The following is a 55,926-nucleotide window of genomic DNA, read 5'->3' on the forward strand; positions in this document are numbered from 1 at the left end:
AACCCCGTGCCGTGGGTGACATCATTCGTTACGAACATCCCCAGATTCAGGCCATCGTTATTTCCTATCTGGACCCGGACCAGGCCGCTGAAATTCTCGCCACCCTGGACGACAAGGTCCGGCTGGATGTGATGATGCGCGTGGCCTCCCTGGAAAGCATCCAGCCCCAGGCCCTGCAGGAGCTGAACGACATTCTGGAGAAGCAGTTCTCCGGTGGTTCAGCCGCTCAGACCAGCCGGATTGGTGGTATCAAGCGTGCGGCCGATATCATGAACTTCATGGATCGCAGCATCGAGGGCAACCTGATGGATTCCATCAAGGATATGGATCCTGACCTGGCCTCGACCATCGAGGACCTGATGTTTGTCTTCGACAACCTAAAAGATATTGACGATCGCGGCATCCAGGCGCTGCTGCGAGAAGTATCTTCGGAAGTGTTGGTAGTGGCCCTCAAAGGCGCCGACGATGCGGTCCAGGACAAGATCTTCAAGAACATGTCCAAGCGCGCTGCCGAGCTGCTGCAGGATGACCTCGAGGCCAAGGGCCCGGTTAAGGTCAGCGAGGTTGAGGCAGCACAGAAAGACATTATCACCGTGGCCCGCCGGATGGCCGAAGCGGGTGAAATCTCACTCGGCGGTGCTGGCGAAGAAATGATGTGATGAAAGATTCCTCAAAGGGTCTTAACCGCATACCCAAGGAGCAGCTGACCGCGTACGAGCGCTGGGAGCTGCCGTTGCTGGATGCCCGTGGCAATGAAGTTGCCCGGGAAGAGGAGCGGGACGTCAAACCTTTGACTGCCGCCGATCTCGAGGAGATCCGCAAGGCGGCCCGCGAGGACGGTTACAACGAAGGCCGGGAAGCGGGCTATCAGGCCGGATTGGCCGAGGGTCGGGCCGAGGGGCACGAGGAAGGCCTGCAGACCGGTGTTGCCGAAGGCCGGGAACAGGGCGAAAAGCAGGGCTACGAAGAGACTCGGAAGGACATCGATACCAAGCTCGACCGCCTTGAACATCTGATGGGCGAATTGCTGCTGCCAATCCGCCGTCATGAAGATGAGGTGGAAAGCGCGCTGGTGAATCTCACCACGGTTCTGGCGCGGGCGGTGGTGTTCCGGGAACTGTCCCTGGATTCGTCCCAGATTCAGAGTGTGGTCCGGCGGGCTCTGTCAGCCTTGCCGTCGACTGCTGAAAACCTGCGCATTCATATCCATCCCGACGACGAAACCTTTGTGCGTGAAGTGACTGCACGACTGGATTCGTCCGCCGCCATTATCGCGGATGACACCATACTGCCCGGTGGCTGCACCGTTCAAACCCGCCACAGCCTGGTGGATTTCACCGTAGAAAAGCGTTTTCAACGCGCGGTTCAGAGCATGCTGGCCCAGCAGGCCGCTGAGGGCGAGTCTGGTGAAGTGGAAGAGCTGGATGCCCTGATGGGCGATCTCACCGATTTCCAACGGGACGTGCTAAGTACTCCTGAGCCGCAAGACCCACCCCCGCAGGATGGATCGGACGAAGACAAGGATGCGGGCGATGACCTCACGTCTGGCTGACCGTCTTAACAAATTCCAGGATTTTCTTGGCAACGAACCGACCCCGGAGCTGTCTGGCCGGCTTACCCGCATGGTGGGACTGACCCTGGAATGCGTTGGTTGCCCCATGGTCGTAGGCGATCGGTGTGTTATCGAGAGCCAGGGTGCCAGCACCATTGAAGCGGAAGTAGTGGGCTTCGAGGACGACCGGGTTTACCTGATGCCACTCACCGCCATTGATGGTCTCAAGCCCGGCGCCAGGGTGGTGCCGGTGTCGGCCGCCAGTCGTGTTCCGGTTGGGCCGCAGATGCTCGGGCGTGTGGTAGACGGCAGTGGCGAGCCCCTTGACGGCAAGGGGCCGCTGCAGGCCGAAGCCCGGGTGGCACTGACCGGCGATATCATCAACCCCCTGAATCGTGCGCCGGTACGGCAGTCCATGGATGTGGGAATTCGTGCCATTAACTCTCTCCTGACCGTAGGGCAGGGCCAACGCCTGGGTCTGTTTGCCGGCAGTGGTGTAGGTAAGAGTATGCTGCTGGGCATGATGACCCGGTTCACCGATGCCGATATTACCGTGGTTGGCCTGATCGGTGAGCGGGGCCGGGAGGTCAAGGAGTTCATCGAGGATATCCTGGGTGACGAAGGCCTGTCCCGATCCGTGGTGGTGGCGTCTCCCGCCGACGATTCCCCACTCATGCGCCTGCGTGCGGCCATGCTGACCACACGAATTGCCGAGTATTACCGTGATCAGGGCAAGCGGGTGTTGCTGTTGATGGATTCACTTACCCGTTACGCCCAGGCCCAGCGTGAAATCGCCCTGGCGGTCGGCGAACCACCGGCAACCAAGGGATATCCGCCCTCTGTCTTCGCAAAATTACCCCAACTGGTGGAGCGCACCGGTAACGGCCGGCCCGGCGGTGGCTCGATCACCGCGTTCTACACCGTGCTGACCGAGGGTGACGACCAGCAGGACCCCATTGCCGATGCCGCCCGGGCGATCCTGGATGGTCACATTGTGTTGTCGCGCCGCCTGGCGGAAGAGGGCCATTATCCGGCCATTGATGTCGAAGCCTCCATCAGCCGGGTTATGCCCCAGGTCACCGAAACCGAACACTTTGCCCGCGCCCAACGGTTCAAACAGGTTTATTCACGCTATCAGCAGGCCCGGGATCTAATCAGTGTGGGCGCCTACGTGAAGGGCTCGGATCCGGAAACGGATTTTGCCATCGCCCACATTGCCAATATGCGCCAGTTCCTGCAGCAAGGACTGAATGAGAGTGCTCCCCTGAAGGACAGCATTGAGCAGTTGTTGGCGGTGGTGCCAGAGCGCCGGTCACCGGACCGGATCAAGTCGGCGGCGGTGAATACCCAGCCCGGCGGTTCCGGGGCTAGAGGCTGATGCTTCGTTCCCGCCGCCTGGAAGTCGTGTTGTCCCTGGAAGAGCGCAAGGAGCAGGAGGCGCTTGAGCGCATGGGTGACGCCCGCAAGCTCGTGGAGCAGCAGCGGGAACAGGTCAATAACCTGAATCAGTACCAGCAGGAATACCGGGATCAGATTCGCAATAGCCAGCAGGGTGTCGTTGACGTGCGCCGCCTGCAGTCCTGGCAGGCCTTCATCGCCCAGCTTGATCAGGTCATTGTCCAGCAGCAGAAACAGCTCGACCAGACCGAGAAAGTCTTCGATGCCCGTCGGGCCGAGTGGCAACAAGCCTACGAGCGCAAGCGGGGCATGGAGAAGTACATTGAGACCTGTCGCCAGCAGGAGCAGCGCGAGCAGGACCTGCGTGAGCAGAAGCTGGCTGACGAAGCTGCCGGCCGCGCCTTCGGCCCTCGGCGCCGATAAAAAGCAGAACAGCGCCGAGTTCTGGCCAGTGCAATTTAGTCGTGTTGGGCTATCCTTACCCCAAGAAGATTCGCCCGTAGATGGTAGATGGGTGGTCCATGCAGCAAAGAATACCTTCGGAGGTTTGGGAATGCCGATTCAGACACGTCGTGGTGAAGACAGCCAGACTCTGATCATTAGTATTGTGGGGCGGTTTGACTTCAGCACCCATCAGGCCTTCCGTGATGCCTACGAGCACGGTGATGAAAGCATTCGCTACTACATCGTTGACTTGTCGGATACCACCTATTTGGACAGTTCCGCGCTTGGTATGTTGCTCCTGCTCCGGGATTACGCCGGCGGCGACGGCGCACAGATTTCCATCGAAAACTGCAACAACGACGTCCGTCGGATCCTGTCCATCTCCAATTTCGAGCAGTTGTTCGCCATCCGCTGATTCACGCGCGCTGCCCGGAGTCCAATGTGGAAGAGTCCGTTGCGGAACCCAAATCGCTCACCATTCTGATCGCCGATGACAGCGACACCGACCGTCTGATTCTGGCGGTGCTGGTACGTCGACTGGGGCATAGGGTTTTCGAGGCGAAGAATGGCCAGGAAGCGGTTCAGCTGTTCCAGCACTGCGAACCGGATATCGTGCTGCTGGACGCCCTGATGCCGGTAATGGACGGCATGGAGGCGGCCCGGCAGATCAAGATCCTGGCGGGTGAGCGGATGGTACCGCTGATCTTCCTGACCTCGCTGTCGGAGGCTGAGGAGCTGGCCAAGTGTCTGGATGCCGGTGGCGATGATTTCCTGACCAAACCCTACAACCGGGTCATCCTTGAGGCCAAGATCAATGCCTTCAATCGCATGCGGTTGATGCACCAGGCCTTGTCCAGTCAGCGGGATCTGATCCGGGAACGTAACGAGCAATTGGTGACGGAGCAGGAGATAGCCAAACGGGTCTTCGACAATGTGGCCCACACCGGTTGCCTGGACGCCTTCAATATTCGTCATCACGCCTCACCGTTAGCCCTGTTCAACGGCGATGTCCTGTTTGCGGCGCCGTTTCCGGCTGGAGGCATGCTAGTCTTCATCGGCGACTTCACTGGTCATGGTCTGCCAGCAGCCATCGGTGCCATGCCATTGGCGGAGATTTTCTACGGCATGGTCAGCAAAGGTTTCAAGGGCGCCGACGTGCTGCGGGAGTTTAATCAGAAGCTCAAGAAGATCCTGCCGCCGGGCATGTTCTGCTGCGGTGGAATGATCGAGACGGAGTTCAAACATAACCAACTGCAGGTCTGGAATGGTGGCCTGCCCGATGGCTGGCTGGTGCGTACCAGCGGGGAACTGGAGGTCGTACCCTCCCGGCATTTGCCGCTCGGCATTCTGCCTTCCGATCAGTTCGATGACGGCATGGATACCTTGGCAACCGAGCCGGGCGACCGCTTGTTAATGCTGACCGACGGCTTCCTGGAGTCACGCAACGCCGAGGGCCAGTTGTTCGGCGACTCGGGCATTCGGCGGGCGCTGGAGTCACGGGCGGGAACTCAGCATCCATTCGATGCCGTGATGGAAGCCGTGGGTCATTTTTCAGCGAGCGCCGCCGACACTGACGACCTGACCATGTGCAGTGTCGAAATGGTCGACGAGGTAGGGATCTCAACCATTCACGACCGCATTGAGCCGTCGCCACTGCCCGGCCCCATGGAATGGCATTGCGAGTATGAAATTCGCGAGCGCACACTCGGGGACTTCAGTCCCTTGCCGTTGCTGTTGCACATCTGCATGGAAGTTCCGGGTTTGAGGCGCAAGAGCGGCGAAATCTACACCTTGCTGGCGGAGCTCTACAGCAATGCGCTGGAGCATGGTGTGCTGGAACTACCGTCGCACTGGAAGCAGTCAGCCGACGGCTTCGACCAATATTACGAAGAGCGTCGTCGCCGGCTGAGTCGGGTGGAAGGCCACTTTATCCGATTCAGTCTCAGCCACTCTATGACACCCTCGGGGGGCAGGTTGCGCATTGTCTGTGAGGACAGTGGCTCGGGCTTCGATTTCCACAATCATCCGATCCTGGAGTCGGAGCTGAGACCAGGAAGAGCCGGCCGATACGCCGGTCGCGGCCTTTTATTGTTGAAGCGGCTCGCCGAATCCGTCACGTTCCATCAGCAGGGTAACCAGGTTGAGATTATATTTGATTGGGAAGTCGCCGGTACCTCATCGAATCCGGCGTCATCACACCGGCAGTGACCGGTATACGAACAGGGGGTAGGTATGACTGAACAACCGCACCTTGACGGAGAGGCACTGGCTGAGCTTCAGGATGTCATGGAAGACGAATTTGATGTGCTGATGCGCACGTTTCTGTACGACTCCCGTGAACGTATCGCTAGCCTCAAGCAGGCTGTTAGCGAGCAGGACGCCGAGGCCCTGGCCCACGCCGCCCACAGTTTTAAAGGTAGCTGCATCAACATTGGCGCGCCTTTATTGGGAGAGTTGTGTCGAACTGCCGAAAATGCGGGCAAAGAACAGCGATTGGAGAAAGTGCCTGCCATTATTGACGCCATCGAGAAGGAGTTTCGCAATGTGGCTGATCTGCTCGAAAAGCTGATGGTTCGCTAGTCATCGAATGATTGACTGGCATCGCTTTTGCAAAGCTTTTGCAAAACAGTAGGGACGCAGCCCGCAAGCCAGCTCAAGCTGGCAAGTTTTGGGCGTCCCAGAGACGAAAGCGGCAAGAGGTTGCCATGCCCCAGATGGTTCTTCCCCAGACTCCCGCCCCAGGGATGAAAACTGACGTTAACACCGTAAAGTCCGGTTCCACCAAGGCGCCGGACGGCGAGAGCCGTTACGAGTCGGTGTCCCGCGCGGAACAAAAGCGCCTGGACCGGCAAGAATTTGATCGGCGAGCGGAGCAGGCTGCAAACGATGGCCGCAAGGTCGACAACGATCAGTCTGCGCAGCAGGCCGAAAAGAACGTGGCGGCTGATAGCGAAAAAGCCGAAACCGGCACTGATAGTAGTATTCCGGACGAAACCAGCACCGGCTCTGCGGGTGGGGTTGAAGTCAGCGAAAAGTCCGGTAAGGCTGCGGGCGAGTCCCTCAAGGGCCTGGAAGAAACAGTTATTCCCCCCACGTTTGCCGAACTCCAGGCCCTGCTGACCCCAGCGGCCGGCGTGGCCGTCAGCGGCAAGGCCGCTGGAGTAAGTGGCACCACGGAGCCGCTGCCCACACTGATGCCGGTCGCCGGCAGGTTGAACACAGGTTCGGGTGGCAAACCGGGACAGGCCGGGCAGGCGGTCCAGAGCACCCCGGGACTGACCGCCGGACTGCAACTGACAGAGGCGCTGGCAACCACCGTTGGCTCCGAAACCAGTCGGCCTACTGATCCTGCCAGCCTGATTGCCTCTGGCCGATTCCAGTCCAGTCTGGAAGTAGCTGGCCAGCAGGTCGCGAATGCTGCCACGGCCAAGGTTCCTGCTGAGGCTGCCGTGCCACTGAGAAGCTACGCCACGTCCATCGACACCCCGGTTGGCCAGGCCGACTGGGGCGACAAGCTGGTGGGCAAGCTCAGTTGGTTGACCGCCAGAAATATGTCGGTGGCGGAAATCCATCTGACACCGGCGGACATGGGGCCGATGGAGGTGAAAGTTCGGGTGCAGAACGAGCAGGCCAACATCACCGTGCACTCAGCCAACCCGATTGTCCGGGATCAATTGGAGCAGCAGTCCCATCGACTCCGTGACATGTTGGGAGAGCAGGGCCTGAACCTGGCCCGGTTCGATGTCTCCGATTCGCCCCAACAGCACAGTGGTGAACAGACCTCTGGCGAGGAACAGGCCAGTGGCAACGGTGGCAACTCAGGCGATTCCCTGTTGGCTGACGCCGAAGAGGCCGACATTCAAACCGGTAATCTGGACCTGAGCTGGAAAGGCGAGGTCGACGTCTTCGCCTGATGGCGAAGGAGTCGTTCTCCGCCCTGACCTGTAAGTGATTCCTTCTTTTAAGAATTCTCTTCAATCTGTTTTGCCCATCTTCCCGCGCAACGCTAAACTGCTGTTCCTAACGGCAGGAGTGGGTTTTCTGGCCCACCCTTTGCATCGAATTCATAAAAGTCGCGGAAAAACCCTCCGTCTGACGGATTTCTGGCAAAGCAAAGACTATGGCTGAAAATAACGAACCTGCAGCGGAACCGGCCCCAAAAGGCAAACTGAAAATGATCGTCATGCTGGTGATCATTGTTGTGCTGGCCATCGCGCTTTCGATCGTGGGCACGCTCTGGTTTCTCGGCGGCAGTCTTCCTGGCATGGCCAGCGACGAGGGTGAAGCCACCGAAGAAACGGTGGAAGAGACCTTCGTGCCCAGCACCTACGTGAAGTTAAACAAAGCCGTGGTGACTACGGTGCAGGCCAGTGATGGGCGCCAGCGGTACGCTCAGGTTTACCTGGCCCTCGAGGCGACTGACCCACAGGCCTTGGCGGCGGCAGAATTGCACATGCCGCTGATCCGGAGTCAGCTGGTGACGGTTCTGGGTAGCAGTAAGTTTGAGGATTTGCAGACGCCGGAAGGGCGTCAGGGCCTGGCTGAGCGGATGTCGACATCGGTCAACCAGGTACTGGAACAGGAAGGCGAGCCCGCCATCAAGCGGGTATTGTTCAGAAATTTTGTGGTGCAATAGGACCCCAAGCGGGTAAGGCATTTCAGGGGCAGGACTACGTATGCAGGACTTGTTGTCACAGGATGAAATCGATGCCCTCCTCCATGGTGTGGACGATGGGGATATCGATACCTATGAAGAGACCGACGATACCGGCGTAAAGTCCTATGACCTTGCCAGCCAGGATCGTATCGTCCGTGGCCGGATGCCGACCCTGGAGATGATCAACGAGCGTTTTGCGCGTTACACCCGGATCAGCCTGTTCAATCTCATGCGTCGTAACGCCGATGTCTCTACCGGTGGCGTGCAGATCATGAAGTTTGGTGAGTACATCCATACCCTGTATGTCCCCACCAGCCTTAATCTGTGCAAGGTTCGCCCGTTGCGTGGCGCGGGGCTGTTCGTACTGGATGCCAAGCTGGTGTTCAAGCTGGTCGATAACTTCTTTGGTGGTGAAGGTCGGCACGCCAAGATCGAAGGCCGGGAATTCACCCCGACCGAAACCCGAATTGTGCAGATGGTGCTCGACCAGGTCTTCACCGACATGAAAGAGGCTTGGCAGGCCGTTCTGAAAGTGGATTTTGAGTACCTCAGTTCAGAAGTGAATCCGGCCATGGCCAACATCGTCAGCCCCAGTGAAGTGGTGGTGGTCAGCACTTTCCACATTGAACTGGACGGTGGCGGTGGTGAGCTGCATTTCGCGCTGCCGTATTCCATGATCGAACCCATTCGCGACGTGCTGGATGCCGGTGTGCAGAGTGACATCGACGACGTGGACGAGCGTTGGGTTAACGCTCTGCAGGAAGACATCCAGGACGTGAACGTGCCGGTGAACACCACCGTGTGCCGGCGCCGGATTTCTCTGCGCGACATTGCCAAGATGAAGGCGGGCGACATTATCCCGGTAGAGATTCCCGAACATCTGACGGTGACCGCAAACGGTATTCCGGTTTACAAGGCCACTATGGGCACGCGTGACGGCAAGCTGGCCCTTCGAATTCAAGAGAGGGCATCGCTGCCCAAGGTCAAGAAACAACTGAAGGTGGGACGCAATGGCTGACGACAGCAAAGACGAACAGCAGCTCAGCGAAGACGAAAAGCTGGCCGCCGAGTGGGAAGCGGCCATGGAAGAGTCGGGTGACGACGGCGATTCTGCTGAGGATGAGTGGGCGGCGGCCATGGCCGAGGCGGGCGAGACCGAGAAAGACAATGATGTTCAGGCCGCGCCCATGGAAGAGTTCGATCATGTGAACGAGCCGTCCCAGGGCACCGGGCCGGCCCCGGACATGGACGTAATTCTGGACATTCCGGTGACCATCTCCATGGAAGTCGGTAACACCCAGATTCCGATCCGCAACCTGCTGCAACTCAACCAGGGTTCGGTGATCGAACTGGACCGGCTGGCGGGCGAACCGCTGGATGTGTTGGTGAACGGTACCCTGATTGCCCACGGTGAAGTGGTCATGGTGAATGAAAAATTCGGTATTCGCCTGACCGACGTCATCAGTCCGGGCGAGCGCATCAAACGGTTGCAGAAATAACATGTGGTCGAAGCTGGTCGGTCTGATCGCGTTCACGCTGGCAAATCCAGTGTGGGCGGAAGAGGCAGGGAAAACGGCCCAGGAACTACCGGCCCGCGCCCCGGATACCATGGGTACCCTGGTCAGCCTGGGCCTAGGTCTGATTGCCGTGATTGCGCTCATCTACGGCTGCGCCTGGATTATCCGGCGCATGAACGGCATGACCGGAATGAACAACAACGCCATCAAGGTGGTTTCGGTCATGGCCTTGGGCGCCCGCGAGCGCCTGGCGCTGATTGAAGTGGGTGGCCAGCAGATCCTGTTGGGCATCACGCCCTCTGCTATCCGCACACTCCATGTGTTCGATGAGCCGGTGGTCGATGCCAGCAATCCACCCTCCGGAGAATTTTCCCGCCGGCTCCAGGGCATGATTGGTAAATCCTGGACTTCGCCCGCAAGGAAAGACTGACCTCATGCCTGCTTTGCTTCTCAAACGGTTTATCCCGGTATTGGTGTTTTTGCTCGGCGTTGTCTGGGCACCGCTGTCCATGGCCCAGGAGTCTGGCGGCATTCCCGGCATTCCGGCCTTTACCGTGGAACCTGGTGAAGGCGAGGGCGTTCAGGAGTACTCGGTGACCCTGCAGATACTGGCGCTGATGACGGCGCTGACCTTTCTGCCGGCGATGCTGATGATGATGACCTCGTTCACCCGGATCATCGTGGTGTTCGCCATTCTTCGCCAGGCCCTTGGCCTCCAGGCGACACCCTCTAGCCAGATTCTGCTCGGGCTGGCGCTGTTTCTCAGTATCTTCATCATGAAGCCGGTTTTGGAAGAGGCCAACCGCGTTGGTTTGCAACCCTACCTGCAGGAGGAGGTGACTTCCCTGGAGGCGGTCGAACTGGCCAGCGTTCCGTTTAAAAAGTTCATGCTGGAGCAGACCCGGGAAAGTGATCTGGCGCTGTTCATGCGGATGGCCGATGAGCAGTACCAGACCCCCGACGACGTGTCCTTCTGGGTGCTGATGCCGGCCTTCGTCACCAGTGAGCTGAAGACCGCATTCCAGATCGGCTTTATCCTGTTTATCCCGTTCCTGATCATCGACATGGTGGTCGCCAGTGTCCTGATGGCCATGGGTATGATGATGCTGTCACCGATCATCATCTCACTGCCGTTCAAGATCATGCTGTTTGTACTGGTGGATGGCTGGGCCCTGATCATGGGCACGCTAGCCGCCAGTTACGGAATATAGGGGGCGCAATGACTCCGGAAACTGTCATCGATATTCTTCGTGAGGCGCTGTGGATGATCGTGCTGTTGGCGTCGGTCATTATCGTGCCGGGCTTGCTCATCGGTCTGGTGGTCAGTACCTTCCAGGCCGCGACTCAGATCAACGAACAGACCCTCAGTTTTCTGCCGCGGCTGTTGGTAACCCTGATCGTCATTATTGTTGCCGGGCCCTGGATGCTGACCAAGTTGCTGGACCATGCCAACCGGCTGATCTCCAGCATTCCCTACCTGATTGGCTAACGGATGATACCAGCGGAATTCAGTGCGGATCTGCTGGGGCAGTGGGTAGGCCAGCACCTGTGGCCGCTGTTCCGGCTGGCCAGTTTCCTGATGGTGATTCCCATCTTCGGCACCCAACTCGTGCCGGCCCGGGTTCGTCTGGGTCTGGCGCTGTTGATGACCATACTGATTGTTCCGCTGATTCCGCCGGTCCCCCAAGTTGAAGCGCTCAGTGCTGATGCCGTGGTGATCACATTGCAGCAGATTCTGATAGGTGTCGGCCTGGGCTTTGCCTTAACGGCACTGTGGCAGTTATTTGTTGTTGCCGGCCAGATGATCGCCATGCAGATGGGCCTTGGTTTTGCGTCCATGGTGGACCCGGCCAACGGCGTCAACGTTCCTGTGCTGTCGCAGATTTACACCATCACCATCACGCTACTGTTCCTGGCGATGAATGGGCACCTGGCCGTTTTCGAAGTATTCATTGAAAGTTTCCGGACCTTGCCCATCGGCCTGGAAGGCCTGGGACAGGGCGGGTTGTGGGATTTGGCTCATCGCATCAGCTGGATGTTCGCCTCCGCCATGCTGCTGGCGCTGCCTGCGGTTACCGCCGTGCTCATCGTCAGCATCTCCTTCGGCGTGATGACCCGCGCCGCGCCCCAGATGAACATCTTTGCCCTGGGTTTCCCGATTGGCCTGATTTTTGGATTATTTTCCATATGGGTACTGCACGCCAACTTTCTGCCGCACTTCGATCAGTACACGCGGGAGACGTTTGAATTCATGAGGCAGTTGCAGGGGCAGCCGTAAACGCCTGTCCACCTGTAGCGCCCGAAGACGCTGAACCATGGCCGAAGAGAACGACAACAGTCAGGAAAAAACGGAAGAGGCCACGCCCCGAAGGCTTGAAAAAGCCAAGGACGAGGGCCAGACCGCCCGTTCCCGTGAGCTGGCCACCATGGCTGTGCTCATGGCAGGCGCTGGCGGCCTGCTGATGTTCGGCTCCAGTCTGGGTGCCAGCCTGGAAGCCATCATGCGCGACAGTTTTGTGCTGGAGCGCTCGGCCATCTTTGATACCCGCCACATGAGCATTCAGCTCATGGCTTCCGCGAAAGAAGCAGCCTGGGCGTTATCACCGATACTGGTGGTCTTGTTGATTGCTGCCATCTTCGGCTCCATCGGCATCGGCGGCCTGCTGTTCAGCGGCAAGGCAATCGCACCCAAGCTGAGCCGGATGAACCCCATCAAGGGGCTGGGCCGCATGTTTTCCGCCCGTTCGCTGATTGAGCTGGTGAAGGCCATCGCCAAGGTCGGCCTGGTGATGTCAGTAGCCGTTCTCATCCTGAATCTCAGAACCGAAGACCTGCTCAGTATCGCCGAGGAACCAGCGGTACCGGCCATGGAGCACGTTTTGTGGACCCTGGGCTGGAGTTTCTTCCTGCTCTCCTGCGCCACCATCATCATTTCGCTGATTGACGTGCCGTTCCAGATCTACGACCACCAGAAAAAACTCCGAATGACCAAGCAGGAGGTGAAGGACGAGTACAAGGACACCGAGGGCAAGCCGGAAGTTAAAGGCAAGATCCGGCAGCTCCAGCGCGAGATGGCCCAGCGCCGCATGATGCAGGATGTACCGACCGCCGACGTGGTGATCACCAACCCGACCCACTATGCGGTGGCGCTGAAGTACGATCAAAAATCCATGGCGGCGCCGGTAGTGGTGGCCAAGGGAGCCGACGAGGTGGCCTTCAAAATCATGGAGATCGCCCGCGAGAACAAGGTGGAAGTGCTGCGTACGCCTCCGCTCACCCGGGCTACATACCACAACGCCGACATCGGCGACGAGATCCCCGACGGTCTCTACATGGCCATCGCCCAGGTGCTGGCCTACGTGTTCCAGCTCCGACAGTTCCGCAAGGGGCGTGGGGCGAAACCCGGTATGCCTGAGTTCCCGATTCCTTCGGACTTGCGGCGCGATGTTTAGCTCTTGAGCACCTAGCCTTCGAGTTTTGGTGATGGGTGTTTGTGGGTGGCCCTCCCAAAAACCGCTACGAGCACGTCCATGTGCGCTTGTTTCCGGCCATCCTTGGCCTCCAACATTTTTGGGAGGGCCACCCACAAACACCTTGTAGTTCCTCGATATTCCAGCTTTCTTCCAACAAGCTCCGCTTAATTCCCCGAAATTCGTTTAAGCATGGTATTTCTCCGAAGCCAGCAGGTGGCTGGGCGGTAAGGCTTTCCAAAACTGTGCGGAGCCATGGATGGCGGAGCTCAAGCGCCACAGGGATGTGCTTGAGCGGGTTTTGGAAAGCCTTACCGTCCGGCCACAGACGCCAAGCCTTCCAGGCTAGGAGCGGTGCTAGAGGCTGGCTAACTGCTACAGGCAATAACCCGAACCATAGGCTCCCCGCGACTCTCGGGTATCGGTAGTGTGCCGTACCAAGCCCGTGGATCGTGGACGGTGGCTGAGTCGAAACCACACGACAGGAAATGGCGCTGGGCCTCGTCGTCAGTTTGAAAGTGGAACGATACCTGGCTGCGGGTCGCGGTGCCGAGCAGGGCGCCCAGTGTCTTGAGGGTGCCGTTGAGCAAGGGCTGTCTGGGGCGGTAGTAGCTTTCGGTGATGTAGAGCGAACCGGGGCGATCAGCCATTACCTTTGCCAGGCGGCGCCAGAAGTCGCTGATGACATCCAGTGAGAAGTAGCTGGTCAGGCCTTCGGTGACGATGATCACCGGCTTGGCATTGTCGAACACGCGATCGATGACTTTTTCGATCTGGTATTGGCCGTGGTCGGCCAGGATATCGATGGGTGTTACCTGGTGATGCTCGCCCAGGCGTCCCGCCGCCAGAAGACGCATTGCCTTGCGGCCGGCCATGTCCGGTAGGTCGGCTTCCACCATGTGCACCAGGGGATGCCGTTGCCGCAATCGAAGTCCTCTGGGAGACATGCCGCAGGCTATTTCCAGAACCTGGGTAGTGCCGGTGTCTTGAATCGCCTGATCAATCAGGTGATCCATGATCAAATGGCGTTGCAGCAGGAAGGTTCGGATATTGCCGCCGATGGCCGCCTTGCTGGCGGATTCGAACGGGGTCATCAGGTGGTAGAGCCAGCGGCCCTGTTCAGTGGCGAGGATGTCGTCGGAGAGACCATACCGGTGCCAGACGGCACCGGTATAGAGGGCGGTGAAACTGATGCCGGAGCTATCAGTCGGCTTGCTGCTCATACACCGCTTTGCCCCAAGCCTCGCGGCTGCCGGGCAGGATCAAGTTCAGGATGATGGCCGCGACGGCACACAGGGCGATGCCTTCCAAGTGGCCCAGCACCATGCCGCCAATACCGAACACGAGGGTCACACCCACAATTACCAGGTTGCGTGACTGGGACAGATCCACCTGATGGCGAATCAGCGTGTTCAGACCCACCACTGCGATGGAGCCAAACAGCAGGCACAGGATGCCGCCCATGACAGGAACCGGAATGGTCTGCAGGGCGGCGCCAAACTTACCAACGAATGCCAGCACGATGGCAACCACAGCGGCCCACCACATGACCCGCGGGTTGAAGTTCTTGGTGAGCATGACCGCACCGGTCACTTCCGAGTAGGTGGTGTTGGGTGGTCCACCCAGGGCTGCTGCGGCACTGGTGGCCAGGCCGTCGCCCAGTAGTGTGCGGTGCAGCCCGGGCTTTTCCAGGAAGTTCTTGCGGGTGACGTTGCCGATGGCCAGAACATCACCGATGTGCTCAATGGCCGGGGCGATGGCCACCGGAATCATGAACATGATAGCGCCCCAGCTGAACTCAGGCGCGACAAAGTTCGGTACCGCCAGCCAGGGAGCTTCCTGGATGGGCGTGGTGTCGACGATGCCGGCAAAAGCGGACAGCACGTAGCCGGTGATGACACCAAACATGATCGGGATCAGGCGGAAGATGCCCTTCGCCCATACTGACATGATGATGGTCACGGCCAGGGAAATCATCGCGATCCAGATAGCAGTATCGTAGGGGATCAGTTGAGTGGAGCCGTCGCCGGTCCGGCCGGAGGCCATGTGTACGGCAACGGGTGCGAGGCCCAGGCCGATGGTCATGATAACTGGGCCGATGACCACTGGCGGCAGCAAAGCACGCACAAAGCCTGTGCCACGAAGGCGAACCAAACCACTTAATAAGATGTAGAGAATGCCCGCTGCCATCAGGCCGCCCAGGGTTTCTTCCATGCCGAATCGGCCCTTGGAGGCAATGACCGGGGCAATAAAGGCAAACGACGACGCCAGAAAGATCGGGATCTGGCCGCCGGTGACGATGTGGAACACGATGGTGCCCATGCCGGCGGTGAACAGGGCGACGTTCGGATCAAGCCCGGTAATCAGTGGCATCAGCACCAGGGCGCCAAAGGCAACCAGCAGCATCTGGGAACCGGCTAGCGCCTGTTTCCAGGTTGGTTCATTAGTGTGTTCCAGCATGCTTAGAGGTCCTTCTGCTTGGTGCCGAAGATCTTGTCACCAGCATCACCCAGACCAGGCAGGATGTAGCCTTTCTCGTTCAGGCGCTCGTCGACAGAGGCGGTGTAGATGGAGACGTCCGGATGGGCTTCAAGCACTTTTTCAACGCCTTCAGGCGCCGCAACCAGGATCAGCGCACGGATTTCGGTGCTACCGGCTTTTTTCAGCAGATCGATGGTCGAAATCATTGAGCCGCCAGTGGCAAGCATCGGGTCCACGATCAGTGCCATACGCTGGTCCAGTTCGCCCACCAGTTTCTCCAGGTAGGTGCTGGCTTCCAGGGTTTCTTCGTTACGGATCTGGCCGACCACGCTCACCCGGGCGACCGGGATCAGGCTCAGAACGCCGTCCAGCATGCCAAGGCCGGCACGCAGGATCGGGACAATGGTGATCTTCTTGCCGTGGATCTGTTCAACGTTGACCGGTCCGGCCCAGCCTTCGATGGTCTTTTCCTGCAGGTTGAAATCTTTCGTCGCTTCGTAAGTCAGCAGGGCGCCAACTTCTTGTGCCAGCTCACGGAAATTCTTGGTGCTGATGTCCGACCGGCGCATCAGGCCGAGTTTGTGTTGGATCAGGGGATGTTTGACCTCGTGAATTGGCATGAGTCACCTGTGAGTCTGGTTGGTCTTAAATGGATTTGCGGCGCGTTCAAATGGCGCAAGGATACCGCATCTGGACGGGTACGTCAGGCGACACGCCTCGAAAGCACATGGAAATCGAGTAAGGAGTGGTACGGATCTTGCCACACCAGTCTGAAACGACGCCTTTGCGTCAGGTTTTCGACCCTGAGCACGCGGTCACGCACAGCCAATCGGAGAAGTATCCGGCATGGACAGAGCTTTAGTCCTTAATAACGTCAAATCCCTGACGCGGGGAAATCTGGGTGTCCCGGTCATGCTGATGGGGTTGCTGGGCATGATGATCCTGCCCATGCCGGCCTTCCTGCTGGACGTCTTCTTTACCTTCAACATTACGCTGTCCATCGTCATCCTGCTGGTGTGTGTCTACGCCATGCGTCCGATGGAGTTCGCCTCATTCCCGACCGTACTGTTGGTGGCAACGCTGCTGCGACTTGCTCTGAATGTGGCCTCGACCCGGATCGTGCTGTTAGAGGGGCACGAGGGTGGCGACGCCGCCGGTAAGGTCATCGAATCCTTTGGCGAAGTGCTGATTGGTGGCAACTACGCGGTTGGTCTGGTGGTGTTTGCCATACTGATGATCATCAACTTTCTGGTTGTGACCAAAGGTGCTGGGCGAGTCTCCGAAGTCAGCGCCCGCTTTACCCTCGACGCTATGCCCGGCAAGCAGATGGCCATTGATGCCGACCTGAACGCCGGCCTGATCAATCAGGACGAAGCCAAACACCGCCGTTCGGAAATCGCCCAGGAAGCCGACTTCTACGGTTCTATGGACGGTGCCTCGAAATTCGTTAAAGGCGATGCAGTTGCCGGCCTGCTTATCCTGGCCATCAACATTATTGGTGGTGTCGCCATCGGCATGCTGCAACACGATCTGGACTTTGGTCTGGCCATGCAGCGTTACGCCTTGCTGACCATTGGTGACGGCCTGGTCGCCCAGATTCCGTCGCTGCTGCTCTCCACCTCCGCCGCCATCATGGTGACCCGGGTAACGTCCAGTCAGGACATGGGCGGGCAGATTCTGAGTCAGATGTTCAGCGCGCCCAAGGCCCTGGCCATCGCCGCTGGCATCCTGATTATCCTGGGTCTGATTCCGGGTATGCCCCACGTTGCCTTCCTGGGACTCGGCAGCCTTGCCGCCGGCGCAGCCTGGTATATCTGGAAGCACGATCGCCAAACCGTCGAGGAAGACGGAGCCTTTCCGGTGCGGGGTGGTTCCGGTGGCATGCCTCGGTCGGCAGGTGGTGACTTGCCCCCGGGCGGCGATGGCGATCATGGCCGAGAGCTGCCAGCGCCAAGTGAGACCAAGGAATTGGGTTGGGATGACGTCGCCACCGTCGACATCGTAGGACTGGAGGTTGGCTATCGGCTGATTCCACTGGTTGATAAATCCCAGGGTGGTCAGCTGTTGAGCCGGATTAAGGGCGTGCGCAAGAAACTGTCCCAGGATCTGGGCTTCCTGATGCCGTCGGTTCATATTCGCGACAATCTGGACCTGATGCCCAACGTTTATCGCATTACCCTGATGGGCGTCACCATTGCCGAGGCTGAAATTCATCCGGAGCGGGAGCTGGCTATCGACCCGGGTCAGGTGTTCGGCAAGATTGAAGGCATTGAAGGAAAGGATCCGGCCTTTGGCCTGGACGCCAGCTGGATCGAGCAGGACAAGAAAGATCAGGCCCAGACTCTCGGTTACACCGTAGTGGATGCCAGCACTGTGGTGGCAACCCATCTCAATCAGGTCCTGCAGAAGCACGCCCACGAGCTGCTGGGTCACGAAGAAGTCCAGAAGTGGCTGGACCAGTTGGAGAAAGTGTCACCCAAGCTGGCCGAGGAACTGGTGCCGACCACCGTGTCCATCAGTCTGCTGCTGAAGGTGCTGCAGAACCTGCTGAAAGAAGAGGTGCCAATCCGGGATATGCGCTCCATTGCCGAGGCAGTGGTCAACGTGCACCCGAAGAGTCAGGACCCGAAATTGCTGACCACGGCAGCCCGCCAATCCCTGCGTCGCATGATCGTTCAGAGTATCTGCGGCAACGAGGCTGAGATACCGGTTATTACTCTGGATCCAGATCTGGAACAGTTATTGCTGAAGTCTGTTCAACAGAGTCAACAATCCGGCGGTCAGGATGACATTGGGTTGGTTCTCGAGCCGAACATGGTGGAAAAACTGCAGCGCTCCCTTCAGGAAAGCGTGCAGCGCCAGGAAATGCTTGGGAAGCCGGCCATCCTGCTGGTCTCGGGGCCGCTTCGGCCGGTTCTGGCGCGGTTTGCGAGTTACGGAGTCGAGCGTTTGCACGTGCTCTCGTACCAGGAAATTCCGGATAACAAACAGATCACTATCGTGGCGTCCGTTGGCCAGTAAGCACACGGACCCCAGTACGGACAACGCCCAGGCGGCGGTGCCGGTGGAGGATGAGGCAGCATGAAAGTAAAACGGTTTTTTGCGCAGAGCATGTCAGAGGCGCTGAAGCAGGTCAGTGAACAGATGGGCCCGGATGCCGTAATTCTTTCCAATCGCCGTGTCGAAGGCGGTGTCGAAATCGTGACGGCGCTGGACTACGACGAGAATATGGCGCGTCAGCGTCTTGGCGAGCAGGCTGAGACCGCCACCAACGGATCACGACTGGCGGAAATGCAGGCCGATCAGCACCGTCGCCTGGAAGACGAACTGGGCCGGTCGCGGGATCGCATTCGTGACGTCCGCGAGAAGCGGTCAAAAGCGGGCGCGGGCTATGCCGGCGCTTCGTTCGCCGAGCTGAGCGACGCGGCCATGGTCGATACTGAAGAGCCGACTACCCGATCAGCAGGCGGCACTTCCGGCTATTCGGATGAGCTGGCTCAGATGCGAGCGGAAATCAGTTCCTTGCGGGATTTGATGCATGGTCGGGCGGCTGAGCCTGCCAAGCCTGCCAGCAACGCCGTGCAGCAGCGGCTGGCAGAGCGCCTGCAGGAGTTTGGTTTGAGCAGCGATCTGGCGGCGTCTCTGTCACGCCGGCATAAAGGCGGCCGGCTCGATGAGGGCTGGAAACAATCCCTAAAGATGCTCGCCACCGGTGTGCGCACGGCTCGTGAGGAATGGCTGGACGAGGGTGGAGTTTACGCTCTGGTGGGCCCCACTGGGTCCGGCAAGACCACCACCATTGGAAAACTGGCGGCTCGCTACGTACTTCGGCACGGGGCTGATTCGCTGGCGCTGGTGACCACTGACCGATACCGGGTTGCCGCCCACGAGCAGCTGTTCGTATTTGGGCGCATTCTCAATGTGCCGGTGCGGGTAGTCGATGAAAGCCACTCGCTGGATTCCATCCTGGATGAATTGTCCGACCGCCACATGGTGCTTATCGATACCGCAGGCCTGACCAGCTCAGATAAAGGCTATGAAGAGCAGTTGTCCGAATTGGCGCAGAGTCATCACAACATTCGCACCCATTTGGTGGTGTCCGCCACCAGCCAGCCGCGCATCATGAAATCCGTTTGGCATTGCTATAAGATGGCAAATCTTGCGGGCTGCGTGATGACTAAGATTGACGAAGCCCTTACCCTGGGCGAATCTCTGGGGTTTGTCATGGAAACCGGGTTGCCGGTGGCCTATTACACGGATGGACAGAAAATCCCCGAGGACCTGCATCACGCAGAAGCCGTTCCCCTGGTTCGCTTAGGTGTGGTGCGTTTAAAAAATATTCAGCAACAGCAATCGGTGGCTGAAGGGGCTTGAGTATAGTGACACCTGTATCGGATGATGGAGTATCCGGCGTGCAGAACGGGCGCCGTTTGGTAAGACGAGCCTTCGACGAAACTGGCGAGAGACAAGAGTCAACATGAGCAGAGCAAATCCGGTACAGGTGATTGCGGTATCTGGCGGAAAGGGTGGGGTCGGCAAAAGTAATGTGTCGGTTAACCTCGGTATCGCCCTCGCACAGAAAGGCCGTCGCGTGGTGATCCTGGATGCCGACCTGGGTTTGGCCAACATTGACGTGCTGCTCGGAATTACCTCCAATCGCAACATCGCCGATGTGCTCTCGGGTGAGTGTGACCTGAAGGACGTTTTGGTCAATGGCCCCAGTGGCATCAAAATTGTTCCGGCCTCCTCCGGGACCCAGCGCATGACCCACCTGAGCCCCATGGAACACGCGGGCCTGATCAACGCCTTCAGTGAACTGAGTGACCAAATTGACGTGTTGATCGTTGATACCGCCGCCGGTATTTCCGAGTCGGTGGTCAGTTTCCTGCGCGCGTCCCAGGAGCTGTTGTTCGTAGTATGCGACGAACCTACCTCCATTACTGACGCCTACGCGCTCATCAAACTCATGAACCGGGAGTACGGCACCAACCGTTTTCGTATTCTCGCCAATCAGGTGCGTAACGAACAGGAAGGACGCCACCTGTTCGATAAACTGACCCGGGTCACCGAACGATTTCTTGATGTAGCCCTGCAATACGTGGGCATGGTGCCCTACGACGAGGCCGTCAAGAAATCAGTACAGCGCCAGCGGGCTGTGCTGGATGCCTACCCCCGCGCCAAGGCCTCACTGGCAATCAAGGCCTTGGCAGATAAAGTTGACAGCTGGCCGTTACCTTCATCCCCTCGGGGACATCTTGAGTTTTTTGTGGAGCGGCTCGTCGAAGTCTGAATCTGATCCAATCATAACAACACCGGATACATGACATTGACGAATAACCTGGGAATCTACCAGCAGGCCGGCGCCTCGGGTCAGGCCAGTCTCATTGAAGAGCAGGCCCCGCTGGTCAAGAAAATAGCGCTGCACCTGATGGCCAGGCTACCGGCTTCAGTGCAGTTGGAAGACCTTATACAGGCCGGCATGATTGGTCTGCTTGAGGCTGCCCAACGCTACAGCTCCGCAAAAGGCGCTACCTTCGAAACCTATGCCGGAATCCGCATCCGCGGCGCCATGGTGGATGAAATCCGCAAGGGCGACTGGGTGCCCCGGTCCGTGCACCGCAACGCCCGCCGTATCTCCCAGGCGATTAAGGCCGTGGAAGACCGCGAAGGCCGTGAAGCCCAGGATCTTGAAGTGGCCGAAGAGTTGGGTATGGAGCTGTCGGAGTATCACGCCTCGCTATCGGACGCTAACAGCGGACGACTTTTTAGCCTTGATGAGCTCAATGAATCTGGAGAGCTGCCGATAGAAGGATCAGAGACCAGTGATAATCCTCTGGATGGCCTGGCTTCCGACGCCTTCCGACGCAACCTGGCGCACGCCATTGACGAATTACCGGAGCGCGAAAAACTGGTTTTGAGTCTGTATTACCAGGAAGAGCTGAACCTGAAAGAAATCGGCGCCGTCCTCGGGGTAAGCGAAAGCAGGGTCAGTCAGATTCACAGCCAGGCCGCACTGCGACTGCGTGGGCGGCTGGCCGACTGGCAGCGGGATGCCAACGATTGATAACGAATAAGGTGTGTCCGGTTCATAGCGCTGTGTAGTTTTTGGTAACCGGCGCTTTACATGGTCATCAAAGATCAGACAATACGTGGTTTAAAAGACGGCCCGTTAGGTTTCGAGCTCAACGGTCAAACGAATTCCGGGTGTGACTAACTGGAGGTCCCATTGGACAAGAACATGAAAATCCTGATCGTGGATGATTTTTCCACGATGCGACGGATCATCAAGAACCTGCTGCGCGATCTTGGGTTCAGCAACACCGACGAAGCAGACGACGGCAATACCGCGCTGCCGATGCTGAAAAGCGGCAAGTACGATTTCCTGGTGACCGATTGGAACATGCCGGGCATGTCCGGTTTCGATCTCCTGAAAGCCGTCCGCGCGGACGAAAGCCTGAAGACCTTGCCGGTGCTGATGGTGACCGCAGAAGCCAAGCGCGACCAGATTGTCGCCGCCGCCCAGGCCGGTGTGAATGGCTATGTGGTCAAGCCATTTACGGCCGCTGTGCTTAAAGAAAAGATTGAGAAAATCTTCGAACGTATTCAGTAACCAGAGGTCGGATGGCTCTCATGAGCAATAGCAAGACGAACCATCAGAGCCTCGATCCGGAGGTGACTGAAAAGCTCCAGCGTCAGAGTGAAGAGTTGGCCAAGAGTGTGCAGGCCGGCGATTTTGCCCAAGCGATGACGGTGATTAACGAGCTGAGCGAGGTCAGGGATCAAAGCCTGTACCGTGAGGTTGGACGCCTCACCCGGAGTCTTCATGAAGCGATCCGGAATTTCCAGATAGATCCTCGCAGTGCCGAGCAACAGGAAGCGCTGTCGAAAATGACCGACGCCTCTGATCGCCTGGAATACGTCGTGCAGATGACCAGCCAGGCTGCCAATCGCACCATGGATCTGGTTGAAGAGACCATGCCGGTGGCGAATGCGGTCCGCAATGAAGCCACGGAACTCCGGGACGAATGGCAACGCCTGCGTCGGCGCGAGATGCAGCCGGCAGAATTTCGAGAGCTGTATGGCCGTATTGATCGGTTCTTCGTGAGCCTGACCGCTGATGCCGACAGCATGTACAACAGCTTGTCGGAAATTCTGCTGGCCCAGGATTTCCAGGACCTCACCGGTCAGGTAATCCAGAAGGTCACCGCGCTGGTGAAGGAAGTTGAAGAACAGATGCTGAGTCTCGTGGTGATGGCGAGCCACGTAGACCAGCTGACTGGCACCGTGCACAGGATTGATGAAACCGAGGTTTCGGCAGAGCAGGGTGTAGGGCCACAGATCAAGGCCGAAGAACGTGAAGATGTAGTTTCGGGGCAGGATGACGTTGATGATCTGCTGTCCAGTCTCGGTTTCTGAACTAATGAGGGTTGCCCATGGCGTTTGATGCCGATGATGAGATTCTCCAGGACTTCCTGGTGGAAGCCGGTGAGATTCTTGAAAAACTGTCAGAACAGTTGGTAGACCTTGAGCAAAATCCTGATGACAGTGATCTGCTCAACGCCATCTTCCGCGGTTTTCACACCGTCAAGGGCGGTGCCGGATTCCTGCAGCTTGAGGCCCTGGTCAACTGCTGCCACTCGGCTGAGAACGTTTTCGATATCTTGCGGAACCACAAACGCAAAGTGGACTCCGAGCTTATGGACGTGGTGTTGGAGACCCTCGACCACGTCAATTCGATGTTCGATCAGGTCAGGAATGGCCAAGCGTTAACACCGGCCCCTGACCAGCTCATTGCCTCCCTCGACGCTTTTGCAGAGCCCGCAGGCGAAGTGCAGCCCCGTGAAGACGCACCAGCGACGGCGCCGCAAGCGGCAGACGACGGTGGCGATATTACCGATGACGAGTTCGAGCAGTTGCTGGATGCGCTGCAGGACGGAAGCGCTGCCCCGGAATCCCCAGCGGTCGCTGATGAACCGGCCAAAGTCGACTCGGCATCAGGCGGTGGCTCCGGCGATGACGACATCACCGACGATGAATTTGAGGCTCTGTTGGATCAGCTCCACGGTAAAGGCCAGTTTGCCGGTGCAGTGGCTGCCGATGAGTCTGCGCCTGCGGCTGATACTGGTGCGGCAGCGAGCGGCAGCGAATCAGCCGCTGGTGGTGACGATCTGATCACCGACGATGAATTTGAAAAGCTGTTGGATGAGCTGCATGGCAAAGGCGGTGCGCCAACCACCGCGGGTGCCGGCGAGACCGGAACGCCAGCTGCGGAACCGGCGGCCGCTCCGAAGAGTGAGCCAAAGAAAGTCGAGCCAAAGAAAACCGAGCCGAAGAAGGCTGAAGCCAAGCCGACGGCCGCCGCAGCCCCTGCGCCTGCCCGAGACACGTCGCCGGTTGCTGAGACTACCGTGCGTGTAGACACCAAGCGCCTGGACGACATCATGAATATGGTGGGCGAACTGGTGCTCGTGCGTAACCGGTTGCAGCGCCTGGGTGCGTCCAGCGAAGACGAGCATATGCACAAGGCCGTCTCCAACCTCGACGTGGTTACCACCGATCTGCAGGCGGCGGTCATGCAAACCCGCATGCAGCCGATCAAGAAAGTGTTTGGCCGTTTCCCGCGCGTGGTTCGGGATCTGGCTCGCAGCCTGAAGAAAGAAGTGAACCTCGTGATGCACGGGGAAGACACGGATCTCGACAAAAACCTGGTGGAAGCCCTGTCCGATCCGCTGGTTCACCTGGTACGGAACTCCGTAGACCACGGTATCGAAGCGCCTGACGTTCGGGAAAAAGCCGGCAAGCCGCGCCAGGGCACAGTCACTCTGTCCGCCGAGCAGGAGGGCGATCATATCCTGCTGGCCATTGAGGACGATGGTGCCGGCATGGATCCCGAGGTGCTGCGCCGCAAAGCCGTCGAGAAGGGCGTTTACGAACAGGACGCCGCCGATCGGCTCACCGAGAACGAGTGTTTCAACCTGATCTTCGCCGCCGGTTTTTCCACCAAGGAGCAGATCTCGGATGTCTCCGGACGTGGTGTTGGCATGGATGTGGTCAAGACCAAGATTGGTCAGCTCAACGGCCAGATCAGCATTGTCTCTAAGCTGGGCAAAGGTTCCAGAATCATCATCAAGGTGCCGCTGACCCTCGCGATCATGCCGACCCTGATGATCATGCTGGGCGACCAGTCGTTCGCGCTGCCGCTGGTCAATGTGGTGGAAATTTTCCACCTGGATCTTACCAAGACCAATATTGTCGATGGTCGCGAATGCATCGTCGTGCGGGACAAAGTATTCCCGCTGTTCCACATCAAGCGTTGGCTGGTGGGCAAGGGTAAGGGTCAGGAAGAGCCTGCCAACGCCCATGTGGTGATCGTAGCCATGGGAACCAAGCAGGTGGGCTTTGTGGTGGATCAGCTGGTGGGCCAGGAAGAAGTGGTTATCAAGCCGCTGGGCAGGGCGCTCCAGGGTACTCCAGGCATGGCGGGAGCCACCATTACGGGCGATGGCCGTATTGCCCTGATTATTGACGTTCCCAGCCTGCTGCAGCACTACAGTTGACGCCGGTCCGGCTCGGACGTGGAAGCGGAATTCGTTAGGAGAAATGGATGACAGTTTCTGTCCTGGTCGTGGATGATTCAGGTTTCTTTCGCAAACGGCTGACGGAAATTCTGACAAGCTCCGGCCAGATCAAAGTAATAGGCGTGGCCACCAATGGCCGCGAGGGTGTCGAGCTGGCGGCAAAATTGCGGCCGGACGTCATCACCATGGATTACGAGATGCCGGTGATGGATGGTATCTCGGCAGTCCGGGAAATCATGAAAAAGCACCCAACACCGGTGCTGATGTTTTCGTCGCTCACTTATGAAGGCGCCCGGGTAACCCTGGATGCGCTGGAAGCCGGAGCGGTGGATTTCCTGCCTAAGAATTTCGAAGAAATTGCCCGAGACGGCAGTCAACTCCAGCGCATCCTGATCGATCGCATTCTCGATGTTGCCCGCAGCCGGCCCGGCGTCCGGCCGACCTCAGCTCCGGTCAGCAAGCCAGCGCCAGGCACCGCTCGAGACAACACCGCAGCGCGTACTCGCGCACCGTTATCCTCCGCACCGCGCTCATCCCCGGTTCGGCGCACGCCGGAGGCTGCCGCAGAAGCGGAAGTCAGCCGACGTTCGTACCGGCGTGGACCGGCCAAGCACTACAACGTAGTCGGCATCGGGACTTCCACCGGAGGTCCGGTAGCCCTGCAACGGGTGTTGACGGCATTACCGGCGTCCTTCCCGCGGCCTATTGTGTTGATTCAGCACATGCCCGCCAGTTTTACCCCGGCCTTTGCCGAGCGCCTGAACAAGTTGTGCCAGATTGAGGTTCGCCAGGCCGAAGACGGCGACCTGCTCAAGCCGGGCCTGGCGTTACTGGCGCCCGGTGGCAAACAGATGATGATCGAAAATCGCGGTGGCCAGGGCCGGGTTCGCATCCTGCCCGGCGATGAGCGCCTGAACTACAAGCCCTGTGTTGATGTTACCTTCGGTTCACTGGCGCGCAGTTTCCCCGGGAAGACTCTGGGTGTGATTCTCACCGGCATGGGGGCGGACGGTAAGGAAGGCTGCCGGATGATGAAGCAGAGCGGATCCGATGTCTGGTCCCAGGATGAAAAATCCTCGGTCATCTATGGCATGCCCATGGCGGTCGCAAAAGCCGGTCTCAGTGATGAAATTCTGGCGCTCGAAGAGATTGGGCCACGCCTGGTAGAAGGCGTTTCCTGATGGATATTCTGAGTCTTCTGGGCATCGTACTTGCGTTTGCCGCCATACTGGGCGGCAATCTGCTTGAGGGTGGCGCGCTCAGTTCTCTGTTCAACGCTCCGGCTGCCCTGATCGTGGTGGGCGGCACTCTTGCGGCAACGATCCTGCAAACTTCCTGGCCGATTCTGAAGCGGGCATTCCAGCAGGTGCGCTGGGTGCTGGTGCCGCCGTTCATCAGCATGGAAGATGGCATTGGCAAAGTGATTGATTGGAGCGTAAAGGCCCGCAAGCAGGGGCTGCTCGGGCTGGAAGGCCTGGCCGAGCGGGAGCCTGAACTGTTCGCCCGTAAGGGCCTGCAGTTGCTGGTGGACGGTGCCGAAACCGAAACCATTCGCGGGATCATGGAAGTGGATCTGGAATCCCGGGAGCAGCGCGATCTGGAGTCAGCCCAGGTTTTCGAAGCCATGGGCGGGTATTCGCCGACCATCGGAATCATCGGCGCGGTCATGGGCCTGATTCAGGTGATGACCAATCTGGAAGATCCACAATCCCTGGGCAGCGGAATTGCCACCGCCTTTGTTGCGACCATTTACGGGGTGGCGCTCGCTAACCTCCTGTTCTTTCCGGTTGCCAACAAGCTTCGTGGCATTGTCCGGGAGCGCACCCGGTATCAGGACATGATGATCGACGGCATCATTGCCATCGCCGAGGGGGAAAACCCCAAATCCATCGAAATGCGACTGCGGGGTTTCCTGCAGTAACCATGATCGGGGCATCGTATGCGACGCCGTAGGCAGTCCCAGCAAGATCTTCACAACAAGGAGCGGTGGCTGATTTCCTATGCGGATTTCATTACCTTGCTGTTCGCTTTTTTTGTGGTGATGTATTCGGTGTCGTCAGTGAACCAGGGCAAGTACAAAGTGCTCTCGGAAACTCTGACTGGCGTGTTTAATGCGCCCCAGCGCTCCTTTCAGCCCATCGAGGTGGGGGATCAGCCACAGCAACTGACCAACGATGCGGTCATTTCCTTGCCGGTAACCGAAGCGCCCGGCAATCCGGAGCGCGAAGCGGAGGTGCGGAGCAGGGCGCTCAGTGCCATGGCCGATCAGTTGTCCCTGGAATTTGAAGAATTGATCAGTCAGGGCGTCATTACCTTGGAGTCCAGTGATCGCTGGCTGGAACTGAACCTTCCTAACAGCCTGCTGTTCGGAAGCGGTGATGCCGAACCGCACTACGATGCCTTCGCCGTGATCGAGAAGATTGCCACGGTGCTGCGAAATCGTGATAACGCCGTTAAGGTCGAAGGGTTCACCGATAACCAGCCCATCAGCAGCCAGCGTTTTCCCTCCAACTGGGAGCTGTCGACAGCTCGCGCCGCGGCGGTGGTGCGCATGTTGTCGATGGAGGGTATTGAGCCCGAACGATTGGCCGCAGTGGGTTACGGTCGGTTCCAGCCGGTTGCCCGCAACGACACTGATGAGGGACGTCGGCGTAACCGCCGGGTGGTCCTGCTAATTTCTCGTGATGCCAGTGTGCGCGGGGCCATGCGCTGACAGCGCAGATCCGCGACACATGCGTATGGCGGCGTTGGCACGGTTCCTGTATTAACTCATGGCAGTAGTTTTCCCGGCAACCGATTGCCGTTGCAGCTGGTTTGCGGTGAGTCATCGGTGTTCAAGTTGCCGGGCAAGTGGCCGATAAACCGGAATGCAGCAGCGTCCACCGCTGCTGCCATGGCGTTTTCTTTGGAGAGACATACGTGCGAATCTGGGCAGTAGCCAATCAGAAGGGTGGTGTTGGCAAAACCACATCCGTGGTTGCGTTGGGCGGAATGCTGGCCGAGCGCGGTAAGCGGGTGTTGGTCGTGGATCTGGATCCGCACGGGTCACTCACGAGCTGGTTCGGTTACGATCCGGATACCATTGCGCACAGTGTGTTTGATCTGTTTCAGCATCAGGGCAAGGTGCCCGAGGGGCTGCCGGCCCAGCTCATCACCGAGACCAGCTGCCGCGGCCTTTCGTTGCTGCCCGCGAGTACGGCGCTGGCAACGCTGGAGCGTCGGATGGTCGGCGTGGAGGGCATGGGGCTGATCATGTCCCGGGCTCTGGCCCAGTTGTGGGACGATTTTGACTACGTCATTCTCGACAATACGCCGTCGCTGGGCGTTTTGATGGTCAATGCCCTGGCGGCTGCTCAGCATCTGGTAATTCCGGTACAGACCGAATTTCTCGCCATCAAGGGTCTGGAGCGCATGCTGCATACCCTGAAGATGATCATGCGGTCCCAGAAGAACGAATTGACCTACACTATTGTTCCGACTTTGTATGATCGCCGTACCCAGGCGTCGGTGAAGAGTCTGAACCTGTTGCGAAAAACTTACCCGGATACACTGTGGCGCTTTGCAATACCAGTCGACACCAAATTCCGGGACGCCAGCCAGGCTGGTATAGTTCCCTCGGCCGTGGATGCCACCACCCACGGCGTTCGCGCCTACACCAAACTGCTTGACGATCTTTTGACGCGGACTGGGTCGGTCAAGGAGCGTCAGCATGCCTGACGAAAAAATGACAAAGCTGGCGGACCCGGCCAGTGCCATTGCCAGTTACCTGGACGATTTGCTGCACACAGCGACGGACTCCGCGCTGCGTGAAGAGGTTGACGTGTTGGCGCCGGAGCAGCAGGTGGAAGCCCGGCCGATCGAGCAGCCGGTGGCAGCACCGGTTCTGGAACCGGAACCTGAGCCAGAGCCAGAGCCGCCCTCACCGGTGGTGGAAGAGTCTGCACCTCCGGAGCCTGTAACGGCTGAGCCCGAGGTGGAAGTCCGTCATGCACCGGAGCCAAAGCCTGCAGAGCAGGCGCCATTGGCCCGTCCCGATTGGTCAGAGGCGCCCTTCGAATGCCTGATTTTTACCGTTGCCGGGCTTCAGTTAGCGGTGCCACTGATTTTGCTGGGCGCCATTCATCGGGTAGAGGATGAAAGCGAGATTCGACCGATTCCGGGCAGTCCGCGCTGGTACATGGGCATGCGCCCGGATCGTGATCAGAATCTGCGGGTAGTGGATACGGCCGAATGGATCATGGCTGGACGAGTCCCCGAGAATGCCCGGGACAACTACCGGTTTGTCATTCGTCTGGATAACAGCGAGTGGGGCCTGGCCTGTGACGACGTGGCCCAGTCGTTTACCCTCCGGCCGGACGAAGTGCGTTGGCGCAGTGCGCGCAGCAAGCGGCCCTGGTTGGCCGGAACCGTGATTGATCATATGTGTGCACTCATTGATGTGCGCACCATGGCCGACCTTCTGGTGCGGGCCGAACGCGAACAACATCTGGATCTGAGCTGACGAAAGCGTCAGTTACTGATTGAAACCGTGCCACGCTGGCACGGTTTGTGCCCTTAACTATAGTATTGGGCACTGATGATGACTTTTTGACGATCAGGTTGCCCGCCGGGCAGCCACAGAGGAGATACAGTGCTATGGCTTCCCCGAGCGGACAACACAATCAGGTCCAGGACGATCAGGTACTGCAGTACGTGACCTTCCGATTGGATGACGAGACCTACGGTCTGGATGTCATGCAGATTCAGGAGGTGCTGAGATACACGGAAATTGCTCCGGTCCCCGGTGCACCCGATTACGTGCTCGGCATCATTAATCTGCGGGGTAACGTGGTCACGGTGATCGATACCCGTCGCCGGTTCGGTCTGGCGGATGCCGAAGTGACCGACTCAACGCGGGTTGTGGTGATGGAATCGGCCAATCAGGTCATGGGAATTCTGGTGGATTCCGTGGCCGAGGTGGTGTACCTGAAGTCCAGTGAAATAGAAACTGCACCGAACGTGGGTAACGAGGAAAGTGCCAAGTTTATCCAGGGCGTGTGCAACAAGGATGGTGAGCTGATCATCCTGGTTGAATTCGACAAAATGTTGTCTGAAAACGAATGGGCGGAAATCGCCGCACTGTGAGAAAAAGGCCCTTGGGGCCACAGTGCTACGGATGGACGCCTTTCGAGTTAAATCACGGGAGACGTCCGTCATGTTTGCAGAAATTCCTTCCTACCTTCCCTGGGCACTGACCGCCGGTGTTGTCGCGTTGTTGGTCATTCAGGGCTTTGTCCATGGTCGCCAGATTCGGCAGTTGAAAGCGTCTCTTAAAGACCGCTGCGATTCCCTGGGTCGAGAGCTACATGCCACCACGAGTGGCAGTGTGGGGATTGGTCAACGGCTGGTGGGCTGTGAGCGGCAGCTGCATGAACTCCGAACTACGCTTGATGAAATGCGCCAGAACGATCCGCTGCGGATCTCTTATGACGAGGCCTCGCGCCTGGTGGATCTGGGAGCAGACATCGAGGACTTGATGAACACCTGCGGCATCTCCCGCCCGGAAGCGGAGCTGGTCTCGGCTCTGAAGAAGCGGCAGGCGGCTTAAGCAAGACGCTCACGGCAATCCCGTGGCCTGTTAAATGGCCGCGGAATCATCTTTGCGGCCGGCGTCTTCGGGCGTGCGGCCGCGGATGTGAAAGGCAAACGCCAGAATTTCGGCAATCACCCGATACAGGCTCTCCGGGATCTCCTCGTTCAGTGAGAGTCGAGCCAGGATGCTGGCCAATTCCGCATTCTCGTACAGCGGCACGCCGTGCTCCCGCGCTATCCTGACGATCTCCTGCGCCATCTCCTCGGTGCGGGTAGCCGCAATCGTGGGTGCCTGTTCACCATCGTATTTCAATGCAACAGCCGCATGAGTGGTCTGGTGTGACGAACGTTCGGTCATGCTTGGGTATCCACTAATCTGTGCTCTAGTCGAGTGACGGAGCCTTCCGGGCTGCCTCGCCGGCATTCCAGCTCGGTCACATCCAGGCCGAGGTCGGTCAGGCTTTGTCGTAGCAGGGGCAGTTCCTCGTTCACCTGGCGAAGAGTGCTTTGTTTGTCTGCCCAGACCCTGGCACTGACCGAGTGTTGACGCAACGCCACGTCGAAGTGCAGGGGGCCGGCATCGTCCAGGTCCATGGCCAGCGAGAGTCGCCACTCGCTGGTCGCCGCTTTCTGAGGATCCCGCTTGTCACCTCGTTCGTCCGGGTGCTGGTCGATGCGCAATTGCGCTACTTTCGGTTCGTTCTGGGGCGTCACCCAAGGCAGTTCCAGCAGGACCGTCGTCAGTGGCGCTGGTGCGTCGCCGCCACTCCGGGCCGCCAGTACCTGACTGTGCAACTGGTTAACGGTAATTCGGTTGAGCATGCCGGCCAGCAGCCGCAGCATCTGTCCCACAGTGGTAGGTTCGCTGCTAGTCGGTGCGGGCGAGGGCCTCACTGGCTGCGGGAATTGCAGCGGGGCCTGAACCAGCTCGGGGCTGGCCAGCGGGGTGATGCGGGTGAACTGTTCCGGACCCTGGCCTTGCTGTGCCAGCAGGGCGGTGATCACCCGGCCGATGGCCAGTTTCAGGTCGGGGACGTTGGCTGAAGGATTCTGCGCCAGCCGGGATTCGGCAAACACGCCGCTCTCGGCGATCCACTGTTTAACCTGCTGCAGCGGCTGCTCCTGGCCTCCGCTGCCTGGTTTTAAACTGGTGGCAGTGGGCAGGCTCGCCAGCACCTGTTGAATGCTCTGCCGGGCCGCTTCCGGCAGCGGTTGCGCCACGCGAGCGGATGGCAACTGGCCCGGGCTCGGGTCTGGTATCAGGCCCTGGTTCAGGCTCGCCAGCATCCGGCTCAGGCCGCTCTCCAGGTTTTGTTGCCAGGGAAGGTGCTGGGCCAGTGCCTTGGCGACTGCGGGTGCCTGGGCCGGTGCCAGCTTCCCCATCAACTGCAGTTCGTTGCCGGCCCGCATGATCTTTACCCAATCTCCCGGTTGCAGACGGGTGTTGCCAATGGATGCGTCCACCGTCAGGGATTTGCCGCGCACATCGAGCAGCAGTTCCGATCGTTCTCCGGACTGACGGATGATTACTTCGGCGACTCTGGCCAGTGTGGTTTGCCGATTGGCAAGCTGCAAGGCGTCGAGTTGCTGACGGGCCGAGGCCGGCAGATCGGCTGTGACCTTCTGGCTCGCCGCCGTGCTTGAAGGCTGCGAGGTAGAAGACGGCGCAGTGGGCTGAGTCGGCTGAGGGCCAGTCGGTAGTTTCATCGCAATTGGTTTGGTGTTGGGCGATTTGATGTTGGGCAAGAGTAATCCGCCCGGGGTTTCGTTATAATACGCCGCGCCGGTGGGTCTTGCCGTGAAAAAATGTCTGCACCCGCCATGTCCGTGTTGAATGCATCCGATGCTGCGTGTGCGCGCATCGTCCTGGTTACGGGGCCCTGATGTCTGAGCCGATCCTACAGGCGACCAATCTTCAGTGTGAACGAGATGAGCGGATGCTGTTCCGTGACCTTTCATTTTCCATACTGCCCGGTACGGTTACCCGTGTCGAGGGGGCAAACGGAACCGGCAAAACCACCTTGCTGAGAATCCTGGCGGGCCTCAACGATGCCTGGTCCGGCGAGCTATTGTGGTGCGGAAAGTCACGCAACTGGCACCGCGAGGAATTCCTGCGCAATGTGCTGTACCTCGGGCATCGCCCGGGCATCAAGGCGCTGCTGACTCCGATGGAGAATCTGCGCGCCTTGGTGGCGCCCCGTCGCCCTGTCGCCGATTCCGTGCTACACCAGGCGCTTTCTGGGACCGGGCTGGACGGCTTTCACGATGTTCCCTGTCGACGCCTGTCCGCTGGTCAGCAGCGACGTGTCGCTCTGGCCCGATTGCTGATCGCCGACGAACCGCTGTGGTTGCTTGATGAGGTGTTCACCGCCATCGACGCCAAGGGTGTCAGCGCCATTGAAGCATTGCTACAGCAGCGCGCCGCTGAGGGCGGGGCCGTGGTGGTCACCACGCACCACGAGTTGCAGTTGCCCGGCATGCGGAGCATTAAGCTGGGTGAGGTGGCTGCGCAATGAACGCTGAAACCCGTCCGCTGATCAAACCCCAGGAATCTGCCGTAAGTACTGTTGCCGCCATGAGGGCGGTTTTCAGCCGGGATATGAAAGTGGCCTTCCGGCAGCGCCAGGATCTGCTCAATCCCCTGCTGTTTTTTGTCATGGTGGTGACACTGTTCCCACTGGGAGTTAGTCCGGAAGTGTCATTCCTGCGCGAGGCGGGAGCGGGTATCCTGTGGGTGGCCGCGCTTTTGTCCGTGTTGCTGTCCCTGGACCACCTGTTTCGCCACGATTTTGACGACGGCACTCTTGAGCAGTTGGTGCTGCAACCGCAGCCGCTGTTCCTGCTGGTGCTGGCGAAAACCCTGGCGCATTGGGTGCTGACCGGCTTGCCGTTGGTGCTGTTGGCGCCGGTACTGGGGGTAATGGTGCACCTCGACGGGAACTCCATCGCAGTTTTGTGTCTAACGCTGCTGATCGGAACACCAGTGCTGAGCCTGATCGGCGCCATCGGCGCGGCACTGACCCTGGGGCTGCGCTCCGCCGGTGTGCTCTTGTCTCTGCTGATCATCCCACTGTACATTCCGGTGCTGATCTTTGGCACTGGCACAGTGGCCGCAGCAACGGAGGGCGCTCCGGTAGGAGCCTACGTGGCCCTGATGGGAGCGTTTCTGGTCCTGGCGATAACACTGGCACCGTTTGCGGCCGCGGCAGCGCTGAAAATCAGCCTGTCGAACAGCTAGGAATAATTGATGATGCTTAGGGTATCCGTCTGATGTGGCAGATTTTTCATAAACTGGGTTCTCCCAAATGGTTCTTCGGGATCGCAACCCGGTTGATGCCGTGGTTGCTGGCGGGCGCACTGGCCCTGCTGGCCGTGGGTCTGGTCTGGGGCCTGGCCTTTGCACCTAAGGATTACCTTCAGGGCAACAGTTACCGGATCATATTCATTCACGTACCCTCGGCGTTCCTGGCGCAGTCGGTGTACATCATGATGGCGACGGCTGGCGTGGTGACACTGGTTTGGCGGATGAAGCTGGCGGATGTCTTCGTTAAGGCGGTTGCGCCGGTTGGCCTGGTGCTGACTTTTCTGGCCCTGTTTACCGGCGCGGTCTGGGGCAAGCCGACCTGGGGCACCTGGTGGATCTGGGATGCCCGGCTCACCTCCATGCTGATCCTGCTATTTCTCTATGGCGGGGCGATTGCCCTGGACCGGGCCATCAATGATGAAAAGTCCGCGGCTCGGGCGGTTGCGGTACTGGTGTTGGTCGGGGTGGTCAATATCCCTATCATCAAGTACTCCGTGGAATGGTGGAATACCCTGCATCAGCCCGCGACATTCAAGCTGACCGAAAAACCGTCCATGCCGGCGGAAATGTGGGTGCCCCTGTTGCTGTCGGTGCTGGGCCTGTACCTGCTGTTCGGCTGGCTGGCCTGCTTGCGCATGCAGACAGAAATCCTCGCACGTGAGCAGCGCACGCGCTGGGTCAAAGAACATGTACTGGCGCGGAGGGCCGGTTAAATGGCGTTCGACTCGTTTACCGCCTTTATCTTAATGGATGGCCACGGCCCCTATGTTTGGGTCTGTTACGGCGTCTTTGTAGTGCTCATCGCGGGCATGATGCTCTGGTCATGGCGCCGACACCGGGCGGTTTTGCAAGCCTGCCGCCGGGTGCACGAAACCACAGACGAAAGCGGGCGCGGCTCGGCGCAACCGGCGCCGGCGACGTTTACCCGGGTAAAAGTTTCTCAAGACTGAATGGCAGATACTGAATGCATCCTATCCGTAAAAAACGACTGACCATCGTCCTGTTTCTGATCGCAGGTATCGCGGTGGCGGTCGGCTTGACCACTTACGCGTTGCGCCAGAACATTAACCTGTTCTATGACCCAAGCCAGATCTCTGCCGGAGAAGCGCCAGTGGATGTCCGCATCCGCGCTGGTGGTATGGTCGAGGAAGGCTCTGTCCTGCGTGACCCAGAGAGCCTTCAGGTGGAGTTCCGGGTGACCGACTTCAGCGCCTCGGTTCCGGTTGTGTATGTCGGTATCCTGCCGGACCTGTTTGCCGAAGGGCAGGGTGTGGTTGCCATGGGTAAGCTTGACGGTAAGGGCCGGTTTGTTGCCGACCAAGTCCTGGCGAAACACGATGAGAATTATATGCCACCGGAGGTGGCGGATGCGCTGGCGAAGTCCGCCAAGGATCGGGCGGAATACGGAGCAAAATACGGTGAAGGCTCCAGCAACGCACCTACGTACTGATTTTCAAACTATAAACGGCCAAGTGGCCAGAGGGCTCTGATGTATCCGGAACTCGGACAGCTCGCACTAATTCTCTCGCTGTTGTTGGCAGTGCTCCTTTCCGTGATTCCACTGGTGGGGTCGATTGCCGGACGGGATAACCTGCAGGCGTTTGCCCGCCCGCTGGCGTCCGGCATGTTTGTCTTTGTCGCCCTGGCGTTCGCGGTACTTACCCAAGCCTTTCTCACCGACGACTTTTCCGTGGCCTACGTCGCCAATAACAGCAACAGCCTGTTGCCCTGGTACTTCAAATTCAGCGCCGTCTGGGGCGGCCACGAAGGCTCGCTGCTGTTGTGGATTCTGATGCTGGCGGGCTGGACCCTGGCGGTGGCAGTGTTCAGTCGCCGCTTGCCGTCGGTGGTGGTGTCCCAAGTGCTGTCCATCCTCGGCATGGTCACCGTTGGCTTCCTGCTGTTTATCCTGATTACTTCCAATCCCTTTGATCGCCTGTTGCCCAACGTGCCTGCGGACGGCGCTGACCTGAACCCACTGCTGCAGGATTTCGGTCTGATCGTGCACCCTCCGATGCTGTACATGGGGTATGTTGGCTTTGCCGTGGCCTTTGCTTTTGCCATCGCCGCGCTCATCAACGGCCGTCTGGATGCGGCCTGGGCCCGCTGGTCCCGGCCCTGGACCACTGTAGCCTGGTCGTTCCTGTCCATCGGTATTGCGCTTGGCAGCTGGTGGGCTTATTACGAGCTGGGCTGGGGCGGCTGGTGGTTCTGGGATCCGGTCGAGAATGCCTCGCTGCTGCCCTGGTTGTCCGGTACGGCACTTATGCATTCCCTGGCGGTGACCGAAAAGCGCGGTGTCTTCAAAAGCTGGACCGTTCTGCTGGCCATTGTCACCTTTGCGCTCAGCCTGCTGGGAACCTTCCTGGTGCGCTCCGGCGTGCTGACCTCAGTGCATGCCTTCGCCTCTGATCCCGAGCGCGGTGTGTTCCTGCTGGCTCTGCTGGCCGTGACCGTGATCGCCAGCCTGACCCTTTACGCGTTCCGGGCGCCGGTGGTGCATGTCCGCGCCAGGTACGGATCGATGTCCCGGGAAATCTTCCTGCTGCTTAACAACGTGATGCTGGTTTCCGCCACGCTGCTGGTGGCCGTCGGCACCCTGTACCCGCTGGTGCTGGATTATCTGGAAATGGGCAAGTTGTCCATTGGCGAGCCGTTCTTCAATATCACCTTCAGCCCGCTGGCAGTAGCAACCGGCCTGCTGATGGGCGCTGGTATCTTCTCCCGCTGGAAAAAGACCGATGGCGGCTGGCTCGGGCGCAAGTTGCTGTGGCCGCTGGCGATCAGCCTGGTGGTAACCGCGGCGGTTCTGGTTGGCTACGGTGGCTTTACGCCCTGGGCCTGTGCCGGTGTTTTTACCGCCGTATGGGTGGCGGTGGCGACCTTCTGGGACCTGTGGGAAAAATCCGCGTCTCGCAAAGGCCGCCTGCACGGCCTGAAGCGCCAGTCTCGCAGCTACTACGGCATGGTCTTCGGTCATCTGGGCCTGGCCATCACCATGGCGGGTGCCACCATTGTCTCCAACTACGGCATTGAGCGGGATGTGCGCATGGTGCCAGGTGATGTGGCCACCGTGGGCGATTACCAGTTTGTGTTCCGGGATATTGGCGAGCGCCGGGGCGCCAATTTTACCGCCCAGTACGGCAGCTTTGATGTGCTGGTGGACGGCGAGAAGATTGCCGACCTGCACCCGGAGAAGCGTCAGTACTCCGTAGGTATGAGTGTAATGACCGAGGCGGATATTGACGCCGGCCTGTTCCGCGACATCTTCGTGGCCGTTGGCGAGCGGATTTCCGACAACGCCTGGGCCATTCGGTTGCAGTACAAGCCTCTGGTGCGCTGGCTGTGGCTGGGTGCCATCTTCATGGCGGCTGGTGGTTTTCTGGCCATTTCCGACCGTCGCTACCGGGTGCGTGAACGCTCGGCCCAGAAAAGCAACGCCGGTGTCCCTTCCGGCAACGCCACCGAATCCGCTGGAGCAGTATCATGAAGCGTTTTTTCCTGTTTCTGCCGTTGCTGATTGCCGTCGTATTGGGCGTGGTGCTGTTCGCCGGTATCGGGAAAGACCCCACCAAACTGGAATCGGCGCTGATCGGCAAGCCTGTGCCGGCGTTCAGTCTGAAGGATTTGAACACCCCGGATACTCTGCTGGACGAGTCACTGTTCAAGGGCAAGGTGCAACTGCTGAACGTGTGGGGCACCTGGTGTCCTGCCTGTCGCGACGAGCACGACGATCTGATGTGGCTGGCCCAAGACAAGGGCGTGTCCATCATTGGCCTGAACTACAAGGATAACCGGGAGGATGCCCTGGTATGGCTGGAGCGGCTCGGTGATCCTTACAGCACGTCAATCTACGATCCCAGGGGCACCCTGGGGTTCGATCTGGGGGTCTATGGCGCGCCGGAGACCTTCGTGATTGATGAACAGGGTGTGGTGCGCTATCGGCACGTGGGTGTGGTCAACGAGAAGGTCTGGCAGGAAACCCTGCTGCCGGTGATCAACGATATCCGGGAGAATGGCTGATGGCCCGCTTTGCCCTCGTGGCCGCACTGCTGATGCTGGCCCCCATGGCCAGTGCGCAGGTGGCCGATGTCTACAACTTCGAGACCACACAGCAAGAGCAACGCTTTCAGGACCTGATCGAGGAGCTGCGCTGTCCGAAGTGTCAGAACCAGAATATTGCCGATTCCAACTCGCCCATCTCCAAGGATATGCGCGCAGAGGTTTACCGACGCATGCGCACGGGCGAGAGCAATGACGAGATCGTCGATGCCCTGGTAGACCGCTTTGGCGAATTTATCCTGTACCGGCCTCAGGTCGAGAAACGCACCATCCTGCTGTGGGCAACGCCCGCCATTGCCGTGCTAGGCGGTTTGCTGGTGGTGATCGGTGTCATCGTGCGCTCTCGTCGGCAAACCGACGAGACACCGGAGCTGACCGCCGAAGAGAAGGCCCGCGTGGCCAAGATTCTTGCAGAAGACGATCAGGACAATCGAGCCTGATCGCTTCTTCTCTGCTGCACTCATGACTGAACCTGTGACGATATCTCCATGACTGAAACCTTCTGGATTGCCGCAACGGTACTCATCATCCTGGCCCTTGCGTTTGTGTTGTATCCGGTGCTTTTTCACAGCTCAGCGGCGAGAGAGCGAGCTGACTTCAGAAACCAGAACCTGATGGCCTATCGGAGCCGGATGAAGGAACTGGACGCCGAGTACGAGGCGGGAATATTGGGCGACGACAACTACCGGCAGCTGAAAGAAGAGCTCGCCGGTGCCATGCTCGATGATGTCCCGGATGAGACTGTGATGGGGCCAGCCCTGAGTGGCCGAAAAAGTGCCATTGCGGTGGGTTTGGTGGCCATTCTGCTGGTGCCGGTCGCAACCTATTTCCTTTACCAGGAGTGGGGCGCCATGGACGACGTGGAACAGCTCATCACCATGCAGGCCATGGGGCAGACTGACAGCGCCCGCCAAAACCAGATGGCCGAGCTTACCGACCAGCTTCGGGAAAAGCTTGAAGCCAGCCCTGACAATCCCGATGGCTGGGCCATGTTGGGACAGAGCTACATGCGTCTGGAGCGATACCAGGCTGCGGCTTCGGCCTTCCGGCGCCTGTCGGAATACGCGCCCAATGAAAACGCACGTGCCGTTGCCCTCGGCCTGGCGGCACAGGCCCAGTTCTTCCGCAGCCAGGGGGCCATGACCGCTGAGGTGAGGGCGGCCATTGAAGCGGCTCGTGAACTGAATCCCGATGAAGTGAACGCCCTGGGCCTACTGGGCATTTACGCCTTCAGCCAGGAAAACTACCGGGAAGCGATCAAGTACTGGGAACGGATTGTGGCAGTGGCGCCGGATCATCCCCAACTAGCTTCGATTCAGGGTGGTATTCAGGAAGCTTACGGGCGTCTGGGTGAAACGCCACCCAGTTTCGAAACTGCCGAGGCAGAAGGCCCGGGCGTGACGGTTCGGGTGAGCTTGTCCGAGGCATTTCGGGATCAGGTACCTGCAGACACCGTGCTGTTTGTGTTCGCCCGTGGTCAGGGAGGTGCTGGTGGCCCGCCCCTGGCGATCACCCGCCTGACGGCAGGTGCTCTGCCGGCCGAGGTACGGTTGGATGACAGCAAGTCGATGTCGCCGGAGGCGAAAATCTCCAGCGCCGAGGCGGTCATGGTGACCGCCCGGCTGAGCCGCTCAGGCAACGCTATCGCCCAACCCGGCGACTGGCAGGGCAGCCTGGAAGTGCCGGCAGAGGTCAGTGATGACGCTGGTGAGCCGGTCGAGTTGGTGATTGATCAGCAGCTCACTCAGTAACGGCAACACCTCCTAATATGAGCCTCAGATAACTGAAACTGGTTTCGCCACGCTTATGCCGAGAGGCTGTCGGGGTAGAGTGGCGGCAGTTCGGAGCCTTGGGGCTCGACAGAATTCCGCTGCTCGCGCACCTGTTGTAGTGCCTTGGCCAGGGCGCGGCCGTCCCAATCCTCCGCAGTATCATTGCCCGGCGCAAACAGCCGCGCCTGCAGGCGCCGAAGTTCGGCGCTCAGGGTGGCATTATTCAACCCCGCCATAACCTCCGACGCGGTCCGGAAGTTTTTTCCGGCAAAGCGCTGGTTCGCCCACTGCACCAGCAGCGCCGGGGTTGAGGCCGATCCCTTGCGGGCGGCTTGAATCAGCTGCTCGAACAGGGCGCTTTCCCGATGGTCCGGCGCAGCCCGCTGTGACTTGGGCGTGTTACCCCCGTTTCGGGCCCGCCACCACAACACCAGAGTTGCCAGCCAGAGTGCAGCCAGAGCCAGGCTCAGCCATTGCCAATTGGATGTGTCATTGTTCGAAGTCCTGGGCTCTGACGTGCCCGTGGTGGCGCCCGTATCGTTATCGGTGCCAGAAGGTGTTGTTGAGGCATTAACCTGCGCCGGAGCACCACCCACCTGCAACGTTTTGGCCGGAATGACGGCTACCTGCTCGCTGTCGCTGGTGGTGTCCCACCAGGTGATCCGAATTTCGGGCAGGGTCAGCGGGCCGGATTGCACCGGCACCAGGGCACGGGTCTGACTCAGGCTCGAGGTCAGGCCGGCCGGGGTTATGTCGGTTTTCCGTTCCGGCGCCTCGGGGTAGCTGCGCAGGCCCTCTGGAGCGAGTTCTGGCAGCGGGGGCAGGGCTTCGGCCGGTAACCCGGCCGCCCGCAGGGTGATGTTGCGGGTCAGGTTTTCGCCGGTTTCCACCTGCAAGGACTCGGGCAGCCCGGACTCATCCAGTGTCAGGGCGCTGGCGGGCAGCCAGGTATCGCCGGTATAGCTGGCGGGGACATCGTTCACCGGAACGGTGTAGAGCTGCTCGCTGTCGCGTAGGAAAATCAGCTTGCCGCTGGCGTCGCGGGCCTGTCCCTCAAAGCGGATCGGTGGCAGGGTCAGTTCGCCCGGTTGTTGCGGGAACAGCGCGTAGCGGCGTTCCACCACGCGGTAGCGGACACCGTCGCGGTAGCGGGAGTATTCCTTCTGCTTGCCCAGAGGCTCGATGATCGCATCCGGATGTTCCGGCTCCGACAGCTCGCCTCGCACCAGATTGCCGCTGAAGAACAGGCGGATGGTCATGGTCAGCTGTTCCTGCACGTATACTTCGGCCTTGTCCGCTGACAACTCGATGAAACTGTCCCGGCTGGCGGCCACGTTCTGATCCGGCGGGTTTCCGCTGACGACCTCAATGTTGACCGGTTTCGAGGTTGAGTCCTTGAAGCTGAGTGACGGAATGGTCAGCTTGCCGCTGCGCTGGGGCGCCAGTTGGTAAGTCCAGGTGATCTCACCCACCATGTCGTTGTTCACGGTGCGAATGCTGTAGCGCTGATTTTTCGCCAGTACCTCGAATGCCGGTTCCACCTTTTCGATGTCGGGCGAGGGCAGGTTGGACAGGTCCAGATTGAAGAGATTGCTCAGGTTGATATCCAGTTTCATGGAGCCGGTCACGGTCAGGGTCAGCACCTCGCCCTCATAAAGCCGAGTGCGATCCGGTTCGACCTTGAGCTCCCCGGCGTGAAGAAAGGTAGCCATCGCCATCAGAACCAATACGCGAATGGCAGAGATCATTAGCCGGTTTACCATGGTGTATCGCCCTCATCGGATGGTGTCTGGCGTTCCTGATACTGTTGCAGGAATTTGCGCTTCAGCAGGCCGCCGGGATTATCCGGGACCCGGCGCAGCCATTGTTCCTGGCCCTGGGATAGGGGTTGCTCGGAAATCTGGGCCGGTGCTTCCACCTGGCCGCTGCCGTCCGTACCTTCGCGGGATTGCGCCTGCTGCTGTTGGTCCCCGGTGTTGTCCTGGGAGTCGCTGGCGTTGCTGTCGGTCTCGTTGGCGCCGTTGTTGGACGACTGCTCCGACGGCTGGCCCTGGTCCTGGCTGTTCCCGGATTGGCCGGATTCCTGGGGTTGCTCCTGACCCTGATTGCCGGGGGACTGATCGGACGAGCCGTTCTGCGAATCACTATTGTCCTGCTGTTGTGACTCCTGGCCCTGGTTTTGTTGCTGGCCTTTCTGCTGTTGATCGAGTAATTGTCTGACCAGTTCCTGGTTCTCGCGGGCGTCGGTCATGTCGGGGGCTTGTTCAAGGGCCTGGTCGTAGGCAGCCAGGGCCTGCTCCAGCTGGCCGGCCCGGGCCAGGGCATTGGCCCTGTTGTAATCCGCACGCGCGCCCTGGACGGCGGCAAAGGCCTCGGCGGCCTGTTCGTACTGCCCCGACCGGTACAGGGCGCTTCCACGCCACTCCGGATCGTCCAGATGGTTGGCGGCGTCAGCCGGGTCTTCACGAATCAGCTCGGGGGCTCGTTGGTCTTCCCGTTGCCAGAGTTCCCCCCACTCCATTGCCTGGGCCGGCTGCGACGTCAGCGGCAGCACGGTGAGGGCAAGCACGGTAAAGGCGCCCCGGCGCCAGCCCAGCAGCAACAGTGGCAGAACCAGCCAGAGCAGCCAGTAGCCGTCATCCTGCCAGCGGTTCACCGTGACGCCAGAGTCGGTCTCCTGCCAGTCATCGCTTTCCGTGGGTTCCAGCTTCAGGGCCTGGATATCACTTTCATCCAGCGTGAGTTGCTCGCTTGCGCCTCCGTTCTGCTGGGCCAGGCTGGCCAGGGAGTCGGGGTTGGCACGGGTGATGACGATATCGCCGTTCTCGCGGATAAAGCCCCGCTTGGCCAGGGGAATGGGGCCACCCTGTTCGGTGCCGACCACCAGGGTATCCAGGGACAGGTCGGTGCCTTCCAGGGTTTGTGAAATACTGGTGTGGTAGCGCGTGGGCACATCGTCGGTGATCAGCAGAATCCGCCCCTTGCCCGGTGCACCCTGTTGCAGGAGATTACGGGCCCGGGCAATGGCAAGATCGGCCCGGTTGCCCGGGGCCGGCATGATCACCGGATCCAGCACATCCAGCATGCCTTCGATGGTTTTGCCGTCGTCGGTCAGCGGCGCAACTACGTGGGCGTCGGCGGCGAATACAATCAGCCCGTTCAAGCTGCCCTCACGGGCGTCCAGAATATCGCGGATCTTGCGTTTTGCCAGTGTCAGCCTATCTGGCTCCAGATCGGTGGCGAGCATGGACAGCGACAGGTCGAGCACGATGACCAGGCTATCGCCCGGCTGTTTCAGTGGCGTGGGTGCCTCACGCCAGGCGGGACCGGCAAGGGCAATGGCGAGGGCGATCACCGCCAGGGACACCGGCAGCATCGGCGACCCGTGCTGTGTGCCGGAGGTGCCATCATGGCGGATGACCGGCGCCAACAATCGCTCAGGAATGATCCTTGCCCAGCCGCTGTCGCCAAGACGCAGGTGTCGGAGCGTGAAAATCAGTATGGGTAGGCTCAGTATCAGCAGCAGCCAGAACGGACGGAGAAAATGGAAATCAGCCATTGGTTTCCCTCTTCGTCGCCGGCTGGCGAGATTTCACCAGCGAGGAGCCGTGGCGGAGCAGTAGCAGGGCCAGCCACAGCAGTGCCGCCAAGCCCGCCGGCCAGGCAAAAAGTTCCGTGACTGGTCTGTAGAACTTGCCCTCCAGTTCAATCGGCTCCAACTGGTTGATGCTTTCGTAGATCAGTTCCAGTTCCGGCAGGCTCCGGGCCCGGAAGTAGCGGCCGCCGGTCTGCTCCGCCATGCGCGTCAACAGGGCCTCGTCCAGATCCCGCGACGGATTCACCCGCCGCGAGCCCAGGAAACCGCGCTGTATCATGGATTCGGCACCGATACCGATGGTGTAGAGCCGGACACTGGCCGCTTCAGCAATCTCGGTGGCTTTGTCCGGGGTGATTTCGCCGGCGGTGTTGGCGCCATCGGTGAGCAGGATGACCACGCGCTGGTCCTGTGGCCGGTCCCGCAGCCGCTTGATCGATAAGCCCACCGCGTCGCCGATGGCGGTGGCTCGGCCCGCCATGCCCAGGCCTGATTCCCGCATCAGGGTCTTCACGGTTGCCAGGTCAAAGGTCAGGGGCACCTGCACATAGGGTTGGGTGCCAAACAGGATCAGCCCGAGGCGGTCGCCTTTGCGTTGGCTGATGAAATCGTCTAGCACTACCTTCACCGCCTGCAGCCGGTTGATGCTGCGGCCCTGAACGACCATGTCCTGTTCGTCCATACTCGGGGAGATGTCTACCACCAGCATCAGGTCGCGACCGGATACCGGCAGTTGTACCTGCTCGCCAACATGCTGTGGCCGCGCCAGCGCCACCACCAACAGACACCAGATCACGAACAGCAATAGTTTCTGCCAAAGCGGGGTGGCGCTGCCGTGACGGCTTACGCCGGGTAGGTCAGACAGCCAGTGGCCAACCGGCAGCATCGGTGCATCCACCGACTGTCCCGCGGGTCGCCGCCACTGCAGCAGCAGCGGTACCAGCACAAGCAGCATCAGCCAAGGATAAGCGAGACTTACCATGCCTGACCTCCCAGCCAGGAGCGGGCAAATTCCGTGGCCTGTCGGGGGTCGGCACTGGCCTTGGGTTGCCAGCTACTGTGCACAATCGCTTCAACGATTGGCCGCGAAGCAATTCGGTCGTTCGGCGCCGTCGAAAGCAAAAATGCTACCCAGGCCTCGCCACTCAGAGACTCCGGGTGTTTGTCCGGATAACGCTGGCGCGCCGCCCGTTTCAGCAGGCTGTTCAACTGGGCAAACCAGTGGGGTTCCGGGCTGGCCTGATGTTCCAAGGCGGACAGTTCGGCTTTGGCCAAGCGCAGCCAGCGATTGCGACGACGGCGCCGGTGCACAAGCCAGAACAGTCCGGCAAGCGCTAGCAGCAGAATCAAGGCCAGTAGCCACCAGCCCGGTGCCGGTGGCCAGAAGCCCCCGGTTGCCGGCAGGTGAATGTCCTTCAGTTGGCTCAGTGGGTCCTGCGGGTTCATCCGATCCGGCCTCCCGGCCCCAGCAGCGCTTTCAGCGCCACTGCAGGTTCCTCGCCGGTGGACACCATGGCCGAGGCCACGCCCGAGGTGCGGAAACAGTGTTCCAGGCGGGCCTCATGGGCATCCACCTTGCGTCGCCAGGCTTGTTGGAACCGGGTATTGGCGGCATCAAACCAGACCGGGCCGTCGGGGCCTGCGACGGCAAAGCGGCCGCTACTGGGCAGCGCGCGCTCCAGGGGATCCACGATGCGGATGGCACTGACCGAATTGTGACGGGCCAGGGCGCCCAACAGAGTCGGGGTGTCTTCCGTGATGCCAAGGAAGTCGCTGATCACAAAAATGCGGCTGCCGGTGTGGGCTACCCGGCGGGCTTCGGCCAGCGCTTGGTCGAGGCCATTGGTGTCGGTGTCTTCGGCGGGAGTGTTGGCTTTGGCTCCCGGCTGTTGCTGGTGGTCGGCCAGGGTATCCAGCAGGCGCAGCACGGATTTCTTGCGCCGGGCCGGGCGCAGCACGCTCAGTGACCGGTCGTTGAAGACAATACCGCCGACCTGATCACCGGCCCAGAGCGCCAGCCAGGCCAGCAGGCTGGCAACCTGCGCCGACCGCACCTGTTTGTAGGCACCGGTACTGGCAAAGAACAGGGTCGGGCCCAAATCGCAGAGCAACAGCACCGGGCGTTCCCGCTCTTCCTCGTACAGCTTGGTGTGGGGCGCCTGGCGTCTTGCAGTTACGCGCCAGTCGATGCTGCGGATGTCGTCACCGGGCTGGTATTGGCGAACCTCCGCGAATGCCATGCCTCGGCCCCGTTGCGGTGACCGCTGCAAACCAGCCTGGCGTGTTTTCGCCGGGCGGGCCGAGGGCAGCTTCAACGCACGTGCATCGGCCTGCAGGCGGATCAGGTCCGGCAGGCTGATGTGGGTTAGAGCGTCGGAGTCAGTCATGGTGGCGGTGTCAGTCTGTCGCATCGGTGAAGATCATCAGGCGGTGACCGGTACTCGCTCAATCAGGCGCTCGATAACCGCGTCGGCGGTCATGCCCTCGGCCTCGGCCTCAAAGGTCAGCAGAATCCGGTGCCGGAGCACATCATAAGCCATGGCTCGGACGTCGTCCGGGGTCACGTAGTCCCGGCCGTCGAGCCAGGCCAGGGCCCGGGCGCAGCGGTCCAGGGCAATGGTGCCGCGCGGGCTGGCGCCAAAGGCGGTCCAGCGCGCCAGCTCAGGGTCCAGGCTGCCGGCATCGCGGCTGGCCAGTACCAGCGCCAGTAGATACTGTTCCACCGGTTCGGCCATGTAGATATCGGCGACCTCGTTGCGGGCGTCGAAGACCTGGTCCGCGGTCAGTCGAACATCGGTCTGGGGCTGGCCCTGGCGATAGTCATTGCGCGCCAGGTGCAGAATGGCTTTCTCGGCCTCGGCCGAGGGGTAATCAATCACCACGTGCATCAGGAAACGGTCGAGCTGGGCTTCGGGCAGGGGATAGGTGCCTTCCTGCTCAATGGGGTTCTGGGTGGCCATCACCATGAACAGGCGATCGAGCGGAAAGGTACGCAGGCCCACACTGACCTGGCGCTCGCCCATGGCTTCGAGCAGAGCGGACTGTACCTTGGCCGGCGCCCTGTTGATCTCATCGGCCAACACCAGGTTGTGAAAGATCGGCCCGCGCTGGAATTCGAAGGTCCCGGTTTCAGCCCGGTAGATTTCACTGCCGGTTACGTCGGAGGGCAGCAGGTCCGGGGTGAACTGGATGCGGTGGAAATCACCGTCCAGGTGATCGGCCAGAGCCTTGATCGCGGTGGTCTTTGCCAGGCCCGGGGCACCCTCCACCAGGAGGTGGCCATCGGCGAGGAGGGCAATCAGCAATCGGTCCACCAATTTTTCCTGTCCGATTATCCTTTTTGCCAACTGCGACCTGAGTTCACCGAACGTATGCTGTAGCGACATTGAAAGGAACTGCTCCGATTCTCTAGGGTTCATCTTAGAACGTCTTTTCGTGCGTAAGTAGTTGCCGCAGTTTTGGTGTCTGCCCGGCAAAAATCAAGGGTTTGACTATGCTTATGTGACAATAAGACGATTACGTTTACTTCACACTAACCGAGGTCGATCATGAATGCGCTGACAGTAGCCAGCAAGGATCAGTTTTTTGAACAACTGGCTGATGCGTTCGCCCAGAAAATTGCCAAGACAGAGGCAAACAAGATCTGCGAATTTGCCAAGCAGCATTATGCCCATATTCCTCTTGAGGAGCTGGTCAGTCGACGATTTTCAGACACCTACGGTGCAGTTCTCGCGGCCTGGCAATTCCTTCAGAAGCGGACCGCCGACGAGACACCAGTGTCGGTGTTCAACCCTGACCTCGAAAGCGATGGCTGGCAGTCGACCCACACGGTCATTTTCATACTGCACCCGAACATCCCTTTTCTGATCGACTCTCTACGGATTGCAATCAATCAGCGCGAGATCGGAACCCACTCCATCCAGCATTCCATCCTTCAGGTAGAGCGCACTGAGGACGGCAAGCTAAGCAAGCTGCTGCCCAACAAGCGCGCCAGCAAGAATTCCCAATTCGAAGCCTTCATCGTGCTGGAGATCGACCGGCACAGCGATCCGGCCGACCTGAGCGAGTTGGAGGAAACACTGCAAACGGTGTTGCACGAAGTGCGCATCGCCGTCTCAGATTTCCCGATTGTCACCGACAAGGTCGGCGAGATCCTGGACGAGTTGGATACCACCTCCGCCGGAATCGACGATGAACAGAAAGAAGAGGCGCGAGCCTTCCTGAACTGGCTGGTACAGGACCACTTTACGTTCCTGGGTTACGACGAGTACGACTTTGCCAAAGACAAGAGCGGCATGGTGGTGCGCCGGGTTGAGAACTCGGAGCTTGGCATCCTGCGGGTCAATAACGAGCGTCCGGACCGGGTTCGGCTGAACGAGTTACCCCAACGCACGCGCCATGAAATGACGCGCACCGACGATATCTTTATTTTCGCCAAATCCGCCCAGCGCTCGCGGGTGCATCGTCCGGCCTACCCGGACTACATCGCGGTCAAGAAGTTCAACAGTAAGGGTGAAGTGGTTGGCGAGCGTCGCTTTCTGGGTCTGTACACCTCCCGCGTTTACAACGAGCGCCCGGATGAGATCCCGCTCCTGCGCCGGAAATTCCAGAGTGTAATCAAACGATCCGGTTTCCTGCGCGACGATTACGCCGGCAAAGAGCTGGACCAGATTCTCACGGTCTATCCCCGGGATGAACTGTTCCAGATTGAAAGCAAAGATCTGCTGAAGGTGGCCAAGAACATCCTGTACATCCAGGAGCGCCGCCGCATTGAGCTGTTTATGCGCGAGGACGTGTATGGCCAGTTCGTGACCTGCCTGGCGTTCTTTCCCCGTGATATCTACAACACTGAGCTCCGGCAAAAGGTCGAGCAGGTGTTGCTGGACCGGCTGGAAGCGGAAGACATCGAATTTGTCACCCACTTCTCCGAGTCGGTGCTGGCCCGCGTGCAGTTCACCATTCGGGTGCCTCAGGTTGAGAACCGACAGCTGCCCATTGCCGAGATTCGTGAAAAAGTCATCGAGATGGCGCAGTCCTGGCGCGATGGCCTGTACGAGTCCCTGAGTGAGGCCTACGGCGAAGAGCAGGGTAACGAACTGTCACGGCTTTGGTCCGGTGGTTTCCCGGCCAGCTACACCGACATGTTCTCGCCGCGTCGCGCTGCTATCGATCTGGAGCACATCTCCGGCGCCGCCAAACGCGGTGATTTGGCCATGAGCTTCTACCGAGCCCTGGAAGAGGTTGAAAGCACCCTGCATTTCAAGCTCTTTTACCCGGATCAGCCGCTGCCGCTGTCCGACGTGATGCCGATCTTCGACAACCTGGGGTTCAGGGTGCTGGGCGAGCATCCATTTGAAGTCACCGACCGCCACGGCAAGTCGGTGTGGATTCACGACTTCACGTTGCAGGCTCACACCGGCCGGGTGGTGGACATCCATCGTATCCGCCCGATCTTCGAGGACCTGTTCCGTCGGGTCTGGTATGGCGATGCCGAAAACGACGCCTTCAACCGGATGCTGTTGTCGTCGTACATGAGCTGGCGCGAGATTGCCCTGTTGCGCACCTTTGCCCGCTACATGCGCCAGATTCGTTTTTCCAACAGTCAGACGTTCATTTCCAACACTCTGGTCAACCATGTGGAACTGGCCAGGCTGCTGTTGGAGTACTTCGAGGTGCGCTTCAACCCGGACCGCTTCCAGAGTGATGGCAAGAGTCGCGCGGCCCAGCAGAAACTGGAAATTGAGTTCAACGCCGGGCTGGACGGGGTCGATAATCTCAGTGAGGACAGGGTGCTGCGGCTTTACATGGAGCTGATGCAGGCGACGCTGCGCACCAACTTCTACCAGCACGATGAGGATGGCGGGCCCAAGCCGTACATCAGCGTGAAATTTGATCCGTCTCAAATTCCGGATGTGCCGCTGCCACTGCCGATGTTTGAGATCTTTGTCTATTCTCCGCGGGTGGAAGGTGTGCATTTGCGCGGGGGTAAGGTTGCCCGTGGCGGCCTGCGCTGGTCGGACCGGTTCGAGGACTACCGCACCGAAATTCTGGGGCTGGTGAAAGCCCAGCAGGTGAAAAACGCAGTCATCGTTCCGGTCGGTGCCAAGGGTGGTTTTGTTGCCAAGCGCCTGCCCGATCCGTCCGATCGCGAGGCGTTCCAGGCCGAGGGTATTGAGGCCTACAAGACCTTCATCCGGGGCCTGCTGGATATTACCGATAACCTGGTGGATGCCGGCATCCACCCGCCCGAACGGGTGGTCCGTCACGACGAAGACGATCACTACCTGGTTGTGGCGGCCGACAAGGGCACCGCGACTTTCTCAGACATCGCCAACGGCTTGTCTGCAGATTACGGCTTCTGGATGGGCGATGCCTTCGCCTCCGGCGGCAGCAATGGTTACGACCATAAGAAGATGGGTATTACCGCCCGGGGTGCCTGGGTATCGGTGGAGCGCCATTTCCGGGAAATGGGTATCAACCCGGCACTGGATGAGTTCACTGCCATCGGCATTGGCGACATGGGGGGAGATGTTTTCGGCAACGGCATGCTCTGTTCCGAGAAAACCAAGCTGGTGGCTGCCTTTAACCACATTCACATCTTCATCGACCCGACTCCGGATCCGGACAAGAGCTTCAAGGAGCGCAAGCGGCTGTTTGAACTGCCCCGTTCGGCCTGGACGGATTACGACACCAAGCTGATCTCCAAGGGCGGTGGCGTGTTCAGTCGCAACGCCAAGTCCATTCCAGTCAGTGCCGAAATGAAGAAGCTGCTGGGTATCAAATCCGATCGGGTACCCCCGAACATGCTGATTTCCCACATTCTCAAGGCCCAGGTAGACCTGCTTTGGGTTGGCGGCATTGGCACCTATGTGAAGTCCGCGGGCGAGTCCCATAGCGACGTTGGCGACAAGGCCAACGATGGCCTGCGGGTTAACGGTTCCGAGCTGCGCTGCAAGGTCGTGGGTGAGGGCGGTAACCTTGGCCTGACTCAGCTCGGGCGGATTGAGTTCGCGCTTCGGGGCGGACGCATGAACACTGACTTCATCGACAACTCCGGTGGCGTTGACTGTTCGGACCACGAAGTGAACATGAAAATCCTGCTGAACCAGGCCGTTGCCGTGGGCGATCTGACCGGCAAGCAGCGCAACGTCATGCTGGAGGAAATGACCGACGATGTCGCCGATCTGGTGTTGAAGAACAACTACCGGCAGACCCAGGCCATCAGTATTGCCAGCGAGGATGCTGCCATCCGGCTGGAGGAATACCGCCGGCTGATGAACACCATGGAGAACGAAGGCAAACTCAACCGGTCGCTGGAGTTTCTGCCCGACGATGAAACCCTGTCGGAGCGGAAACTCGACAAGAAGGGCCTGACCCGGCCGGAACTGTCGGTGCTGATCTCCTACGTGAAAGGCGATCTGAAGCAGACCCTCATCAACAGCACGCTGCCGGATGAGCCCCTGCTGGCTGGCGAGATGTATAAAGTATTCCCGCGCGGGCTAACCCAGAAGTTCTCCAAGGAGCTGGGCGAGCACCAACTGCGTCGGGAAATCATCGCCACCCAGATTGCCAACGACATGGTCAATCACATGGGGATCACCTTTGTTGAGCGGCTGAATCAGTCCACCGGTGCCGACGCGGCGTCCATCGCTCTGGCCTGGATCATTGCCCGGGATGTGTTCCGCATCGACAACTGGTGGGACAAGATTGAGGATCAGGATTTCAACGTGCCGGCCCAGTTGCAAATGGAGCTGATGCAGGACCTGATGCGGCTGATGCGTCGCTCCGTTCGGTGGTTGCTGCGCAATCGTCGGGCTGAACTCAGCATCCAGAACCACATCGAGCGCTTCGCCGACAATGTCTGGGCCATCACCGCCGGTCTGCCGGACTACCTCGGTGAACACGCGCGCACAGCCTGGCAGAAACGGCATCAGGGGCTCGTCGAGGCCGGTCTGCCAACAGAGCTGGCATCGGTGGTGTCGGGTACCGACTATCTGTACTCGTCCCTGGGCATTATTGAGGCCCAGGAAGCGTCCGGCATGCCGCTGAAAACGGTCGCCAATCTGTACTATGAACTGGGTGACAAGCTGGACCTGAACTGGTTTGCCCGGGCCATTGCTTCACTGGCACCGGCCTCGCACTGGCAGGCCCTGGCCCGGGAGAGTTTCCGGGAGGATCTGGAGTGGCAGCAGCGAGCACTCACCACCGGCGTACTCCGATTGGCTGGCAAGCCGGACGATGTACCGGTTTGTGTCGATGCCTGGCTTGAACGGCATGTGGGAATGATCCAGCGCTGGAAGTCCATGCTGGCGGAGCTCAAGAGCGTACGTGAGCCTGAATACGCCATGTTCTCCGTGGCCCTGCGAGAGCTACTGGATCTGGCCCAGAGCACCATGCATTCCGGTCACCTTGATGCCGACAGTGAGACCGAGAGTGAGGCAGAGAGTGGCAGCGCGAATGGGGGGCAAAATGCTGGAGAAATTGCCGGATCGAGTGCTGGAGACATTGCTGCCCAGAGCTCAACAGCGAATGCGACCACTTGAGTATTGCTTTGGTAAAACAGATGCCTTTCAATTTGAAGGGTCAAAAGATTAAAAGGGAGTGTGTCGATGGGTCAGCTTGACCGTCTACTTGAGAAAAACCAGGCCTGGGCGGCTGGAATCAAATCGGAAGATCCGCAGTTCTTCGACCGCCTGTCCAGTCAGCAGGCGCCGGAGTACTTGTGGATTGGCTGCGCAGACAGCCGGGTACCGGCAAACCAGATTGTTGATCTGATGCCAGGGGAATTGTTCGTGCACCGGAACGTTGCCAACGTCGTGGTGCACACCGATTTCAACTGCTTGTCAGTGCTTCAGTTCGCGGTTGAGGTGTTGAAGGTCAAGCATGTCATGGTAGTCGGCCATTATGGCTGTGGAGGTGTCCGTGCCGCGCTGCTGAACGAGGGCTCCGGCCTGATCACCAACTGGCTTCGGCATGTTCAGGATGTGCGTGACCGCCACCAGCCGATCCTTGACCAGATCAGCGACGTTCAGGATCGTGTGGATCGGCTGTGTGAGCTCAATGTGGTGGAGCAGGTTAATCATGTGAGCCAGAACAGCATTGTTCAGGATGCGTGGAAGCGCGGCCAGCCCCTCACGGTGCACGGCTTCGTCTACGCACTCCGTGACGGCGTTCTGCGGGATATGGGGCTGTCCATTTCCAGCGACGATGAGCGCGAGTCGGTCAGAAACCGAACCATTGAGGAGTTGGCAGCGAGGCCAGTCCGATCTGGTCGCCAGGAAAACGCCTGACGCTGAGATTTCGACGCTGAAGTAGTCGTATCGGCCCGCAAGGTACGCCAGTTCTGGCGGGACTTGCGGGCCGATTCCAGTTAAAGTAGCCCGTTTCCAGAACCAGAAACGGGGTCCGCCTGCCGATGTCCGCACTGCCAAAATCCCATGAAGCCCTGCTTCGGAATCGTTCCCTGTTGAAAGGTCGTGTGGCCTTGCTGGGGGCAAGTTCCGGCGCCTTGTTGCCAGAGCTGCCTTCCGGGGGCTTGGCAATGAGCGAGCATGCAGGCTACGCCGAGGAGCTGGCAGGGCCAGCAAACTGGCAGGTGTGTTTTGGTTACGACAATCCCGCACTCACGGCCTCCAGCTTCGACACGGTGGTGGTGTTTTTGCCCAAGGCCCGGGCCGAGCTTGATCTCAGGTTGGCGCTGGCGCGCTGGATCGCGGCACCGAATGCCGCCTTGATCCTGATGGGTGAGAAGAAAGAAGGCATCGCCGGTGCGGTGAAGCAGCTCAAGAGCATCGATCCGGATGCGGCCAAGGTTGATAGCGCCCGGCATTGTCAGGTTTGGGTGGCCAGTAGCCTGGCACCGCTGTCGCACTTTGACGTGGCAGACTGGATGCAGTGGCACTCGATAACCAATGCCGGCAGCACCGTTGAGGTCTGTGGCTTGCCCGGTATCTTCAGCCAGGGCGAGCTGGATGCCGGCACGTCGATGTTGCTGGACAGCCTGGTCAGCACGCCACTGAAAGCCAATCGGGTACTGGATTTCGCCTGTGGCGCAGGCGTGATCGGCTCCTGGCATCAGACCTGGCAACGAGATCAGGGCCGGCCGGTGGCGCCGGTGGATGGGGTGGACGTTCAATCCCAGGCGGTAATATGTGCTCGTGCGACCTACGAACGGGCAGGGGCGACCGGCGAAATTATCGCCTCGGATGGCCTGGCCGGTGTCGAGGGTGTCTGGCCTGCGATCGTGACCAACCCGCCATTCCACGCTGGTGTGAGAACCGACACCTCCATGACCGAAGATTTCCTGCGGTCGGTGGCCCGCCATCTCAAGACCAGAGGTGAGCTGAGGCTGGTTGCCAACACCTTCCTGCCATACGAAAACCTGATTAAACGCTTCGTGGGACCGGTGGAGCGCCTGACTGAAGATCGCCGCTTCACGGTGTACCGTGCCACCCGCCGTTAAGTACCGGCGCTGGCCCAAGCGCTAAACGCCAGGCAAAAAAAAAGCCCCTGGGGTGAGGGGCAAAGGGTTTGCGTCCACAACAACGGAGCCAACCAGAAAAAGGATAATGCGTGAACACCTCGTAATTTAGGCTTAATTTCTAGAATAAACAGCCTAAAATAACGCTTTTGTGATGAATCCCCCTTTTGGACACCAATATGACCACTGCAGTGATGGACACGCCGGACGGCGCCCTGACTTTAGCCCGTCTGGGTGGGGGCGACGTCTCGCTGCGAGCCTGGGATGCTGCCGATGAGCTGCTGCTGGATGAGGCGTACCAGCGCCTGGCCACGTTGCCATCTCCCCGGGTGCTCATTGTTGATGACCAGTTCGGAGCGCTGACCCTTGGGTTGCGCTCCTTTAAACCGGACGTTGTTGCCGACAGTGCGACCTTGCCTGCGGCCGTCACGCACAACGCCGGTCTGAATTCCGCCGTGGATGCACCATTGGCTGTAACCACTTGGCTGAACCCACCACAGGGCGAATATGACGTCATTATCCTAAGGGTGCCGCGTCACGCCGAATACCTGGCCTGGCTGCTGCGGTGGGTCAACAGTGTGCTGGCCAAAGACGGCCTGCTGCTTGCGGGAGGGATGATCAAGCATCTGCCTGACCGTGGTGTCGAGGTCTTTGCTCAGGCCGTGCACACGGAAACCGTCCTGCCTGCTCGCAAGAAAGCCCGGGTAGTGGTCTGCCGCCGTGGCACTGCCGATCTCGACAGCTGGCCCGGCAGCTGGAAAAGCTACAGTGTGGACGGGAGTCAGATTCAGGTAGGCGCCTTGCCTGCCGTGTTTGCCCGGGAAAAACTGGACATAGGCACCCGCCTGTTCTTGCCCCATGTAAAAACCGCTGTGTCTGCGCTGGCAGCTGATGCCCGGGTTCTGGATCTGGCGTGCGGCAATGGCGTGGTGGGGCTGGTGGCGCTGGAGCAGAGACCGGATCTGGAGATGAGCTTTGCAGATGTCTCCAGTCAGGCTGTGGCCAGCGCCCGGGACAATGTGTCCCGGTTATTTCCGGAAAGTAAGGCCCGGTTTGATCACGCCGACGGCATCGCCAGTTCCGCCGGGCAGTTTGAGCTGATTCTGCTAAATCCGCCGTTTCATGAGGGCGGTGTGGTGGGGGATCACATTGCCCTTCGTCTGTTCCGTGTGGCGGCTGAGCACCTGGCGCCGGGTGGTTCGCTGCTGATCGTTGGCAATCGCCACCTTGGCTATCACCGCAGTCTGCGGAAATTCTTCCCGGCCGTTCGTCAGCTCGACGCCAATCCCAAGTTTGTGGTCCTTGAGGCCAGTCAGCGCTGATATACGAGTCTTCGGGGTAGGGCCGTGATGCGCGGTTACTGAGTCTTGGGAGGTTGGTTGTAGCCGAGACGGGCCAGGGTATCGACGATGGTCTGGGTCTGGCTGTCGATCTCGATGTTGACGCGCTGGCCCTCGCTGGCGGTGCCAAAGGTAGTTGCCCGCAGGGTCTCTGGAATCAGGTGCACGTTGAATCGATTTCCCTCGACCTCTCCAATGGTCAGGCTGGCGCCGTTGATGGCGATATAACCTTTGGTGAAGATGTATTTGGTCCATGCCTCGGGCACTTCAAACCACAGCGTCACATTGTTCTCGGTTTTCACGATCTCGGCGATGGTGGCCGTGGTGTGAATGTGGCCAGACAGCAAATGCCCGCCAATCTCGTCGCCAATGCGTGCTGCCCGCTCAAAGTTGATCTCGTGTCCAACCTGAAGATCGCCAAGGGTGGTGCACTGCAGTGTCTCCTGCATGGCATCGAAGTACAGGTCATTGCCGTCCTGGCGGGTGACTGTCAGGCAGGTACCGTTGATGGCCACCGAGGCGCCGATGGTGATGCCGGCGGCCTTGTTGTCGGGCAGGCGAATGACCAGGGTGCTTAACCCGGGTGCGGCGGCGACCTCTTCGACAGTTGCAATGCCTTGAACAATACCTGTGAACATAGCCAGACCTCTTGAAAAATACGCGAATGCGGTTGCGGCAGGGCGCCAAGGATAGCGGTGGAGCCGG

Annotated in this window: 55 protein-coding genes (1 of these 55 cut by a window edge); 43 read left to right on the forward strand and 12 right to left on the reverse strand. The window is 59.5% G+C overall.

Annotated elements, in window-relative coordinates; all coding sequences use genetic code 11:
• From fliG to flhB, 16 genes are all read left to right on the forward strand, one after another.
• Positions 1-659: the 3' portion of a flagellar motor switch protein FliG gene (gene fliG, locus FCS96_RS06690; RefSeq protein WP_138439434.1), read on the forward strand. 385 nt of this gene lie to the left of the window's left edge; the window shows 659 of its 1,044 coding nt (coding positions 386-1,044); its start codon lies beyond the left edge, outside the window; the stop codon is at positions 657-659.
• Entirely contained in the window at positions 659-1,552 is an 894-nt protein-coding gene (locus FCS96_RS06695) for a flagellar assembly protein FliH (RefSeq protein ID WP_138439436.1), read from the forward strand. Before fliG ends, FCS96_RS06695 begins: the two co-directional genes overlap by 1 nt.
• Positions 1,524-2,930, forward strand: a complete 1,407-nt coding sequence (fliI, locus tag FCS96_RS06700; protein WP_407658070.1) for a flagellar protein export ATPase FliI — start codon at positions 1,524-1,526, stop codon at positions 2,928-2,930. The genes FCS96_RS06695 and fliI overlap by 29 nt, the downstream gene beginning before the upstream one ends.
• Complete coding sequence (fliJ, locus tag FCS96_RS06705; RefSeq protein WP_138439439.1) at positions 2,930-3,373, forward strand: flagellar export protein FliJ; 444 nt, start codon at positions 2,930-2,932, stop codon at positions 3,371-3,373. The genes fliI and fliJ overlap by 1 nt, the downstream gene beginning before the upstream one ends.
• A 130-nt stretch (positions 3,374-3,503) precedes the next feature.
• On the forward strand, positions 3,504-3,809 hold the full coding sequence (locus tag FCS96_RS06710) for an STAS domain-containing protein (protein WP_138439440.1): 306 nt from the start codon (positions 3,504-3,506) through the stop codon (positions 3,807-3,809).
• Between the two features lie 26 nt (positions 3,810-3,835).
• Complete coding sequence (locus tag FCS96_RS06715; RefSeq protein ID WP_138439441.1) at positions 3,836-5,602, forward strand: PP2C family protein-serine/threonine phosphatase; 1,767 nt, start codon at positions 3,836-3,838, stop codon at positions 5,600-5,602.
• Between the two features lie 24 nt (positions 5,603-5,626).
• Positions 5,627-5,974: an Hpt domain-containing protein gene (locus tag FCS96_RS06720; protein ID WP_138439443.1), complete on the forward strand. Its 348-nt coding sequence runs from the start codon at positions 5,627-5,629 to the stop codon at positions 5,972-5,974.
• 125 nt (positions 5,975-6,099) lie between these two features.
• Positions 6,100-7,308 (forward strand): flagellar hook-length control protein FliK, encoded by a 1,209-nt coding sequence (locus FCS96_RS06725; protein ID WP_138439445.1) that lies wholly within the window; start codon positions 6,100-6,102, stop codon positions 7,306-7,308.
• Between the two features lie 206 nt (positions 7,309-7,514).
• On the forward strand, positions 7,515-8,030 hold the full coding sequence (locus FCS96_RS06730) for a flagellar basal body-associated FliL family protein (RefSeq protein WP_138439447.1): 516 nt from the start codon (positions 7,515-7,517) through the stop codon (positions 8,028-8,030).
• A gap of 40 nt (positions 8,031-8,070) precedes the next feature.
• On the forward strand, positions 8,071-9,069 hold the full coding sequence (fliM, locus tag FCS96_RS06735; protein WP_138439448.1) for a flagellar motor switch protein FliM: 999 nt from the start codon (positions 8,071-8,073) through the stop codon (positions 9,067-9,069).
• Entirely contained in the window at positions 9,062-9,550 is a 489-nt protein-coding gene (gene fliN, locus FCS96_RS06740; RefSeq protein ID WP_138439450.1) for a flagellar motor switch protein FliN, read from the forward strand. Before fliM ends, fliN begins: the two co-directional genes overlap by 8 nt.
• A gap of 1 nt (position 9,551) precedes the next feature.
• Positions 9,552-9,998, forward strand: a complete 447-nt coding sequence (fliO, locus tag FCS96_RS06745) for a flagellar biosynthetic protein FliO (RefSeq protein WP_138439452.1) — start codon at positions 9,552-9,554, stop codon at positions 9,996-9,998.
• A 4-nt stretch (positions 9,999-10,002) separates the two neighbouring features.
• On the forward strand, positions 10,003-10,779 hold the full coding sequence (gene fliP / locus FCS96_RS06750) for a flagellar type III secretion system pore protein FliP (protein WP_138439454.1): 777 nt from the start codon (positions 10,003-10,005) through the stop codon (positions 10,777-10,779).
• Positions 10,780-10,787: 8 nt separating this feature from the next.
• Positions 10,788-11,057: a flagellar biosynthesis protein FliQ gene (gene fliQ / locus FCS96_RS06755; RefSeq protein ID WP_041341354.1), complete on the forward strand. Its 270-nt coding sequence runs from the start codon at positions 10,788-10,790 to the stop codon at positions 11,055-11,057.
• 3 nt (positions 11,058-11,060) lie between these two features.
• Positions 11,061-11,846, forward strand: a complete 786-nt coding sequence (gene fliR / locus FCS96_RS06760) for a flagellar biosynthetic protein FliR (RefSeq protein ID WP_138439455.1) — start codon at positions 11,061-11,063, stop codon at positions 11,844-11,846.
• A gap of 37 nt (positions 11,847-11,883) precedes the next feature.
• Entirely contained in the window at positions 11,884-13,020 is a 1,137-nt protein-coding gene (flhB, locus tag FCS96_RS06765) for a flagellar biosynthesis protein FlhB (protein WP_138439457.1), read from the forward strand.
• A 386-nt stretch (positions 13,021-13,406) separates the two neighbouring features.
• Here flhB and FCS96_RS06770 read toward each other — a convergent pair whose 3' ends face one another.
• Genes FCS96_RS06770 through upp form a run of 3 tightly spaced genes read right to left on the reverse strand, consistent with a single transcriptional unit; the run spans position 13,407 to position 16,139 of the window.
• Positions 13,407-14,261: a class I SAM-dependent methyltransferase gene (locus tag FCS96_RS06770; protein ID WP_138439459.1), complete on the reverse strand. Its 855-nt coding sequence runs from the start codon at positions 14,259-14,261 to the stop codon at positions 13,407-13,409.
• Positions 14,242-15,498, reverse strand: coding sequence for a uracil-xanthine permease family protein (locus FCS96_RS06775; RefSeq protein WP_138439460.1), 1,257 nt, complete (start codon positions 15,496-15,498; stop codon positions 14,242-14,244). Before FCS96_RS06775 ends, FCS96_RS06770 begins: the two co-directional genes overlap by 20 nt.
• A 2-nt stretch (positions 15,499-15,500) precedes the next feature.
• Entirely contained in the window at positions 15,501-16,139 is a 639-nt protein-coding gene (upp, locus tag FCS96_RS06780) for a uracil phosphoribosyltransferase (RefSeq protein WP_138439462.1), read from the reverse strand.
• 226 nt (positions 16,140-16,365) lie between these two features.
• Here upp and flhA point away from each other — a divergent pair, with 226 nt between their 5' ends.
• The 14 genes from flhA to FCS96_RS06850 all read left to right on the forward strand — a co-directional run bounded on the left by flhA (position 16,366) and on the right by FCS96_RS06850 (position 30,684).
• Positions 16,366-18,540, forward strand: a complete 2,175-nt coding sequence (gene flhA / locus FCS96_RS06785; RefSeq protein WP_138439464.1) for a flagellar biosynthesis protein FlhA — start codon at positions 16,366-16,368, stop codon at positions 18,538-18,540.
• Positions 18,541-18,600: 60 nt separating this feature from the next.
• Positions 18,601-19,893, forward strand: coding sequence for a flagellar biosynthesis protein FlhF (gene flhF, locus FCS96_RS06790; protein WP_138439466.1), 1,293 nt, complete (start codon positions 18,601-18,603; stop codon positions 19,891-19,893).
• Positions 19,894-19,996: 103 nt separating this feature from the next.
• Positions 19,997-20,809 carry a MinD/ParA family ATP-binding protein gene (locus FCS96_RS06795; protein WP_138439467.1) on the forward strand — a complete coding sequence of 271 codons (813 nt, stop codon included), beginning with the start codon at positions 19,997-19,999 and terminating at the stop codon, positions 20,807-20,809.
• Between the two features lie 30 nt (positions 20,810-20,839).
• Complete coding sequence (locus FCS96_RS06800; protein ID WP_138439469.1) at positions 20,840-21,583, forward strand: RNA polymerase sigma factor FliA; 744 nt, start codon at positions 20,840-20,842, stop codon at positions 21,581-21,583.
• A gap of 162 nt (positions 21,584-21,745) precedes the next feature.
• On the forward strand, positions 21,746-22,129 hold the full coding sequence (gene cheY / locus FCS96_RS06805; RefSeq protein WP_138439470.1) for a chemotaxis response regulator CheY: 384 nt from the start codon (positions 21,746-21,748) through the stop codon (positions 22,127-22,129).
• 20 nt (positions 22,130-22,149) lie between these two features.
• Positions 22,150-22,935 carry a protein phosphatase CheZ gene (locus tag FCS96_RS06810; protein WP_138439472.1) on the forward strand — a complete coding sequence of 262 codons (786 nt, stop codon included), beginning with the start codon at positions 22,150-22,152 and terminating at the stop codon, positions 22,933-22,935.
• 17 nt (positions 22,936-22,952) lie between these two features.
• On the forward strand, positions 22,953-25,076 hold the full coding sequence (locus FCS96_RS06815) for a chemotaxis protein CheA (protein ID WP_138439474.1): 2,124 nt from the start codon (positions 22,953-22,955) through the stop codon (positions 25,074-25,076).
• 47 nt (positions 25,077-25,123) lie between these two features.
• The gene (locus FCS96_RS06820) at positions 25,124-26,278 is read left to right on the forward strand and encodes a protein-glutamate methylesterase/protein-glutamine glutaminase (protein ID WP_138439476.1); all 1,155 of its coding nucleotides are present in this window, start codon (positions 25,124-25,126) and stop codon (positions 26,276-26,278) included.
• Entirely contained in the window at positions 26,278-27,018 is a 741-nt protein-coding gene (locus FCS96_RS06825; protein WP_138439478.1) for a flagellar motor protein, read from the forward strand. The genes FCS96_RS06820 and FCS96_RS06825 overlap by 1 nt, the downstream gene beginning before the upstream one ends.
• 18 nt (positions 27,019-27,036) lie before the next feature.
• Positions 27,037-27,810 carry a flagellar motor protein MotD gene (gene motD, locus FCS96_RS06830; RefSeq protein ID WP_138439480.1) on the forward strand — a complete coding sequence of 258 codons (774 nt, stop codon included), beginning with the start codon at positions 27,037-27,039 and terminating at the stop codon, positions 27,808-27,810.
• Between the two features lie 206 nt (positions 27,811-28,016).
• The gene (locus FCS96_RS06835) at positions 28,017-28,814 is read left to right on the forward strand and encodes a ParA family protein (RefSeq protein WP_138439482.1); all 798 of its coding nucleotides are present in this window, start codon (positions 28,017-28,019) and stop codon (positions 28,812-28,814) included.
• A complete protein-coding gene (locus FCS96_RS06840) occupies positions 28,807-29,598 on the forward strand; it encodes a chemotaxis protein CheW (protein WP_138439484.1) in 792 nt (263 codons plus the stop codon). Before FCS96_RS06835 ends, FCS96_RS06840 begins: the two co-directional genes overlap by 8 nt.
• Positions 29,599-29,732: 134 nt before the next feature.
• Positions 29,733-30,221: a chemotaxis protein CheW gene (locus FCS96_RS06845; RefSeq protein WP_138439486.1), complete on the forward strand. Its 489-nt coding sequence runs from the start codon at positions 29,733-29,735 to the stop codon at positions 30,219-30,221.
• A gap of 70 nt (positions 30,222-30,291) precedes the next feature.
• Entirely contained in the window at positions 30,292-30,684 is a 393-nt protein-coding gene (locus tag FCS96_RS06850) for a DUF2802 domain-containing protein (protein ID WP_138439487.1), read from the forward strand.
• A 30-nt stretch (positions 30,685-30,714) separates the two neighbouring features.
• On the opposite strand, the gene FCS96_RS06855 is transcribed toward FCS96_RS06850, so the two are convergent.
• The gene (locus FCS96_RS06855) at positions 30,715-31,026 is read right to left on the reverse strand and encodes an EscU/YscU/HrcU family type III secretion system export apparatus switch protein (RefSeq protein ID WP_138439489.1); all 312 of its coding nucleotides are present in this window, start codon (positions 31,024-31,026) and stop codon (positions 30,715-30,717) included.
• Positions 31,023-32,375, reverse strand: coding sequence for a flagellar hook-length control protein FliK (gene fliK / locus FCS96_RS06860; RefSeq protein ID WP_138439668.1), 1,353 nt, complete (start codon positions 32,373-32,375; stop codon positions 31,023-31,025). Before fliK ends, FCS96_RS06855 begins: the two co-directional genes overlap by 4 nt.
• Positions 32,376-32,551: 176 nt before the next feature.
• On the opposite strand from fliK, the gene ccmA reads away from it, so the two are divergent.
• Genes ccmA through ccmI form a run of 9 tightly spaced genes read left to right on the forward strand, consistent with a single transcriptional unit; the run spans position 32,552 to position 39,785 of the window.
• Positions 32,552-33,184: a cytochrome c biogenesis heme-transporting ATPase CcmA gene (gene ccmA / locus FCS96_RS06865; RefSeq protein WP_138439491.1), complete on the forward strand. Its 633-nt coding sequence runs from the start codon at positions 32,552-32,554 to the stop codon at positions 33,182-33,184.
• Positions 33,181-33,906, forward strand: a complete 726-nt coding sequence (ccmB, locus tag FCS96_RS06870) for a heme exporter protein CcmB (RefSeq protein ID WP_138439493.1) — start codon at positions 33,181-33,183, stop codon at positions 33,904-33,906. Before ccmA ends, ccmB begins: the two co-directional genes overlap by 4 nt.
• A 32-nt stretch (positions 33,907-33,938) precedes the next feature.
• Positions 33,939-34,685 (forward strand): heme ABC transporter permease CcmC, encoded by a 747-nt coding sequence (gene ccmC, locus FCS96_RS06875; protein WP_138439494.1) that lies wholly within the window; start codon positions 33,939-33,941, stop codon positions 34,683-34,685.
• Positions 34,686-34,922, forward strand: coding sequence for a heme exporter protein CcmD (ccmD, locus tag FCS96_RS06880; protein ID WP_138439496.1), 237 nt, complete (start codon positions 34,686-34,688; stop codon positions 34,920-34,922). It abuts the gene before it with no gap.
• 14 nt (positions 34,923-34,936) lie between these two features.
• Positions 34,937-35,422 (forward strand): cytochrome c maturation protein CcmE, encoded by a 486-nt coding sequence (gene ccmE / locus FCS96_RS06885; protein WP_138439498.1) that lies wholly within the window; start codon positions 34,937-34,939, stop codon positions 35,420-35,422.
• 39 nt (positions 35,423-35,461) lie between these two features.
• Positions 35,462-37,462, forward strand: a complete 2,001-nt coding sequence (locus tag FCS96_RS06890; protein ID WP_138439500.1) for a heme lyase CcmF/NrfE family subunit — start codon at positions 35,462-35,464, stop codon at positions 37,460-37,462.
• A complete protein-coding gene (locus FCS96_RS06895) occupies positions 37,459-37,995 on the forward strand; it encodes a DsbE family thiol:disulfide interchange protein (RefSeq protein WP_138439502.1) in 537 nt (178 codons plus the stop codon). Before FCS96_RS06890 ends, FCS96_RS06895 begins: the two co-directional genes overlap by 4 nt.
• Complete coding sequence (locus FCS96_RS06900) at positions 37,995-38,474, forward strand: cytochrome c-type biogenesis protein (protein ID WP_138439504.1); 480 nt, start codon at positions 37,995-37,997, stop codon at positions 38,472-38,474. The genes FCS96_RS06895 and FCS96_RS06900 overlap by 1 nt, the downstream gene beginning before the upstream one ends.
• 48 nt (positions 38,475-38,522) lie before the next feature.
• On the forward strand, positions 38,523-39,785 hold the full coding sequence (gene ccmI, locus FCS96_RS06905) for a c-type cytochrome biogenesis protein CcmI (RefSeq protein ID WP_138439506.1): 1,263 nt from the start codon (positions 38,523-38,525) through the stop codon (positions 39,783-39,785).
• Between the two features lie 53 nt (positions 39,786-39,838).
• Here ccmI and FCS96_RS06910 read toward each other — a convergent pair whose 3' ends face one another.
• From FCS96_RS06910 to FCS96_RS06935, 6 genes are read right to left on the reverse strand one after another with little or no spacing between them, the layout of a single operon-like run.
• Positions 39,839-41,569 (reverse strand): BatD family protein, encoded by a 1,731-nt coding sequence (locus FCS96_RS06910; protein ID WP_138439508.1) that lies wholly within the window; start codon positions 41,567-41,569, stop codon positions 39,839-39,841.
• Positions 41,563-43,365, reverse strand: coding sequence for a VWA domain-containing protein (locus FCS96_RS06915; RefSeq protein ID WP_138439510.1), 1,803 nt, complete (start codon positions 43,363-43,365; stop codon positions 41,563-41,565). Before FCS96_RS06915 ends, FCS96_RS06910 begins: the two co-directional genes overlap by 7 nt.
• On the reverse strand, positions 43,358-44,383 hold the full coding sequence (locus FCS96_RS06920) for a vWA domain-containing protein (RefSeq protein WP_138439512.1): 1,026 nt from the start codon (positions 44,381-44,383) through the stop codon (positions 43,358-43,360). The genes FCS96_RS06915 and FCS96_RS06920 overlap by 8 nt, the downstream gene beginning before the upstream one ends.
• Positions 44,377-44,847 (reverse strand): DUF4381 domain-containing protein, encoded by a 471-nt coding sequence (locus tag FCS96_RS06925; protein WP_138439514.1) that lies wholly within the window; start codon positions 44,845-44,847, stop codon positions 44,377-44,379. Before FCS96_RS06925 ends, FCS96_RS06920 begins: the two co-directional genes overlap by 7 nt.
• Entirely contained in the window at positions 44,844-45,788 is a 945-nt protein-coding gene (locus FCS96_RS06930; protein WP_138439669.1) for a DUF58 domain-containing protein, read from the reverse strand. Before FCS96_RS06930 ends, FCS96_RS06925 begins: the two co-directional genes overlap by 4 nt.
• A 36-nt stretch (positions 45,789-45,824) precedes the next feature.
• A complete protein-coding gene (locus tag FCS96_RS06935; protein WP_138439516.1) occupies positions 45,825-46,787 on the reverse strand; it encodes an AAA family ATPase in 963 nt (320 codons plus the stop codon).
• Positions 46,788-46,949: 162 nt separating this feature from the next.
• Between FCS96_RS06935 and FCS96_RS06940 the strand changes: the two genes are divergently transcribed.
• The 4 genes from FCS96_RS06940 to FCS96_RS06955 all read left to right on the forward strand — a co-directional run bounded on the left by FCS96_RS06940 (position 46,950) and on the right by FCS96_RS06955 (position 55,203).
• Positions 46,950-51,944 (forward strand): NAD-glutamate dehydrogenase, encoded by a 4,995-nt coding sequence (locus tag FCS96_RS06940; RefSeq protein ID WP_138439518.1) that lies wholly within the window; start codon positions 46,950-46,952, stop codon positions 51,942-51,944.
• A 66-nt stretch (positions 51,945-52,010) separates the two neighbouring features.
• On the forward strand, positions 52,011-52,691 hold the full coding sequence (gene can / locus FCS96_RS06945; protein WP_138439520.1) for a carbonate dehydratase: 681 nt from the start codon (positions 52,011-52,013) through the stop codon (positions 52,689-52,691).
• Positions 52,692-52,816: 125 nt separating this feature from the next.
• Entirely contained in the window at positions 52,817-53,863 is a 1,047-nt protein-coding gene (locus FCS96_RS06950; RefSeq protein WP_138439522.1) for a methyltransferase, read from the forward strand.
• A 197-nt stretch (positions 53,864-54,060) separates the two neighbouring features.
• Entirely contained in the window at positions 54,061-55,203 is a 1,143-nt protein-coding gene (locus FCS96_RS06955) for a class I SAM-dependent methyltransferase (protein WP_138439524.1), read from the forward strand.
• 35 nt (positions 55,204-55,238) lie between these two features.
• On the opposite strand, the gene FCS96_RS06960 is transcribed toward FCS96_RS06955, so the two are convergent.
• Complete coding sequence (locus FCS96_RS06960) at positions 55,239-55,859, reverse strand: riboflavin synthase subunit alpha (RefSeq protein ID WP_138439526.1); 621 nt, start codon at positions 55,857-55,859, stop codon at positions 55,239-55,241.
• Positions 55,860-55,926 lie beyond the last annotated feature (67 nt).

The organism is Marinobacter alexandrii (genome assembly GCF_005871205.1).
In the GTDB taxonomy this organism is placed as follows: Bacteria; Pseudomonadota; Gammaproteobacteria; order Pseudomonadales; family Oleiphilaceae; genus Marinobacter; species Marinobacter alexandrii.

What these genes read in the sequence shown, in the direction of transcription:
- FCS96_RS06930 (WP_138439669.1), bottom strand. Translation starts at nt 45,788, where the DNA reads ATGACTGACTCCGACGCTCTAACCCACATCAGCCTGCCGGACCTGATC.
- fliK (WP_138439668.1), bottom strand. Translation starts at nt 32,375, where the DNA reads ATGAAACTACCGACTGGCCCTCAGCCGACTCAGCCCACTGCGCCGTCT.
- fliQ (WP_041341354.1), top strand. Translation starts at nt 10,788, where the DNA reads ATGACTCCGGAAACTGTCATCGATATTCTTCGTGAGGCGCTGTGGATG.
- FCS96_RS06695 (WP_138439436.1), top strand. Translation starts at nt 659, where the DNA reads ATGAAAGATTCCTCAAAGGGTCTTAACCGCATACCCAAGGAGCAGCTG.
- FCS96_RS06925 (WP_138439514.1), bottom strand. Translation starts at nt 44,847, where the DNA reads ATGAACCCGCAGGACCCACTGAGCCAACTGAAGGACATTCACCTGCCG.
- ccmI (WP_138439506.1), top strand. Translation starts at nt 38,523, where the DNA reads ATGACTGAAACCTTCTGGATTGCCGCAACGGTACTCATCATCCTGGCC.
- FCS96_RS06845 (WP_138439486.1), top strand. Translation starts at nt 29,733, where the DNA reads ATGGCTTCCCCGAGCGGACAACACAATCAGGTCCAGGACGATCAGGTA.
- FCS96_RS06810 (WP_138439472.1), top strand. Translation starts at nt 22,150, where the DNA reads ATGAGCAATAGCAAGACGAACCATCAGAGCCTCGATCCGGAGGTGACT.
- FCS96_RS06915 (WP_138439510.1), bottom strand. Translation starts at nt 43,365, where the DNA reads ATGGCTGATTTCCATTTTCTCCGTCCGTTCTGGCTGCTGCTGATACTG.
- ccmD (WP_138439496.1), top strand. Translation starts at nt 34,686, where the DNA reads ATGGCGTTCGACTCGTTTACCGCCTTTATCTTAATGGATGGCCACGGC.
- FCS96_RS06890 (WP_138439500.1), top strand. Translation starts at nt 35,462, where the DNA reads ATGTATCCGGAACTCGGACAGCTCGCACTAATTCTCTCGCTGTTGTTG.
- FCS96_RS06710 (WP_138439440.1), top strand. Translation starts at nt 3,504, where the DNA reads ATGCCGATTCAGACACGTCGTGGTGAAGACAGCCAGACTCTGATCATT.
- FCS96_RS06720 (WP_138439443.1), top strand. Translation starts at nt 5,627, where the DNA reads ATGACTGAACAACCGCACCTTGACGGAGAGGCACTGGCTGAGCTTCAG.
- ccmA (WP_138439491.1), top strand. Translation starts at nt 32,552, where the DNA reads ATGTCTGAGCCGATCCTACAGGCGACCAATCTTCAGTGTGAACGAGAT.
- FCS96_RS06820 (WP_138439476.1), top strand. Translation starts at nt 25,124, where the DNA reads ATGACAGTTTCTGTCCTGGTCGTGGATGATTCAGGTTTCTTTCGCAAA.
- FCS96_RS06840 (WP_138439484.1), top strand. Translation starts at nt 28,807, where the DNA reads ATGCCTGACGAAAAAATGACAAAGCTGGCGGACCCGGCCAGTGCCATT.
- FCS96_RS06895 (WP_138439502.1), top strand. Translation starts at nt 37,459, where the DNA reads ATGAAGCGTTTTTTCCTGTTTCTGCCGTTGCTGATTGCCGTCGTATTG.
- FCS96_RS06825 (WP_138439478.1), top strand. Translation starts at nt 26,278, where the DNA reads ATGGATATTCTGAGTCTTCTGGGCATCGTACTTGCGTTTGCCGCCATA.
- FCS96_RS06775 (WP_138439460.1), bottom strand. Translation starts at nt 15,498, where the DNA reads ATGCTGGAACACACTAATGAACCAACCTGGAAACAGGCGCTAGCCGGT.
- fliI (WP_407658070.1), top strand. Translation starts at nt 1,524, where the DNA reads ATGCGGGCGATGACCTCACGTCTGGCTGACCGTCTTAACAAATTCCAG.
- flhB (WP_138439457.1), top strand. Translation starts at nt 11,884, where the DNA reads ATGGCCGAAGAGAACGACAACAGTCAGGAAAAAACGGAAGAGGCCACG.
- fliO (WP_138439452.1), top strand. Translation starts at nt 9,552, where the DNA reads ATGTGGTCGAAGCTGGTCGGTCTGATCGCGTTCACGCTGGCAAATCCA.
- fliR (WP_138439455.1), top strand. Translation starts at nt 11,061, where the DNA reads ATGATACCAGCGGAATTCAGTGCGGATCTGCTGGGGCAGTGGGTAGGC.
- FCS96_RS06960 (WP_138439526.1), bottom strand. Translation starts at nt 55,859, where the DNA reads ATGTTCACAGGTATTGTTCAAGGCATTGCAACTGTCGAAGAGGTCGCC.
- FCS96_RS06955 (WP_138439524.1), top strand. Translation starts at nt 54,061, where the DNA reads ATGACCACTGCAGTGATGGACACGCCGGACGGCGCCCTGACTTTAGCC.
- fliN (WP_138439450.1), top strand. Translation starts at nt 9,062, where the DNA reads ATGGCTGACGACAGCAAAGACGAACAGCAGCTCAGCGAAGACGAAAAG.
- FCS96_RS06910 (WP_138439508.1), bottom strand. Translation starts at nt 41,569, where the DNA reads ATGGTAAACCGGCTAATGATCTCTGCCATTCGCGTATTGGTTCTGATG.
- FCS96_RS06900 (WP_138439504.1), top strand. Translation starts at nt 37,995, where the DNA reads ATGGCCCGCTTTGCCCTCGTGGCCGCACTGCTGATGCTGGCCCCCATG.
- FCS96_RS06920 (WP_138439512.1), bottom strand. Translation starts at nt 44,383, where the DNA reads ATGGTAAGTCTCGCTTATCCTTGGCTGATGCTGCTTGTGCTGGTACCG.
- FCS96_RS06950 (WP_138439522.1), top strand. Translation starts at nt 52,817, where the DNA reads ATGTCCGCACTGCCAAAATCCCATGAAGCCCTGCTTCGGAATCGTTCC.
- FCS96_RS06770 (WP_138439459.1), bottom strand. Translation starts at nt 14,261, where the DNA reads ATGAGCAGCAAGCCGACTGATAGCTCCGGCATCAGTTTCACCGCCCTC.
- FCS96_RS06855 (WP_138439489.1), bottom strand. Translation starts at nt 31,026, where the DNA reads ATGACCGAACGTTCGTCACACCAGACCACTCATGCGGCTGTTGCATTG.
- FCS96_RS06730 (WP_138439447.1), top strand. Translation starts at nt 7,515, where the DNA reads ATGGCTGAAAATAACGAACCTGCAGCGGAACCGGCCCCAAAAGGCAAA.
- FCS96_RS06850 (WP_138439487.1), top strand. Translation starts at nt 30,292, where the DNA reads ATGTTTGCAGAAATTCCTTCCTACCTTCCCTGGGCACTGACCGCCGGT.
- ccmE (WP_138439498.1), top strand. Translation starts at nt 34,937, where the DNA reads ATGCATCCTATCCGTAAAAAACGACTGACCATCGTCCTGTTTCTGATC.
- fliM (WP_138439448.1), top strand. Translation starts at nt 8,071, where the DNA reads ATGCAGGACTTGTTGTCACAGGATGAAATCGATGCCCTCCTCCATGGT.
- can (WP_138439520.1), top strand. Translation starts at nt 52,011, where the DNA reads ATGGGTCAGCTTGACCGTCTACTTGAGAAAAACCAGGCCTGGGCGGCT.
- flhA (WP_138439464.1), top strand. Translation starts at nt 16,366, where the DNA reads ATGGACAGAGCTTTAGTCCTTAATAACGTCAAATCCCTGACGCGGGGA.
- motD (WP_138439480.1), top strand. Translation starts at nt 27,037, where the DNA reads ATGCGACGCCGTAGGCAGTCCCAGCAAGATCTTCACAACAAGGAGCGG.
- upp (WP_138439462.1), bottom strand. Translation starts at nt 16,139, where the DNA reads ATGCCAATTCACGAGGTCAAACATCCCCTGATCCAACACAAACTCGGC.
- FCS96_RS06795 (WP_138439467.1), top strand. Translation starts at nt 19,997, where the DNA reads ATGAGCAGAGCAAATCCGGTACAGGTGATTGCGGTATCTGGCGGAAAG.
- FCS96_RS06725 (WP_138439445.1), top strand. Translation starts at nt 6,100, where the DNA reads ATGCCCCAGATGGTTCTTCCCCAGACTCCCGCCCCAGGGATGAAAACT.
- fliJ (WP_138439439.1), top strand. Translation starts at nt 2,930, where the DNA reads ATGCTTCGTTCCCGCCGCCTGGAAGTCGTGTTGTCCCTGGAAGAGCGC.
- fliP (WP_138439454.1), top strand. Translation starts at nt 10,003, where the DNA reads ATGCCTGCTTTGCTTCTCAAACGGTTTATCCCGGTATTGGTGTTTTTG.
- flhF (WP_138439466.1), top strand. Translation starts at nt 18,601, where the DNA reads ATGAAAGTAAAACGGTTTTTTGCGCAGAGCATGTCAGAGGCGCTGAAG.
- ccmB (WP_138439493.1), top strand. Translation starts at nt 33,181, where the DNA reads ATGAACGCTGAAACCCGTCCGCTGATCAAACCCCAGGAATCTGCCGTA.
- FCS96_RS06935 (WP_138439516.1), bottom strand. Translation starts at nt 46,787, where the DNA reads ATGTCGCTACAGCATACGTTCGGTGAACTCAGGTCGCAGTTGGCAAAA.
- FCS96_RS06815 (WP_138439474.1), top strand. Translation starts at nt 22,953, where the DNA reads ATGGCGTTTGATGCCGATGATGAGATTCTCCAGGACTTCCTGGTGGAA.
- ccmC (WP_138439494.1), top strand. Translation starts at nt 33,939, where the DNA reads ATGTGGCAGATTTTTCATAAACTGGGTTCTCCCAAATGGTTCTTCGGG.
- FCS96_RS06940 (WP_138439518.1), top strand. Translation starts at nt 46,950, where the DNA reads ATGAATGCGCTGACAGTAGCCAGCAAGGATCAGTTTTTTGAACAACTG.
- FCS96_RS06800 (WP_138439469.1), top strand. Translation starts at nt 20,840, where the DNA reads ATGACATTGACGAATAACCTGGGAATCTACCAGCAGGCCGGCGCCTCG.